This window comes from Lysinibacillus sp. NPDC047702, from assembly GCF_050272555.1.
In the GTDB taxonomy this organism is placed as follows: Bacteria; Bacillota; Bacilli; order Bacillales_A; family Planococcaceae; genus Lysinibacillus.
The window spans coordinates 1-50,817 of the sequence record NZ_JBNNMG010000035.1; the positions used below are offsets into that span (position 1 = coordinate 1).

The 50,817-nt window shown below is 34.8% G+C and carries 51 protein-coding genes, 1 pseudogene and 1 riboswitch; of the genes and pseudogenes, 34 read left to right on the forward strand and 18 right to left on the reverse strand.

The window, feature by feature from the left end; genetic code table 11:
• The first annotated feature begins 365 nt into the window (after nt 1-365).
• The gene (locus tag ACQKIM_RS16360; RefSeq protein ID WP_427545756.1) at nt 366-593 is read left to right on the forward strand and encodes a hypothetical protein; all 228 of its coding nucleotides are present in this window, start codon (nt 366-368) and stop codon (nt 591-593) included.
• 86 nt (nt 594-679) lie between these two features.
• Here the strand turns inward: ACQKIM_RS16360 and ACQKIM_RS16365 are convergent.
• Together ACQKIM_RS16365 and ACQKIM_RS16370 are read right to left on the reverse strand one after the other, a co-directional pair.
• Nucleotides 680-964 (reverse strand): annotated as a pseudogene (locus tag ACQKIM_RS16365) (transposase); the annotation flags it as partial.
• A gap of 78 nt (nt 965-1,042) precedes the next feature.
• Nucleotides 1,043-1,339 carry a hypothetical protein gene (locus ACQKIM_RS16370; RefSeq protein ID WP_427545758.1) on the reverse strand — a complete coding sequence of 99 codons (297 nt, stop codon included), beginning with the start codon at nt 1,337-1,339 and terminating at the stop codon, nt 1,043-1,045.
• Nucleotides 1,340-1,868: 529 nt separating this feature from the next.
• On the opposite strand from ACQKIM_RS16370, the gene ACQKIM_RS16375 reads away from it, so the two are divergent.
• Both ACQKIM_RS16375 and ACQKIM_RS16380 read left to right on the forward strand, forming a co-directional pair.
• The gene (locus ACQKIM_RS16375; protein WP_427545759.1) at nt 1,869-2,408 is read left to right on the forward strand and encodes a hypothetical protein; all 540 of its coding nucleotides are present in this window, start codon (nt 1,869-1,871) and stop codon (nt 2,406-2,408) included.
• Between the two features lie 161 nt (nt 2,409-2,569).
• Entirely contained in the window at nt 2,570-2,899 is a 330-nt protein-coding gene (locus ACQKIM_RS16380; protein ID WP_427545761.1) for a hypothetical protein, read from the forward strand.
• A gap of 332 nt (nt 2,900-3,231) precedes the next feature.
• Here the strand turns inward: ACQKIM_RS16380 and ACQKIM_RS16385 are convergent, their stop codons facing one another.
• From ACQKIM_RS16385 to ACQKIM_RS16400, 4 genes are all read right to left on the reverse strand, one after another.
• Nucleotides 3,232-4,272: an Ig-like domain-containing protein gene (locus ACQKIM_RS16385; protein ID WP_427545763.1), complete on the reverse strand. Its 1,041-nt coding sequence runs from the start codon at nt 4,270-4,272 to the stop codon at nt 3,232-3,234.
• Between the two features lie 134 nt (nt 4,273-4,406).
• Complete coding sequence (locus ACQKIM_RS16390) at nt 4,407-5,153, reverse strand: 3'-5' exonuclease (protein WP_427545765.1); 747 nt, start codon at nt 5,151-5,153, stop codon at nt 4,407-4,409.
• Nucleotides 5,154-5,292: 139 nt separating this feature from the next.
• Nucleotides 5,293-5,907, reverse strand: coding sequence for a hypothetical protein (locus ACQKIM_RS16395; RefSeq protein WP_427545767.1), 615 nt, complete (start codon nt 5,905-5,907; stop codon nt 5,293-5,295).
• 73 nt (nt 5,908-5,980) lie between these two features.
• Entirely contained in the window at nt 5,981-6,112 is a 132-nt protein-coding gene (locus ACQKIM_RS16400; RefSeq protein WP_427545769.1) for a hypothetical protein, read from the reverse strand.
• A gap of 478 nt (nt 6,113-6,590) precedes the next feature.
• Between ACQKIM_RS16400 and ACQKIM_RS16405 the strand changes: the two genes are divergently transcribed.
• Together ACQKIM_RS16405 and ACQKIM_RS16410 are read left to right on the forward strand one after the other, a co-directional pair.
• Nucleotides 6,591-7,460 (forward strand): SH3 domain-containing protein, encoded by an 870-nt coding sequence (locus ACQKIM_RS16405; protein WP_427545771.1) that lies wholly within the window; start codon nt 6,591-6,593, stop codon nt 7,458-7,460.
• 590 nt (nt 7,461-8,050) lie between these two features.
• Nucleotides 8,051-8,404, forward strand: coding sequence for a hypothetical protein (locus tag ACQKIM_RS16410; RefSeq protein WP_427545773.1), 354 nt, complete (start codon nt 8,051-8,053; stop codon nt 8,402-8,404).
• A 41-nt stretch (nt 8,405-8,445) separates the two neighbouring features.
• Here the strand turns inward: ACQKIM_RS16410 and ACQKIM_RS16415 are convergent, their stop codons facing one another.
• Nucleotides 8,446-9,726: a hypothetical protein gene (locus tag ACQKIM_RS16415; protein WP_427545775.1), complete on the reverse strand. Its 1,281-nt coding sequence runs from the start codon at nt 9,724-9,726 to the stop codon at nt 8,446-8,448.
• A 153-nt stretch (nt 9,727-9,879) separates the two neighbouring features.
• Nucleotides 9,880-11,631, reverse strand: a complete 1,752-nt coding sequence (locus tag ACQKIM_RS16420; protein ID WP_427545777.1) for a protoglobin domain-containing protein — start codon at nt 11,629-11,631, stop codon at nt 9,880-9,882.
• Nucleotides 11,632-11,791: 160 nt separating this feature from the next.
• Here ACQKIM_RS16420 and ACQKIM_RS16425 point away from each other — a divergent pair, with 160 nt between their 5' ends.
• The 9 genes from ACQKIM_RS16425 (at nt 11,792) to dut (ending at nt 20,624) form a co-directional block, all read left to right on the forward strand.
• A complete protein-coding gene (locus tag ACQKIM_RS16425; RefSeq protein ID WP_427545779.1) occupies nt 11,792-12,100 on the forward strand; it encodes a hypothetical protein in 309 nt (102 codons plus the stop codon).
• A gap of 444 nt (nt 12,101-12,544) precedes the next feature.
• Nucleotides 12,545-13,705, forward strand: a complete 1,161-nt coding sequence (locus ACQKIM_RS16430) for a sensor histidine kinase (RefSeq protein ID WP_427545781.1) — start codon at nt 12,545-12,547, stop codon at nt 13,703-13,705.
• A gap of 2 nt (nt 13,706-13,707) precedes the next feature.
• Entirely contained in the window at nt 13,708-14,382 is a 675-nt protein-coding gene (locus tag ACQKIM_RS16435; RefSeq protein ID WP_427545783.1) for a response regulator, read from the forward strand.
• 184 nt (nt 14,383-14,566) lie between these two features.
• Nucleotides 14,567-15,583 carry an alpha/beta hydrolase gene (locus ACQKIM_RS16440; protein ID WP_427545785.1) on the forward strand — a complete coding sequence of 339 codons (1,017 nt, stop codon included), beginning with the start codon at nt 14,567-14,569 and terminating at the stop codon, nt 15,581-15,583.
• A 666-nt stretch (nt 15,584-16,249) separates the two neighbouring features.
• Nucleotides 16,250-16,427, forward strand: a riboswitch (cobalamin riboswitch).
• A gap of 120 nt (nt 16,428-16,547) precedes the next feature.
• Nucleotides 16,548-16,772 carry a glutaredoxin family protein gene (locus ACQKIM_RS16445; protein WP_427545787.1) on the forward strand — a complete coding sequence of 75 codons (225 nt, stop codon included), beginning with the start codon at nt 16,548-16,550 and terminating at the stop codon, nt 16,770-16,772.
• Complete coding sequence (nrdI, locus tag ACQKIM_RS16450) at nt 16,769-17,128, forward strand: class Ib ribonucleoside-diphosphate reductase assembly flavoprotein NrdI (RefSeq protein WP_427545789.1); 360 nt, start codon at nt 16,769-16,771, stop codon at nt 17,126-17,128. The genes ACQKIM_RS16445 and nrdI overlap by 4 nt, the downstream gene beginning before the upstream one ends.
• Nucleotides 17,125-19,218: a class 1b ribonucleoside-diphosphate reductase subunit alpha gene (nrdE, locus tag ACQKIM_RS16455; RefSeq protein ID WP_427545791.1), complete on the forward strand. Its 2,094-nt coding sequence runs from the start codon at nt 17,125-17,127 to the stop codon at nt 19,216-19,218. Before nrdI ends, nrdE begins: the two co-directional genes overlap by 4 nt.
• Entirely contained in the window at nt 19,206-20,174 is a 969-nt protein-coding gene (gene nrdF, locus ACQKIM_RS16460; RefSeq protein WP_427545793.1) for a class 1b ribonucleoside-diphosphate reductase subunit beta, read from the forward strand. The genes nrdE and nrdF overlap by 13 nt, the downstream gene beginning before the upstream one ends.
• A 12-nt stretch (nt 20,175-20,186) precedes the next feature.
• Entirely contained in the window at nt 20,187-20,624 is a 438-nt protein-coding gene (dut, locus tag ACQKIM_RS16465) for a dUTP diphosphatase (RefSeq protein WP_427545795.1), read from the forward strand.
• A 256-nt stretch (nt 20,625-20,880) separates the two neighbouring features.
• Here dut and ACQKIM_RS16470 read toward each other — a convergent pair whose 3' ends face one another.
• Nucleotides 20,881-21,876 (reverse strand): NADPH:quinone oxidoreductase family protein, encoded by a 996-nt coding sequence (locus tag ACQKIM_RS16470; protein WP_427545797.1) that lies wholly within the window; start codon nt 21,874-21,876, stop codon nt 20,881-20,883.
• Nucleotides 21,877-22,002: 126 nt separating this feature from the next.
• On the opposite strand from ACQKIM_RS16470, the gene ACQKIM_RS16475 reads away from it, so the two are divergent.
• Together ACQKIM_RS16475 and ACQKIM_RS16480 are read left to right on the forward strand one after the other, a co-directional pair.
• Nucleotides 22,003-22,590, forward strand: coding sequence for a TetR/AcrR family transcriptional regulator (locus ACQKIM_RS16475; protein ID WP_427545799.1), 588 nt, complete (start codon nt 22,003-22,005; stop codon nt 22,588-22,590).
• Between the two features lie 217 nt (nt 22,591-22,807).
• Nucleotides 22,808-23,584, forward strand: coding sequence for a DUF817 domain-containing protein (locus ACQKIM_RS16480; RefSeq protein WP_427545801.1), 777 nt, complete (start codon nt 22,808-22,810; stop codon nt 23,582-23,584).
• A gap of 667 nt (nt 23,585-24,251) precedes the next feature.
• Here the strand turns inward: ACQKIM_RS16480 and ACQKIM_RS16485 are convergent.
• Together ACQKIM_RS16485 and ACQKIM_RS16490 are read right to left on the reverse strand one after the other, a co-directional pair.
• Nucleotides 24,252-25,202, reverse strand: coding sequence for a LysR family transcriptional regulator (locus ACQKIM_RS16485; protein ID WP_427545803.1), 951 nt, complete (start codon nt 25,200-25,202; stop codon nt 24,252-24,254).
• Between the two features lie 112 nt (nt 25,203-25,314).
• Entirely contained in the window at nt 25,315-25,944 is a 630-nt protein-coding gene (locus ACQKIM_RS16490) for a YczE/YyaS/YitT family protein (RefSeq protein ID WP_427545805.1), read from the reverse strand.
• A 113-nt stretch (nt 25,945-26,057) separates the two neighbouring features.
• Here ACQKIM_RS16490 and ACQKIM_RS16495 point away from each other — a divergent pair, with 113 nt between their 5' ends.
• The 8 genes from ACQKIM_RS16495 (at nt 26,058) to ACQKIM_RS16530 (ending at nt 35,055) form a co-directional block, all read left to right on the forward strand.
• Complete coding sequence (locus tag ACQKIM_RS16495) at nt 26,058-26,510, forward strand: MarR family winged helix-turn-helix transcriptional regulator (RefSeq protein WP_427545807.1); 453 nt, start codon at nt 26,058-26,060, stop codon at nt 26,508-26,510.
• A 26-nt stretch (nt 26,511-26,536) separates the two neighbouring features.
• The gene (locus ACQKIM_RS16500; RefSeq protein WP_427545809.1) at nt 26,537-27,055 is read left to right on the forward strand and encodes a GNAT family N-acetyltransferase; all 519 of its coding nucleotides are present in this window, start codon (nt 26,537-26,539) and stop codon (nt 27,053-27,055) included.
• Nucleotides 27,056-27,668: 613 nt separating this feature from the next.
• Nucleotides 27,669-28,301 (forward strand): hypothetical protein, encoded by a 633-nt coding sequence (locus ACQKIM_RS16505; RefSeq protein ID WP_427545811.1) that lies wholly within the window; start codon nt 27,669-27,671, stop codon nt 28,299-28,301.
• A gap of 277 nt (nt 28,302-28,578) precedes the next feature.
• Nucleotides 28,579-29,853: an NtaA/DmoA family FMN-dependent monooxygenase gene (locus ACQKIM_RS16510; RefSeq protein ID WP_427545813.1), complete on the forward strand. Its 1,275-nt coding sequence runs from the start codon at nt 28,579-28,581 to the stop codon at nt 29,851-29,853.
• A gap of 166 nt (nt 29,854-30,019) precedes the next feature.
• Complete coding sequence (locus ACQKIM_RS16515; protein WP_427545815.1) at nt 30,020-30,706, forward strand: response regulator transcription factor; 687 nt, start codon at nt 30,020-30,022, stop codon at nt 30,704-30,706.
• Entirely contained in the window at nt 30,706-31,743 is a 1,038-nt protein-coding gene (locus ACQKIM_RS16520) for a sensor histidine kinase (RefSeq protein WP_427545816.1), read from the forward strand. The genes ACQKIM_RS16515 and ACQKIM_RS16520 overlap by 1 nt, the downstream gene beginning before the upstream one ends.
• A gap of 94 nt (nt 31,744-31,837) precedes the next feature.
• Nucleotides 31,838-32,533 carry an ABC transporter ATP-binding protein gene (locus ACQKIM_RS16525; RefSeq protein ID WP_427545818.1) on the forward strand — a complete coding sequence of 232 codons (696 nt, stop codon included), beginning with the start codon at nt 31,838-31,840 and terminating at the stop codon, nt 32,531-32,533.
• Entirely contained in the window at nt 32,530-35,055 is a 2,526-nt protein-coding gene (locus tag ACQKIM_RS16530) for an ABC transporter permease (RefSeq protein ID WP_427545820.1), read from the forward strand. Before ACQKIM_RS16525 ends, ACQKIM_RS16530 begins: the two co-directional genes overlap by 4 nt.
• Nucleotides 35,056-35,720: 665 nt before the next feature.
• Here the strand turns inward: ACQKIM_RS16530 and ACQKIM_RS16535 are convergent.
• On the reverse strand, nt 35,721-35,846 hold the full coding sequence (locus ACQKIM_RS16535) for a hypothetical protein (protein ID WP_427545822.1): 126 nt from the start codon (nt 35,844-35,846) through the stop codon (nt 35,721-35,723).
• 270 nt (nt 35,847-36,116) lie between these two features.
• On the opposite strand from ACQKIM_RS16535, the gene ACQKIM_RS16540 reads away from it, so the two are divergent.
• Genes ACQKIM_RS16540 through ACQKIM_RS16550 form a run of 3 tightly spaced genes read left to right on the forward strand, consistent with a single transcriptional unit; the run spans nt 36,117 to nt 37,871 of the window.
• Entirely contained in the window at nt 36,117-36,605 is a 489-nt protein-coding gene (locus ACQKIM_RS16540) for a sigma-70 family RNA polymerase sigma factor (RefSeq protein ID WP_427545824.1), read from the forward strand.
• Nucleotides 36,598-37,590: an anti sigma factor C-terminal domain-containing protein gene (locus ACQKIM_RS16545; RefSeq protein WP_427545826.1), complete on the forward strand. Its 993-nt coding sequence runs from the start codon at nt 36,598-36,600 to the stop codon at nt 37,588-37,590. Before ACQKIM_RS16540 ends, ACQKIM_RS16545 begins: the two co-directional genes overlap by 8 nt.
• Nucleotides 37,572-37,871 carry a hypothetical protein gene (locus ACQKIM_RS16550; RefSeq protein ID WP_427545828.1) on the forward strand — a complete coding sequence of 100 codons (300 nt, stop codon included), beginning with the start codon at nt 37,572-37,574 and terminating at the stop codon, nt 37,869-37,871. Before ACQKIM_RS16545 ends, ACQKIM_RS16550 begins: the two co-directional genes overlap by 19 nt.
• 110 nt (nt 37,872-37,981) lie before the next feature.
• On the opposite strand, the gene ACQKIM_RS16555 is transcribed toward ACQKIM_RS16550, so the two are convergent.
• The 4 genes from ACQKIM_RS16555 to ACQKIM_RS16570 form a co-directional block, all read right to left on the reverse strand.
• A complete protein-coding gene (locus tag ACQKIM_RS16555) occupies nt 37,982-39,250 on the reverse strand; it encodes a PTS ascorbate transporter subunit IIC (RefSeq protein WP_427545830.1) in 1,269 nt (422 codons plus the stop codon).
• A 45-nt stretch (nt 39,251-39,295) separates the two neighbouring features.
• Nucleotides 39,296-39,559 carry a PTS sugar transporter subunit IIB gene (locus ACQKIM_RS16560; RefSeq protein ID WP_427545832.1) on the reverse strand — a complete coding sequence of 88 codons (264 nt, stop codon included), beginning with the start codon at nt 39,557-39,559 and terminating at the stop codon, nt 39,296-39,298.
• On the reverse strand, nt 39,556-40,014 hold the full coding sequence (locus ACQKIM_RS16565) for a PTS sugar transporter subunit IIA (protein WP_427545834.1): 459 nt from the start codon (nt 40,012-40,014) through the stop codon (nt 39,556-39,558). The genes ACQKIM_RS16560 and ACQKIM_RS16565 overlap by 4 nt, the downstream gene beginning before the upstream one ends.
• An 81-nt stretch (nt 40,015-40,095) precedes the next feature.
• On the reverse strand, nt 40,096-40,992 hold the full coding sequence (locus ACQKIM_RS16570) for a LysR family transcriptional regulator (protein WP_427545836.1): 897 nt from the start codon (nt 40,990-40,992) through the stop codon (nt 40,096-40,098).
• 136 nt (nt 40,993-41,128) lie between these two features.
• On the opposite strand from ACQKIM_RS16570, the gene ACQKIM_RS16575 reads away from it, so the two are divergent.
• The 7 genes from ACQKIM_RS16575 (at nt 41,129) to ACQKIM_RS16605 (ending at nt 48,972) form a co-directional block, all read left to right on the forward strand.
• Nucleotides 41,129-42,094, forward strand: a complete 966-nt coding sequence (locus ACQKIM_RS16575) for an ABC transporter ATP-binding protein (protein ID WP_427545838.1) — start codon at nt 41,129-41,131, stop codon at nt 42,092-42,094.
• On the forward strand, nt 42,091-43,116 hold the full coding sequence (locus ACQKIM_RS16580; protein WP_427545840.1) for an ABC transporter substrate-binding protein: 1,026 nt from the start codon (nt 42,091-42,093) through the stop codon (nt 43,114-43,116). Before ACQKIM_RS16575 ends, ACQKIM_RS16580 begins: the two co-directional genes overlap by 4 nt.
• A gap of 60 nt (nt 43,117-43,176) precedes the next feature.
• Nucleotides 43,177-44,838: an ABC transporter permease gene (locus ACQKIM_RS16585; RefSeq protein ID WP_427545842.1), complete on the forward strand. Its 1,662-nt coding sequence runs from the start codon at nt 43,177-43,179 to the stop codon at nt 44,836-44,838.
• Nucleotides 44,831-45,907: an MBL fold metallo-hydrolase gene (locus tag ACQKIM_RS16590; protein ID WP_427545844.1), complete on the forward strand. Its 1,077-nt coding sequence runs from the start codon at nt 44,831-44,833 to the stop codon at nt 45,905-45,907. Before ACQKIM_RS16585 ends, ACQKIM_RS16590 begins: the two co-directional genes overlap by 8 nt.
• 362 nt (nt 45,908-46,269) lie before the next feature.
• Nucleotides 46,270-47,580 (forward strand): M48 family metallopeptidase, encoded by a 1,311-nt coding sequence (locus ACQKIM_RS16595; RefSeq protein WP_427545854.1) that lies wholly within the window; start codon nt 46,270-46,272, stop codon nt 47,578-47,580.
• Between the two features lie 100 nt (nt 47,581-47,680).
• Nucleotides 47,681-48,496 carry a YitT family protein gene (locus ACQKIM_RS16600; RefSeq protein WP_427545846.1) on the forward strand — a complete coding sequence of 272 codons (816 nt, stop codon included), beginning with the start codon at nt 47,681-47,683 and terminating at the stop codon, nt 48,494-48,496.
• A gap of 101 nt (nt 48,497-48,597) precedes the next feature.
• Nucleotides 48,598-48,972, forward strand: coding sequence for an MmcQ/YjbR family DNA-binding protein (locus ACQKIM_RS16605; protein ID WP_427545848.1), 375 nt, complete (start codon nt 48,598-48,600; stop codon nt 48,970-48,972).
• Nucleotides 48,973-49,464: 492 nt separating this feature from the next.
• On the opposite strand, the gene ACQKIM_RS16610 is transcribed toward ACQKIM_RS16605, so the two are convergent.
• Both ACQKIM_RS16610 and ACQKIM_RS16615 read right to left on the reverse strand, forming a co-directional pair.
• On the reverse strand, nt 49,465-49,809 hold the full coding sequence (locus tag ACQKIM_RS16610) for a GIY-YIG nuclease family protein (RefSeq protein WP_427545850.1): 345 nt from the start codon (nt 49,807-49,809) through the stop codon (nt 49,465-49,467).
• Nucleotides 49,810-49,906: 97 nt separating this feature from the next.
• The gene (locus tag ACQKIM_RS16615) at nt 49,907-50,659 is read right to left on the reverse strand and encodes a DUF2087 domain-containing protein (protein WP_427545852.1); all 753 of its coding nucleotides are present in this window, start codon (nt 50,657-50,659) and stop codon (nt 49,907-49,909) included.
• Between the last annotated feature and the right edge of the window lie 158 nt (nt 50,660-50,817).

The following is a 50,817-nucleotide window of genomic DNA, read 5'->3' on the forward strand; positions in this document are numbered from 1 at the left end:
GTTCGTTAGCATAAGGAAGCACCTCCTTCAATTGATACATCTATCGTACCGGAGGTGCCTGGTTATTTATATGCGTTATTTGAATACGGGCTTACGTAATATCTATGTTAGTATCAACTTTCTTTTTTATAAAGCTTATTCTTAATAAGGGAATTGAACAAGTACATTATTTAACATCTACATTATATGTAGTAGCTATTGTAGTGTCGATTATAAGCTTTGTTGCACATTGGAAGACTAAACAGGTCATTAAGAGAAATGAAGGTCATGCCTAACTAGGTGTGGCTTTTTATAATGCTTCATTTTCTATTGATTACTTCAATCCCATTTGTCCCATGATATAGGTAGATGGGGGGTGTTGGTTAATGGATTATGAATATAAAGTAAAGTTTTACTTTGACGAAAGTCGCGAAGAAGAATATAAAATCAAGACTAATATTGGACAAGAAACATTTGCAGAAGAAATTTCTAATGGCTTGAATGAAAAGTCATGGTATTCATTTACTGAAACAGAACATTTTAAAACAATATTAATAAATACTAATGATGTTTATAAAGTATCGGTAGTGCAAAATGTTGTAGAATTTGATTAATCAATGTATTAAGTCACACACATTATGTAGTGAACCCCAAAAGTTAGACTTTAACCGGAATGGATTTCTCCATTCTGGTTTTTCTTTTATGCAGCCAATCTTTTACGATAGATGACTGGACTACATCCAAGTTTACTTTTTATTCGCTTGTGATTGTAGTAGTAGATATATCTATCAATCGCTTGTTTTATTTCTTCAAAATTAGTAAAGATAGTTCCATAATACATTTCTTGTTTCAGTGGGTCAAAGAAGTTTTCTATTGGCGAATTGTCTAAGCAGTTTCCTTTTCGAGACATGCTTTGGAATGTTTTATTGTTTTTAAGTAGATTTGCGTATTGTTTCATCTGATACGCCCATCCCCGGTCTAAATGAAAAGTTCGTCGATAAGGGCAATCTGATGTCCGTTCAATTGCCTCTAGTTGAGCGTCATGAATTGCTTGTGCGTTCGGTCATTCAGATAATCGATAGGAAATTATCTCACCATTAAACATGTCTAGAAATGCATCTAAATAAGCCTTTTTAATGGTTACTTTTCCATCTTCTCCAGTAACGAAATACTTGAATTCAGAAGTATCCGTTGTTAATTTTTGATGGGGGATGGATGTATGGAAACAGCGGTGAATACGATTCTTCTCAACCGTTCCAACAGTCCCATTGTATGTACTATATTTGCGAGATTTTCTCGTAAACTTCACGCTTTGTAGACCAAGTTTCTGCTTAATACGCTGAATTTTTTTATGATCCACAAGGATTCCGCGGTTAGGTAATTTTTTAGCCGAGCTGGTCATTTATTATTGAAATCATAATACTAAATATGACATTTTAGTGAAGAAAATTATTTAAGTATAAGAACAGAATTAAATAAAAAATTCAAGTGTTTCAGTGAAAAGTTCATCTAAAATAATACTTACGTTATAAGAAGTGATTATAATAGCGTCAAAAAATGGCGGTACCTTGGCGTGATTTTTAAAATAAATAATTAATTCCGTCAGAAATTGGCGTGATGAACGTCAAATAATGGCGTAAACATCCAATTGAATTTCCGCTTTAAGGAATGATAGGATGAAATTAACGCGATAGTAAGTAATATTACATAGTAAATATAAAACGACAGGGGTAATAGAAATATGTACAAACTGCACTTTTATTAAGTCCAATTGCACTTCCTTACAGGTTTCAAATTTAGAAAAAGCATCCGTATCGGAAGTTACTAAATTTTCCGCAGAAGTATTATCAGAAATAGAAGCCATTACCAACAATTCAGAGTCTGTTGAATTGATTAGTGTAGATGAATTACCTAAAGGAATACCTTTTGTTAATTTCGATACAATAGAAGATTTTGAAAAAGCAGTAAAAGAATTAGACGAAGAAAATAAAAACCCACAAATTGTTAATATAGATACAGAATACATGTCTCTATCAAATCAGATGATTACTACTAAGGCGGCAGATTCTTCATCCACAACTGATAGACTTGAAGTATTAATAAAGAAATCATGGAATGCTCTAAAAGCTGCTACTCAACCTACAACTGTTACTGTTGATGTAAAGTATAGTTATACTGGAAGTGGATCAACTAAAGCGTTTTCATCTATAAATAATGTTAGTTCTTATAGTTTAGGGTTCCCAACAACGTGGATACAAACTGATTATAATAAAAGTTTTTATAATTTTAAAAAAGGAGTTAACTTAGAGCTACTTGGTCATAATGTAGTAGGTTCTGTAATTGCTGGTCAACAAATAGGAGCAAAAGTATCGGATGAAATAACATTTAACTATAATATAGCGGGGGAAAAATATATAATAGAAGATTAAGACTTGTAATATCTATACCTGTAGCTAGAACACTAATAGAGTAGTGTTCTAGCTACAGGTATCTTTTAAATATTTGAAATTCAAAATAAAGTGATCTAACGGTGCAGATTAGTTTAACGAAAATTTTATGGTGAAATACTATTTAGGGAGGGATAGAAACTATGAATTTATTATTACTCTTTGGGTTAATTGTATTAGTATTAGTAAGCTTATTAAGCCCCAAAAATAAAATGACCTCCACTAATAAGAAATTATATATTTTAAGTCTTATTTCAACTGTTATTTTTGCCTTCATACCAGCAGTTGGTTATCAAGTCGATAGTAATGGGTATCATCACTTTGGTTTTCCTGCTGAGAGTTTTGTAAATCGTGGTGGATGGGTTTTTACCTTTAGTTCTTTTGGACTTTTGCTTAATTTTTTTCTGTTTTACTGGTTTTTTAAGCTATTACTATATCTATGGAGAGTGTTAATAGTACGAGTAAAGATGTAATGTCAGTCTGATATTTTTAAATTACCTTATTGAGCAAACGGGTAGCTTTAGTTTTTAATTTGGTAATAATAAATAAAAATAGGAACAGGCAAGTATAATTAAGATTTTTTTAGTAATTGGATAAACTTAGTTAAAAATGTATATTATCCAAGACAATATGATTATATTTCTTATTAAACCATTTGTTGGATTTCATCGAATTACTTGAATTGATATAATAATTCAGGTGCAACTTTTCCCTTCTGCATAAAGGGTTAAGATGCACCATTCCTCAAATACACACCAAAGCCTAGGTACTCAATTAATTAATTTGAGCCTGGGCTTTTTATGGTTTAGTATTCTCTTACTTCAAATGAAGTAATCTTATCATGAACGACATATTCTGTTACCTTTTTATAAGGTGAAATTGTTTTTGAAAATTTGAATGTTGATGAACCTTGGGCACTCTCAAACCAATTTAAGTAGTTGTTTAAAACTGTATTCGTTACATCATATTCTTTAGTAATACCATTCACCAAGGTAATACTAAGAATAGCACTTGAAAATGCATTATCTGGTTTTTTAACAATAACCGTACTTGTAGCTGAAATATCTGTGTTTTCTATTGTTGATGTAATGATTGTAGTACCTTCGCTAATAGCAGTTACATTCCCATTCTGATCTACAGTAGCAATCGATTCATCACTTGATGTCCAAATTACTTTAGTACTATCTGGGGTAACTGTAGCAGTTAATTTATCTTGGCTACCTTCTAACAACTCTAACACATTTCTGTCTAAGGTAATTGATTTTTCTACTTCGACATGAGCTCTCAATATGCCATCAACATCAATAGCATCAAAGGCTAAATAAGAATTATCATCGGATTTCTCTATTAAAACAGTGTGTTTTGTATTTGATAAACCACTTTTCTCGTATACTAAAGTTTGCCATGGGATAGAAGAACTAGTTGTATAAGCTGAATAATAATCTACTATCTCTCCATCAATTGTAACTTTTGTATTTTTATCGCGATTTTGGTGTGGTGCATCTATTATACGAAATTTTGTGCCTATAAAATCAAATTTAATATAGGTTCCTATGGAATTTCCTGGTGATTGACCATTTTTATATGCTCTATTTGGTTGAGATTGATAGAACATTTTATTTTTTATTATTAATGGATTAGAATCGTCATATCTTTTCCAACCTATTTCAGGTTTTAATAACCTACTTCCTACTACTGCACTATTTTCAGACGTATTATCTAAATTAGTTACGCCTTCTTCATAATCCACTACTTCTGCGGCTGAAGCACTTTCCATACTAAAGCTACCTAGTACTAACAGCATTAACGCTAAATAAATAAAACCTTTTTTCAACAAATTAACCACTTATGTGTCCTCCTTAAAATTGTCTAAGTTTATTTCTTTTAATAACCTATAATAACAACTTTAACCATACCTATACTTATTTACCATAATAAAAATCGTCTAATTCTAATAAAAAAGCCACTCATTTGAGTGACTTAATTTTTGACTAAACTTTGCTCATAACAATACTTATATAATTCAGCAGTTACATAGCAATCGTGTAGTGCATCATGAGATTTTAAATGATTCAATTTTAAAAAACTTTTCAATGTAGACAATTTGTGATTTTTCGTAAAGTCAATATATTTACGAGAAAGTGATAACGTGTCGATAACTCTATATTTTATGTAAGATAATTTTTTCATATTATTAATATTTGTAAGTAAAAATTTCATATCAAAAGGAGCATTGTGAGCTACAATTGTTTCGCCTTCTAAAAACTCCACTAATTCATATATCTTATCAAATATATAAGGCGCGTTCTCTACATCTTCATTTGTTATTCCCGTGATACGTGTTATCTTTGCTGGTATATCTTCAATCGGATTTATGTATGTGAAAAATTCATCTATTCTTTCAAAATTTCTATATTTCACTGCAGCTATTTGAATGTTTGAATCTTCTTCTGCATCAAGTCCTGTTGTTTCAAAATCCAATACAGTAAAATCAGTAACGAATTTTCGTGTCTTTGTATACTTTAAATATTCTTTATCGTTATCAGTTATCCGTTTAGGCTCATTAAATTCTGCTCTAAGTGTAATTGTGGGAGGCTTGTTCATTCTTAATTTTATAGGACCAAGCTCATGTTCTTCCTGTGCTTCAATCTCCTCCTTAGGTTCTTGTTTTTCAACAAGTGTATTAATTGGTTGTTTTTTAGAAAATAATTTTTTTAACCAATTCATGCTAATAACCTCCTTTTGTATTCCATTCTAGGAAATTCAAAGGTAAAAGTACATACAAAAAAACAGACAACCTTTTTAGTTATCTGTTTTGTAATTAAAACAATTAAAATTACTATGAACGTGTTTTCTAAAAGAAAGTTTATTTTGTAATCTTTACATTATTAAATCTGTAATCTGTCCAGTTAGCACGAATTAAAATATTTATTGAATCAGCATCAACAGGAGCATAGAAAATAACATCTTCAGCAGTTACGCCAGGCTCAATATAGGTATCAGCGTGAGGAACATTTTCTTTTTTATAATATCTTTCAAAGTTGAATTTAGAGTTATAACTGTACTGTTTTCCATTTGCGACAATCTTAGATAGATCGCTTCCATTGCTAATTTTATCATTTGTGTTATTTACATATGTAACATAAATTTTTAATGAATCAGAATCTTGCACAACTTTATCAATTTTAACTGTTAAATTATCAATTGTTTTTGACAAATCAGATTGAGTAGTAGTTGTAGTTGATCCAGTAGCATTTGATGTAACTGCATAAGTATTAGATTTACTATCATAAGTAACCTTTCCACCGTATAATCCCGCAATAGCATCTAATGGTACATATGCTTTTTTGTTGATGATCTGAACATCAACAGATTGTTTCTTTCCATCAAAAGTGAAATTATACTTTGTTGCAGCATACGCACCCATGCTGAAAGTTAATAGTAATACAAGTACGCTAAATAGAATCGTTGATTTTTTCACTTCAAAAGCCTCCTTTTTTTCCATTTTATTCGAATCTATATTAGGTGTATATAATAAAAAGCAGACAACTGTGTTAGTTATCTGTTTTATGTTCCGTATTGGACTGTTTAGCTTGTTCAATGACTTCCTCAAAGGCTGCTTTAATTTTCTCAATCGTATAACCAGCTTCCAGTAATTCTTGGGTTGTTTGTTCTAGTTTGTTCATTTTGAAATCCTCATTTAAATTTTATCTATCTCCAACTTTAATAATATTGAATTTGGCTAGAAATATCAAAAGAGTCATATTTGTAGGTGTGTATAGTAATGTTTTTTAGCGATTAAGAAGAGGTCAACACGATTCATCTTACACTCCAACAAGATAGATAGTATTAGAACAATTACTTTGATTTTTCACCTTCATTATTTTCTCTCTCAAAATAATTTTTATTTTGAGAAATTTGATACATTTATACCAATTTAACACTATTTATGTATAATAATTTTGAAGGAGGTAAAATCTTACTAACGCATTTTACCCTTATCCTAGTAATTGCATTTGCTTTTACAATTAAAACTTAGGGCGACAACGTGTTACAAATTTAAAGATGTACCAATTGATCCCCTACGACAAGTAAACTGAATTGTGACGGGGATGATTGGGCTTACGAAACAAAGACACAAAAAACATTCAAGGAGATTAAAACATGAAAATTAAAACACTCGTAATATTAATGATGACATTGTTATTAGCATTTTCATTCAATTTTGATATAGCAAATGCAAATAATTTTAAAGAAGTTAAAATCGTAAATTCTTCTTCTACTATATATGAAAAACCAGATACTAATTCTAAGGTATTAGGAACTGTAGAAAAAGGAACTTTCGTTACATTAATCAGCAAAGATCAAAATGGCTTTTCACGTATAATCTATCTAAATAGCGAATCTAAAATCATGGATGGGTATATTTCTGATTCTGTCCTTGAAGATGCACAATACACTATTAAAATAGCAAGTTCTAAAAGTGGGTTAGTTGTGAAAGAAATGCCTTTATTAAAAGCAAAAACAGTTGCAACATTGCAAAATAAAATGGTTGTAAAAGACTTTGGCTCTGTTGGAGACGGTTGGTCATTTGTACAGTATGGTAATGTAATTGGTTATGCAGCGACTAACTTTATGAGTACTTCAAAACCAACAACTAAATACGTAGTATCAAACCTTGTTGTGAGAAATATAGCAAGTCCATCAGGAGCTAATGTAGGAGAACTTAGTAAAAATGAAGCAGTATCTGTTCATTCTACAATCGCTGGTTGGTCATATATTTCGACTTCTTCTTATGAGGGCTATGTAGTAGATTCTTATTTAAGCACAAAAAATTCTAATGCAACAACAAATAGTAAACCAAGTAGTTCATCAAACTCTAATTCTTCAAGCAGTGGCAGTAACAGTGGTAAATCATACTATAAAAACTGTACAGAATTACGAAAAGATTATCCAAGTGGTGTAGGTGCTGGTCATCCAGCTTATGATAAGAAGCATGATCGTGATGGCGACGGTTGGGCTTGTGAAAGATAGTTAAATGTATGAAATAGTTTCAATGATTTTTCTTATATGAAAGTCAAAAAAGAAATAATAGAATATCCAAGATTAAAGGCCACTCTACTTGGGGTGGTCTATTACTATTCACTCTGAGTGGCATCTATAATCTATGGAAATAAGCAATTTGAATTATATAATTTAAGGTATTTTCTCTTAGATTATATCCCTTGAAAAGTATTTATATGGTAAATTTGGTATGTAAAAATATTTTAAGAATATTTATTAAGAGCTCCTATTAGTATTCCAGAAAATGCGAAAATAAAGCTACAATCCAAAAAGAGGGTATGAACAAATATCTTACAAATGGAACGATGAAACTTATAAATATGAGGTTAGATGGCACACCAGAACACCAGGAGCTCTTGAAAATCAGGGTAATACATGGGTAGTTCAAAGAACGATACCAGGGAACGGAGGGGAGAAACCAAAAACTTTCTTTAAAATAGGCGAAAATGAATGGATTGAGGGATATAAATGGACGTTGCTATTTCAGCGAGAAAATCAGGTAATGCAACACCTGAACAGATTAGAATTTTAGATCAGTGTCATTGGAAGGATTGAGTCTTTTGATAAATAAAAAATATTATGTTGGGTTTGAAGGTGAACCAGAACTTGCTCTAATTAATAAAGAAAATAAACTTATTATGTGGAATGGGTATTTTGAAACCATCTTAGATGTTTTAATAGAGATAAATCTTGAAAAAAAAGGGATAATCAAAGAATATTTTAATCATGAGGGATGGTATGATGAATCACCTTGGATAATCGAAAATATACCACTGACTATAGAGCAGTTAAAACATTTTGATTTAAACAAAGTACAACAATCAGACAGTATAAGAAAAGTTGTACCTGGTTTAGTCCAAGAAATTATTATTTTCCTTGAAAATGCTGAAAATGTAATGATTGAATATGATTAATAAACAAGACCACTCTTAATGGGTGGTCTTAATTATATGTCTTATATAGGTGTAGGTGTACCCCCACCAACCCAAATCGCAGTAATTTGCCCAAGGGCTGTTAAGGTTGCTGTACCCCCACCAATTGCATTGCCAAACAAACTGCCCACAGAGCCAGCTAAGGAAATGCCTGAGAAGCCAGAGCCATCTAACCCTGTAATGGCACCAACAACAGCTAAAGTGATGACCGCGATTTCCTTTGTTAATGGAACTACTGCAGCAAGACCAACACCGAGATCATTGACAATGCCATGGGAGGTAGCTGGTAAGTGTTCTCCAATAATTTGTGTGAAGCCGGCATCTCCAAGATAGAAGAAGGCGGCGATTGGAATTACGGGTCCAAAAACCTTAAAGCCGAATTGGAATCCTTGAATCAAATAGCTTGTAGTCTTTTCAAGCCCTTCTTTTTTATGTGCAACAACACTAAGCAGAAGTAAGATAAAAACAGAAGTCCCACCGATTAAGGCAGTAGCATCCCCACCTTGTAGCTTGAAAACTGACATTGCGATAACATCTAGTACAAAGGCGATTGGAATAAGCACGGCAAAGAAACATTTTTGTCCAACAGACAGTAAATTTTTCACTGTTACTTGCTCCATGTTGTCTGCTGTATCATTGGAGGTGTTTAGCAGCAAAGTTCCTCGTTTCATATCTCGTCTTAAAAAAATATAAGCAGCAATTGTCGTTACAACCCCCATAGTGATAACGAGAGGGATGCTGGCTGAAACAACTTCACCGACTGAAATCCCCGCTGCATCCGCAGTAAGCTTTGGAGCCCCCTGTATAACAAAATCACTCGATAGTGCAATCCCATGTCCAAACAAATTCATAGCCATTGCTACACCTAGAGCTGGGAGACCCGCACGAATCGCAACAGGTAAGAGTACCGCTCCTAACAATGCGACAGCAGGTGAAGGCCAGAAAAACCAGGAGATAAACATCATTAATAGACCAATCGTCCAATAAGCAAGTGCAGGTGTTTTAATGATTTTTGTAAACGGAGCAATCATGACCTCGTTAATACCAGAAGTCATCATCACCCGGCTCATGGCAACAATAATAGAAATAATAAGAATGGTCGATAACAGCTCTGTAATGGCATAAATAAAGCTGTTAAAAACACCACTAATGGATGAAGTTAAATCGCCAGTAGCAACAATCGCCAGCATGAAAATACCTAGTACACAAATGAGGGTGGTATCGCGACGTTTAACCATAAATCCAATGATAAGCACAATAAAAACAACATAAATCCAATGGAGAGCTGTGAATTCAATCCCCATATGTTTCCCCCTCAAAATTCAATATGATGCTATAGAATATGAAGAGAAAAAAAGTTGGTGATGATTTTTAAAAATTTTGACTTAAGTATCATTCTAAAATAATAATCGCTAAACTAGCATAAAGATTTGATACTGAAGGGGTTCGAAACCCATTTAATTAAGATATTGCTGTTTCTCGTTCACAAGAATTTGTTTTAGCTTTCTTAAATTCTCGATTACGATGTACGATTCTTTGGTGATTTCTGTTAAATACTTTTCGGCTTCTACTTTATTACCATGATTGTATGCTTGTACGGCTTTCTTCGCTATATCATGTACATAAATAAATGGTCGTTCTAAGTCCATATAAGCACGTTCATTCCCAAACAACTTTTTACCTACGCCATAATACCATTCACCAAGACGTGAATCACGAGGGGAGCCAATGTCCTGCTCTGTTATTGACCCAAAGTCAAGTAACAGATTATATATTCTCCATCGCCATAATAAGTGATCCGTAATTGCTAGTTCAATAATATCTTCTTGCCCTATAATGAAGTTTTTCGAAATGGTCGAAGAACGATAATCCTCAATCATTGTACTTAACTTATATATTGCAGAGCCTGTATCGAAGACAATTTTCTTACTTTGCTGCATGCTCTCCGTGAGATTATTGTTACTCTCTGTAATATTAGATGCAGATATGGCCTGTACTTTCGCAATTGAGGCGATTTCTTCAAAGCGTGTTCCTTGTTGCTGTAGGTTTTTATTTAATTCTGTAAGAGTTTCTGTAATATGTAACGTATCTACTACGCCTTTGTGTAGATCCTGTGAGAACTGATTTGTTAACGTACTGATATTGTTCGTGATGTGTAATAACTCTTGAATATCAGTGTTAATTGACTGAACAGATGTCTTCGTTCCATCCGCAAGTTTACGGACTTCCTCTGCTACAACAGCGAAACCTTTACCAGCATCACCCGCACGAGCTGCTTCAATCGATGCATTTAATGCAAGTAGGTTCGTTTGATCGGCGATACCCTTAATAAGTTCCATTAGTTTTGCTACACTACTAACACGTTCTACTAAACTTTTAATATCCTCCTGCATCATTTTCTGACCCTTGTCTGTTGTTTGTAAAATAAATGATACATGTTGTAATGATTCTAAATCTTGATTTAACTCTTCTAAAGCCTTTTTTGTATCATCAGAAATATCACCGATAGAAGTAGCAACTTCTTCAATGTTTGCATTTAAATCACGCATTGAATTATTCGCAGCAATAATATCCTCTTGTTGTACATCTTGAAATTGCACAAGTTCTTTGATGGTGTCAAGCTGTGTATTATACAATATTATTTCCCCTAAACCGTTGACAACAGAGCTTCCTTGAATTTCAATATATGTTTCTACGATTATTTGTTGATCAATCGTTACTAAGCTATCGTAAGCTAATAGGACATTAAGCATTTTTTCTTGATTATGTGATAGGTTGGACACAATTAAAGGGATGATTAGTTGGTTAAATAATGTGTACGCTGAAATCATCCAGTTTGGTAATACCCCAATACGTGCATGTGTAAAGGCAATTTTACGACGTTTAAATACATATTCTATATTTAACTCATCTTCAAATAAGCTAATGAAGTGCGCATCAAATAAGCCTTTTAAACGATCAATGGTCGAATGTGTGCTAATAACATTTTTAAACTCAGGAATTTCTAATAACCGATTATAGAATTTATCTAAAATGTCTTTACGGTTATCTTGGTAAATAGAACGTAGAAAGCTTACTGAGTCTCTTCTAATTTTAGTCAATGCGAGGAAATCTAATTTTTCTTGAAAGCGTTCGTTTGTTTGGATATCTGAATAGTTTGTCTCAGAAAAGTAATTAAAATTCTTTGGTTTTTTTTTTGCAAACATCATAGTTTTTCTAGCCCCTTGTATTTTTTTAATCCATCTCATTTCACAGGTCAAAACTGCTGGATTACATTCCGATTAATGGAAAAATTTATTAACATAGATACTGATCTATTATATAAAATAATTCTCATAAAATTCTCAAAAAACTAAGGAAATTGTAGTAATGAAAAAATATAAAAGAATTTTTATCCCAACGGTATTTTTATTAATGTTATTCAGTTTATTTATCTGTAATCAATCAATAAGAACAAAGCCTTTAGGAGAAGCTCCAAAAGCACAATCAGGAGTTTTAGATCTTCGAACATGGGATTTCGATAAATATGGATTAGTTAAATTAGAAGGAGGGTGGGATTATTATGAGGGAGATTTCCTTACAGATTCTCACATCAAAAGCTATTTGATTAAACAAATCTTATTCAGGACAAATAACATGCACCTTAGAGATGTATTTTATCTTGATTCAGTAAATTGATTTTTTGCGAAAATAAAGCGTCAGTGGTAATTACGAACACAAATAGATTTATTACTTCTGCTAATAGGTGAATTATACCGGTTTGATTGATGGAGAATTTATATTTATTCTCACCACATTAAGAGAATTTTTTAAACAACAACATCAATTACATAGTAAGCCAACAATATCTCACTTAAACTAACTGGTGACTGAGGAAGGAAATGGTATAATTAAAAAATGAAAAATTATAAGGTTGTAAATTTATTTTAATTAAAAATGTATCTATAATGGATAATCTTCTGTAAAAAATTGTAGCTGTATATAGCCAAATACATACAAGAAGAATAGAAAAATGTTGGCTCCTTTGAAGCTGTAGTGCAGTTCAATTTATCATCACCAATTATAATTCGAAAATAATTAGTTATAGGATGGTATAGACACCAAAGATGGGAGTATAAAAATATGAAAGCAATAATAGATCAAAGGAAATGGCACTGGTTGGACTATTTTTTATTTCTTATGCGTACGATATGGTTTACATATAATGGATATGCGATATTCATTAGTACGATTGGTTCAGAAAAGTGGATTTTACTTTTATGGGCTAGTTGTTCTTATATAATACCCCATCTATTTTATCGACCCGGGCTTATAAAGTTCCAATATTATTTAATGACCGAGGTATTGTTAACTGGTTCTTTGTTTATTTACTTATCAAGTCAGCATGAAATTTCAGTAACTTATAGTTTTCTACTCGTGCCTATCTTAACTATTGCTTATGCTTGTCAAGTTAAGCCATTAATTTGGTTAGGACCTTTCTTAGTAGTTGGTACATGGGCCAGCAGTCTCTTCATTAATAAGGATTTCTTTGCACTTTTTATTGACACAATTATTTTTTATGGTATTGGTTTTTGCTTAGGTAGGATGACTATTGTCAATAACGCTAATAAAGAGTTAATTGCCTCTATTGAAGAGAAAAATAGGGATTTGGAATATTATTCGAAAAAGATTGAGGAACTAACAATTAGGGAGGAACGAAATAGAGTTTCTCAAGATTTACATGATACAGTAGGCCATATTTTTACATCAGTCATAACAAGTTTAGATGCACTTCCTTTTCTATATCGAGCAGATAAAAAAGAAGCAGAAAAAAGTATAAAGGAGATTTCAGATTTAGCACGAAATGGATTGAACGATGTGAGAAAAACAATTCACCATATGTCGCCAATGAATCATCAAACTCTTGTTGAATCGGTGAAAGAATTGATTGCTGATTTTATGAAACATACAGCAACAGATATAAAACTGAATGTTGAAGGTGAAGCTACCAAAGTTAGTGAAAGAGTAAAATTTGTTATTATTCGTTGTATACAAGAAGGGCTTACAAATGCGAAAAGACATGGACAATCAACTTTTATTAAAGTAAATATTTCATTTAAACAAGAAGAATTAATTATTCTTATTGAAGATAATGGAAATGGTTGTGAGGAATTGAATTTAGGATTTGGATTACGCTCAATGAAAGATCGAGTATCAGCATTAGCTGGGACAGTTAACTTTTATACTAAATTGAATAATGGTATGAGAATAACATGTAATATACCAATGGCAAAGGAAGTTTAATGATGGTGATTAAAGCAGCAATAGTTGAAGATCAAGAGATTTTAAGAAAAAGCTTAAAAATTGTAATTGAAAGTATTTCTGACATTGAGATTGTTGGAACTGCGGAAAATGGAGAAAAGGCAATTGCTTTATGCGAAAGGGAAAATCTTGATATTCTATTAATGGATATTCAAATGCCAGTGATGGATGGTGTAAAGGCAACAGATGAAATAAAAAAACGTTGGCCACATATAAAAGTGATAATACTAACTACTTTTCAAGATGTTACTCACGTTTTAAATGCATTAAACGCTGGTGCAGAGGGGTATATATTAAAGGCTGTTGATCCAGAATTTTTAATTCAGGGAATTAAAATGGTCTATCACGGAGGTTCCCTCATTCCTCAACAATTAGCAAAAGAGGTATTCGGTCAGATCCAATTAAATCATAACTCACACTCGGATCAAGACCATAACGCTATAAATCATCCATATGATTTAAATAATCAAGAAATAAAAGTTCTCAAATGTTTAACCCAAGGATTGTCCAATCAAGACATTACAGAAAAAATGTTTCTTTCCATGGGTACTGTGAAAAATTATGTTTCTTCCATTTATTCGAAATTGAATGTAAAAAACAGATCTTCCGCTATTAATAAAGCCATGGGAGAGAGTCTTATAGAAGATAAGAAACATTAAGTAAAAGAGTGTAGATAAAGTCGATGTAAACTTTATCTACACTCTTTTTTTGATTGCAGCCCCTTATTTTAAATATTAGTCAAAGGTCATAATTTGTCGTTTTATTTATGACTTATTAGTGACTTACCGGCACTACAATATATTACTTTTCATTTGTAGAGTATTGAGTATGAGGAGGGATTAGATGAAAAATTTAAAGAGATTAATAAAATATGTCGGTGTATTCATTATTATAATACTGGTAATCGCACTTTTCAGGCCTACATGGACTTCGAATATAAAAGGGGATAACAGTATTAACGTTCTAGAACAAGTTGAGATCAATGGTACCAAACAGCAAATCATGATTAGAGGCCGTGATCAAAATAACCCAGTCATTATATATGTACACGGGGGGCCGAGTGTGTCCGAAATTCCTTATGCCAAGTACGAAGACTTATTAGAAAAGGATTTCACGGTCGTTAATTATGATCAAAGAGGAAGCGGCAAATCGTATCAGTTTAATGAGGATTATTCTAACTTAACAGCAGATGTACTTGTAGATGATTTAATAGCACTTACAGATTATATTTCCCAACGTTTTGGCAAAGAGAAAGTAATATTAATAGGCCATTCTTATGGAACATACCTAGCAACTAGGGCTTCTTATAAAGCTCCAGAAAAATATGAAGCCTATATTGGAATTGGTCAGGTGAGTAATATGCAAGAAAGTGAAATAGATAATTTGAATTATACAATAAGTGAAGCGAAAAAAGCCGGAAATACAGAAGATGTGAAGTACTTAGAGGGAATCGCTGAAAAAATACATGCTGGAGAGTCAGCGGCTCCAAGAGGTTATGTAGGGAAGTACGGCGGCGCTACAAGACTTATTAATATGTCGGATGGCGATATACTATTAAGTCGTGAGTATAATTTATTGGATTTTATTCGCTATAACAATGGAATAGCTAAGACACAAGCACAACTTGTTAAAGAGGTTTTTGATAAGCCACTACCTAAGATAGTTACCAAACTTGATTTACCATTTTATTTTGTAATGGGTAAATACGATGCTATGACTTCATATAATGCAGCAAAAAATTATTTTGATGTAATGGAAGCGGATAAAAAAGAATTTATTTCTTTCGAGCAATCAGCTCATTATCCACAATTTGAAGAGAAGGAAAAATTTTATAGATGGATGTGCGAAACATTTAAATAGGTAAGCTTTGATATCTGTCGGAAATCTTGATTGGGAATATTCCTCTTAAGGGATATAATATGTTACAAATGGGAAAATGATTATTTAAAAATAGTTTCTTTTATAGTTCGAAAAATGGTAAAGTGAAAGAAGTCTATGATAGTTTAATAGACTGTGAAAGAGAGTATAATCTTATAACAGCAATTAGATTATATAAATTATTATCCTCAGTTATAAGGATTTGTCTCTATTTATTCGGTATAGAATAATTTGTTAGGATTTATTAAAAATCAAAATTAAAACAGTCTATTATTCTTCTTCGGAATAAGGGCTGTTTTTATGTAAAGATTATTAGTAGTAGCTTATGCCTCTATATTTTTGATGTTATATTCCAAAAAGGTATTTACATAATTATTTCTTGCATAAGAAAGGCAAGAAACGGACTTTAATCTTTAACATTAGTTGATTAAGGAAATACATAGTGTTACATATTTCTTTATCAGTTGTCTATTATTGTTGAAATAATAGATGGACTATTGTTCTATAGCGTTAAGCTGCCTAGCTATCAACTTGCTTAACATCATTTGGCGGAAAATATCGAATAATCTTACTATTAAGAAGTCTCTAATCTAGATTTACTTTTATTTTGAAGGATGGTACACTTAGTTCTATTGGAAAAACAATATATTGTGTTTGTTTTATTCGGGTACTACTATATGTAGTTTAATAGGGAAGTTCGGTACAATACCGACGCTGTCCCCGCAACTGTAAAGCTGACGATGATTTAAGCCACTGTGCTTTCGCATGGGAAGGAAATCAGAGAGTGAAGCAAAGCCAGGAGACCTGCCTATATAAAACACAACAATCATTTCTTCGGGGATTAAGAAATGGGGACGTAGCTATTTTTATGTATTTTTAACGTTTCCATTTTAGGCTATCTCTCTTGAAGGGAAAGCCTTTTTATATTATGAAAAGAGGGATTTATTTGAAACTTTATACGAAAACAATTTGCCCGAAATGTCTTTGGGTAAAATCTGAATTACAACGAGTAGGAATTGAAGCAGAAATTGTGAATATAGATCATGATGAAAAAGCAAAGCAAACTATTATGGATGCAGGGTTTTTAAGTGTGCCAGTTCTTGAATATAATGAGACATTTATAGGGGATGTTAAGGAAATTGTTTCTCAAATCGAGCTGATTACACTATGATCGTCTATGCTAGTCGTACAGGAAATGTCCGAAATGTTGTCTCTAAATTAAGGGGGAAATCAATGGAACTTTCTGAGGAATTACTGTTGGGTGAGCCATACCTTTTAATAACATACACTGACGGATTAGGTGATATCCCTACTAAAGTGGCTCGTTTTTTAGAACAAAACGGGAATTACTGCAAGGGTGTAGTTGTAAGTGGCAACAGTAACTTCGGCCATACGATTTTTGGCGCTGCTGGTGAGAAAATTGCAGCAAAGTATCATGTGCCTCTAGTACGTAAATTAGATTTACGAGGAAATCAAAATGATTATGAAGCAATACAAACGTTTTATGAAATGAGGGTAATCGCATGAAAACATATTTAAAGCTTAATAATGATGTACTGAATCGTTATAGTACAACAGGTCAATTAGAGTTAGAAAAGGATCGAGAAGCAACACGCCGCTACTTTTTAGAATATGTAAACGTGCGTCTACGTTACTTTATTGATATTGAGGAAAAAATCCGTTATTTAGTCGATGAGGGTTATTATGAAAAAGCATTTATCGATATGTATGAAATGGAATTTATTAAAAAGCTGTACAAAAAGGCATATGATTATCATTTCCGTTTCCCATCCTTTATGAGTGCGAGTAAATTTTATGATAGTTATGCTATGAAGAGCCGTGACGGGGAAGAAATTTTAGAAAAATATGAGGACCGTATTGTTATTATTGCTTTGTATTTAGCACAAGGTGACATGATCTTAGCAGAACGTTCTGTTGAAGCGATGATGGAAGCGTATCAGCCTGCAACACCAACAGCTTTAAATAGTGGAAAAAAAGCACGTGGAGAACTAGTAAGCTGCTTTAAATTATCAATGGATGACTCAATGAATAGTATTGCTGAAAATATTGGTTATTGCTTGGAGCTATCACGCCTTGGCGGTGGGGTTGGAGTAAATTTAACAGATTTACGTCCTTTGGGTGATCCAATTAAAGAGATTCTAAATCGTGCAAGTGGTGTAATCCCAGTAGCGAAATTGCTAGAAAACTCTTTCAGCTATTCCAATCAACTAGGACAACGAAATGGCTCGGGCGTTGTCTATTTAAATATTTTTCATGCTGACATAGAAAATTTTATTTCATCCAAAAAACCAAATGCTGATGATAAAATTCGCCTAGCAACTTTATCAACAGGAATTATTTTACCAAGTATTTTCTTTGAACTGATGAAACGTGATAAAGATATTGTATTGTTTAGTCCATATGATATTTTTAAAGAATATGGTAAACGTATGTCTGAGATTTCAATTACAGAAATGTATTATGAGTTACTGGATAATCCGAATATTCGTAAAATTAAGCGCTTGAATGCACGTAAACTTTATACAGAGGTAAAAAAAGCACAATTTGAATCAGGCTATCCATTTGAAATTTTTGATGATAATGTCAATAACGTGCATCCGCTTAAAAATATTGGTCGTGTGAAAATGTCAAATTTATGTACAGAAATCTTGCAAGTTCAAGAAACAAGTATTATTACTGACCAAGATGTGCCGAATGAATATGGGCTAGATGTATCTTGTAACTTAGGGTCAATTGATATCCATGCAGCAAGCAAAGTAAATGATTTCGAAACATTAGTTGATACAGCTATGCATTTACTAACAAATGTGTCGCAAATGACGCACATCAAGAATGTACCATCTGTTGCAAAAGCAAATAAATTAATGCATTCAGTAGGGCTTGGTTGTATGAATCTCCATGGTCATCTTGTTACTGAGGGAATCATGTATGGCTCAAAGGAATCTATTGATTTTATGGATCGCTTTATGGAGGCGATGAATTATTATTCACTCAAATCTTCAATGGAGATGGCGAAAGAAAGAGGCGAAACCTTCCACCGATTTGAGGAAAGTGATTACGCTTCAGGCAACTATTTTAATCAATATGTAAATAAAACAGAGGAAGAGCTGTCACCTGTTGTGCTAAAAGCGCTTGGAAATATTCCGATCATTACGGCAAAAATGTGGGAAAATTTAAAGCAGGATGTAATGCAAAATGGATTATTTCATTCATATCGTTTGGCGATTGCACCTACTGGAAGTATTTCTTACATCCGTAGCTGTACCGCTTCTATTGCTCCTTGTACAGAGCGTGTAGAGGTACGTGATTATGCGGATAGCCGAACAATTTATCCAATGCCACATTTAACAAATGAAAACAGTCATTTATATGTAGAAGCATACGATATTGATCCATATGACTTAATCGATTTATATGCAGCCTCTCAAAAACATGTTGACCAAGGCATTTCTATGACGCTTTATGTAACTGACAATTGGACTACAGAACAATTGGCCAAAGTATATATTTATGCATGGATAAAGGGAATTAAGTCCGTTTACTATGTTCGTCAACGTTTACAAAGCTTAGAGGAGTGTGTAGCATGTCAAATATAATATATGAGGCAGTCAATTGGAATAAGGCAACAAGTGAGCTTGCACAAATATTTTGGGATCAGCAATGGAAGCAAATCTGGTTCCCTGAAGAAATAGCAGTAAGTAAAGATATCAAACAGTGGAAAGGCTTTGAGCATCAGGATACGTATAAAAAAGTATTTGCAGGATTAACGTTACTTGATACAGTTCAGACAAATATCGGTATGAATCGTGTTGCAGCTTTTACTGCTGATCTACAAGAGAAGGCTGTTCTAACCGTTTTTGATGCATTCGAGGCGATACATGCTAAATCCTATTCTTATATATTTACAACACTTTGTACGAACGAGGAAATAGACGAGCTATTTGAATGGGTAAAGAAAAATGAATATCTACAATATAAGGCTAATAAGATTGCGGATATCTATAACAGTATTGAAGATGGAGATTCTGAAAGTTTATGGAAAGCAATGTTTTCGTCTGTAATGCTTGAATCTTTCCTTTTCTACTCTGGCTTTTTCTATCCACTGTACTTAGGTGGACAAGGCTTCCTACGAAATAGTGCAGAGATTATTTCACTTATTTTACGTGACGAATCAATTCATGGAGTAGCTGTCGGGTTTTTTGCTCAAAATCTATTTAAGCAGTTTTCAAAAGAAAAACAAGAAGAGCTACATTTATGGGGCTATGAATTATTACTAGATTTATATCAAAACGAAATGAAGTATACAGATGATATCTATGCAGAAACAGGATTATCTCCTGAGGTCAGAGCCTATGTACGCTATAATGCTAATAAAGCGTTAATGAATGTCGGTTTCGAATCAATGTTCCCGGAAGAAGAAGTTAATCCTATTGTTATGAATGGTATTCGTAATGAAGGCTCTACATACGACTTCTTTTCACAAAAGGGTTCGACTTATGCCAAGGCAAAAGTAGCACCGATTACAGACGACACATTTAATTTTAATCGTTAAGGATGAAAAATAATGAACTTAGACGTAAAAATCAAAAGAATCCATGTTGATGCATTGCTTCCTATGCAGGCCAATCCAGGTGATGCTGGAATGGATCTTTACTCAATTGAAGCAATAGAGATACCAGCAGGACAAGCTAAACTAATTAAAACAGGCTTACAAATTGAATTACCAAAAGGAACGGAAGCTCAAATTCGTCCAAGAAGCGGACTAGCATTAAAACATAGTGTAACAGTTCTTAATAGTCCAGGCACTATTGATGAGGGCTACAGAGGCGAAATAGGTGTTATCTTAATCAATCATGGTAAAGAAGCATTTATAGTAGAAAAATCAATGCGTATCGCACAAATGGTCATTCAGCTTGTCCCTACAATTCAGCTACTAGAAGTAAATGAATTATCTCAAACGGTTCGTGGAACGACTGGGTTTGGGGCGAGTGGTACAAAATAAGATTATTTGAATTTGAAAGAAATTCTATAACTGAAAAGGAATTAGGTTCGGTATATACTGAACTTAATTCTTTTTTAATTGTGATAAACTCGATGAAAAGCATAATGAAAATAACGTAAATACAATGGTGAGCCTAAGATATAAGATTTGTATAACAACGGATCTGTACACATTAACGCTTCGAAAAACTAGGCAACCATCATATTTAATGTAGATGGTTGCATAGTATTTTTAGGCTACTGCTAGTTACATTTTTTTATGATAATTTCACAAGTATTCTTCCTCTGGCTTGGCCTTTTAGTAAAATAGGGAGAAAATCAGGAAGTTGCTGAAGTGTTACTTCTTGATGAATGAAATTATCAAGATTTGCTGGTTTAAAATCGGTCGCTAAACGATTCCATGTTTTCAATCGAATGTCCATTGGGCAATAAACAGAATCAATTCCAAGTAGATTAATCCCTCGTAAAATAAATGGGAAGACGCTTGTAGGAAGTTGTGTTCCAGCAGTTAATCCGCTAATAGCAACAGACCCTCCATAGTGAATTTGACTTAGTAAGGAAGCGAGTGGTTCTCCTCCTACAGAATCGACAGCAGCTGCCCACTTTTGTTTGCCTAATGCTCTGATTTTCCCATCAAATACTTCTTCACGAGAAACAATCGAAGTGGCTCCAAGGTTATTTAAATACTCATGTTCAGATTCTTTACCAGTACTTGCTTCTACCTGATAACCTAGTGTTGACAAAATAGAGACAGCAAAGCTACCTACACCACCTGTTGCTCCAGTAACAAGTATTTTCCCCTTTTCTGGATTTACCCCATTTTCCTCCAATTTCTGAATAGACAATGCTGCTGTAAATCCTGCAGTGCCAATAATCATTGCTTCTTTAAGGGAGAGACCTTTTAGAAGTGACACGACCCATTTAGATGGGATACGTGCATATTCACTAAAGCCTCCAAAATGGGTTACACCTATTTCATAGCTAGTTGCAATCACCTCGTCACCTTCTTTAAATTGAGGATCCTCAGAGGAAACAACGGTCCCAGCTAAATCTATTCCAGGTACGAAAGGATATGAAGTAACGATTTTACCATCGGGAATCGCAGCAAGACTATCTTTATAATTAATGCCAGAGTACCTTACTTTAATTAACACCTCACCATTCGGTAGATCATTTAATGTAAGATCGTTAACTTTCACTGTAAATTCTGCATCTTTATTTACTACTAATGCTTTAAAGCCTTCTAATGTCATCGTAAACACCCTCCTACAATTTAATTCCATTAAACAGTAACAAAATTATTCTGACCGGTCAATATAAAATTGGATTTTATCCTCTTTTCATGTATAATGACTTTTATCAAGTCATCGGAGGCTCCTATGAAAAAGAAAGAGGAAGAACGAAAAAAACAAATTATGAAAGCAGCCTTTAATGCTGTTTCAAGCTTGGGCTATGATAATGTCACATTACAGGATATTGCCAACCATGCAAATGTTTCAAAAGGGGTAGTTCACTACTACTTTACGAGTAAGCAAAACATATTATTAGAATTACTGGAATCCACTACGAACAAAATCTATAGTTATGAAATAAAAGAAATCGCCAAGTATCAGACGGCTATAGAAAAACTCCAAGCCTACGTAAATGCTGTTTTTGTATCACCTCAGGAAAATAAAAAATTTTACAGAGTGTATTTAGATTTTTTAGCTCAAGCAAACGGCAATGAAGAGTATAAAAGAATCAACTTAAAATTTTACGAGAATTGTTGGGGAATTGGTCAAGAAATCATTGAATTAGGTAAAGAGGAAGGCGTCTTTAATCAGGATATTGATTCTTTAACAAATGCAAAAATGATAAGGGCAATTATTGATGGTTCATTAATACAATGGTTAACAAGTGATTTAGAAGAACAACATGAATTTTATAAAGATACCTGCCTTCATAGTATTTTGAAATTATTAAGATAGTAAGGATGAAATTGTTAATATTGGGATTTTAACACCTGATTGTTAGAGGAAAATCTAACGATCGGGTTTTTTGATTCAAGAAAAGACGTTTTTCACATTTTTTAGTTCCAAGTTAAAGTAGAATAAATTTATTGATTATCAATAAAAAAACATTGATTTTTGATAAAAAATCTTATATTCTTCTAACAAGAGTCTGAAGTTGGTCATTTTGAGGTGAATGAAATTGAAGAGTTTTTTAAAAAATTTAACTTACTTTATTTATCATCAATCATTATCTTGTATTTTCCCTGTTGTTATATTTATGACACTTGCACTTTCAAATGCAATTCAAATACCTGGTGTATTCAGATACGACTTTATATTAATCATCTGTCTTTTGGCACAGTATATTATGTATAAATCGAATTTGGAATCAAAAGATGAATTGAAAGTTATTCTTCTTTTTCATATGATTGGGCTTGTACTAGAAATTTATAAAGTGAATTTTAACTCTTGGTCATATCCAGAGGAAGCGTGGTCAAAAATTTGGGGTGTGCCATTATATAGTGGATTTATGTATGCCAGTGTAGCAAGCTATATTTGTCAAGCTTGGCGCAGGTTTGACTTAGCAATCGTTAACTGGCCGAAAAGTTATTTCGCAATCCCACTTGGGACCATGATCTACTTAAATTTTTTTACACATCATTTTATTTATGATTTTCGATGGCTTTTAATGGCTGTTCTTTTTATTGTGTTTTATCGCACAATCGTTAAATTTACAGTGCGAAAAAAAATTTATAAGATGCCGATTGTTGTATCATTTTTTTTGATTGGTTTTTTTATTTGGGTTGCAGAAAATATTGCTACGTTTTTTGGGGCGTGGTCATATCCCAATCAAGAAATATCATGGAAAATTGTTCATTTTGGTAAAATAAGCTCTTGGTTTTTACTTGTAGTTATTAGCATCATGATCGTTGCACAGCTTAAACTATTCTATCGAAAAACGGTAGAGTGAAAGGCTTTTTATGTTTGTTGAATATCAATGAAATCAAGTTATTCTATACAAAATAAAGGCCAACACGATATTTGTCACTACGGCACAGTTATCTAGCGAACTTATCCTTCACTTCTCTGCGCAGGAAGCGAGCCCATTGGAAAGTTTAATATGACATTTATTCAATTAAGTACAACTAGCCTTTTATCTAGCACAAAAGCTAGTCAATCATGCATATATTCTCATCAATTCAGCAATCCCCCCTCAAAACAAAGATTTCCTTAAGAATTCGAAAAATTTTATACGTAGTCTTAGAGATTCTATGGATGATAGATATTGCTGGTATTCTGACACTTGACAGTCGTTTGGAGGCACAAGATATCCTGAAAGAGCATGGATCTGATTTGCTGTGTAATCATTCAAATCCTGTATATTTGTTTGGGGCATTACAATGGTAAAAGGCTAAGAAAAAATATGGATTACTAAAATGCAGCAGTAGAGAAGATTGATAATCATCACACCTCACATCTATTAGAAGAGGCATTATCCTGGCATGTTCAACTTGTAAAAACTAAGACAATGAAAAAATAACAAAATGGTTGACTAGGCAAAATGCTTAGTCATTTTTGGCATTAGAAAAAGAATCCACCTCATTCAGCAAATATATGACTGAGGTGGATCCAGATTATTATGGAGACTTTAATAATAATTGAATTAACAGTTTACTGTTTTCTGAAAGGGTCAATCCTGCTTTTTCAAGTCCCTCAGCCAAAAGGCGAATAAAAGCTTTCGCAGCAAAATTAATAAATTTATCTTTTCTATATAGAAGTACTATTTCTCTTGTTAAAGGCGGGTCGCATATAGGGCGCTCACATATTGTATTCGATTGATGTAAAGTACAAAGTGTTTTGGAAATAATCGTTGCCCCAACATTTTGTTCTACTAGTTTAAAAATAGCGTCGATACTAGCTGTCTCTATCTTAGGCTTGACATGAAGCTTTTCTTTATGGGCTGCACTATCAATTACTTTTCTACATTGATGGATTGTTGGAAATAAAATAAGTGGGAGCTCTAAAATATCCTGAAATGGAATTGTTTTAGAAGCCGCTAATGGATGATTGCTATGAGCAACAAATCGTAGTTCCTCCGTAAACAACTGTATGATTTTAAGCTGCTCCTCCTCATAGTCGAAATACTCTTGTTTATAGGAAATAGCAAAATCAATTTTATTGTCTTTAAACTGTTTCAGTACATCATCCGAGCTATTTATACAAACTTGTACATCTGGATATTCCAAATGATAGTCTAACAAATAATCTGACACTAAATTTGTTAATTCACCAGGTAAAGTTCCAACAACTAATTCTCCTGCCTTTACTTCCTTAAGCTCAATAATCTGGTTTGTTGTATTATCAATGGCTCGAAATATATGGGTACATTGCTCATACAAAATCTTACCAGCATCAGTAATAGCTATTTTTTTTCCTAGACGATCGAATAGTGGGATGCCAAGTTCGTTTTCTAATACTTTTATTTGATGGCTAAGCGTAGGCTGAGAAATATTCAATTTTTCGGCAGCCTTTGTGAAATGAAGCTCTCTACACAGGATAAAAAAATATTCAAGTTGTCGTATTTCCATATACGTACCTTCTTTAATAAATTTCTTCTATTATAGCATTATTCATACAGAGAAATGTATTAAATTGAGGGAAATCATGCCAAATAGAGATTTCGAAATCATTTTGAACTATCTATTCATTATGGTCAGTTGGTAATGTACTAGAGTAACTGAATATATGTTCTAAAGCTTTTTTAGTAACTGGCATAAAATAATTTAGTAATAGCCCCCCAAAACAAACAGTTAATAAAGTTCCAACACCGATTGGTCCATGAAAAATTATTGCCATTATCAAGAATACAAGGTAAATGAATGTCCTTGCAAAAAATATATTTGTTCTAGTTAATTTTTGTATGATGAATGTTAATCGGTCAACGGGGATGGGGGCAAAATTTGTGTGTAAATAGGTTGCCGTTCCTAATCCAATAACTACTAATCCGATACCAAAACAAACAACTTTGCTGTACCATAATTCAGGTGTAACTAAATTGTGGAATAAGAACAGCCACATATCAATACCTATTCCAGTGATCAAAGCTGTTAGCAAGCCCAAAACTTCCGGTCTATGTTTTTGTAAAAGTGAATTACAACCTATTAATATTAAAGCTATTATTACTTCCCAGCTACCTACTGTAAGTCCTGCACTTTTGGACAGTCCTACTAATAGGGCATCAAAAGGTGAAGTACCTAATTCTGATTGTATTGTCAAAGAAATCCCGAGGGTTAATAGTAAAATTCCGGCTACATAAAAGATATATTTCATAGTGCTCTACCTCTTTATTTTTATTTTTTTATTGTAAATACAACAAAAACAGGTTATATTAAATATATTCCTTTTTTATTGTATTTACAACAAAAAGTATGAGGAGATAAGTGATGAAAGAAATTCTACGAGAGATTGGAATGATTGCTAGGGCATTAGATTCTATAAGTAATATAGAATTTAAGGAATTCGACCTTACAAAAGGACAATATTTGTACCTTGTTCGAATATGTGAGAACCCAGGAATCATTCAAGAAAAGTTAGCTGAGATGATTAAAGTAGACCGAACAACTGCAGCGCGAGCAATTAAACAGCTTGAAGTTCATGGTTTTATTGAAAAGAAAGATGATGAACATAATAAAAAAATAAAAAAACTCTTTCCAACAGATAAGGGGAAACAAGTATTCCCATTTATAAAAAGGGAAAATGATCATTCGAATCGTGTCGCACTTGCGGGACTTTCTGAAAGTGAAGCAGAAATTCTTTTTCATCTTCTTGAAAGAGTTAGAAAAAATATAGAAATTGATTGGGAATTTGTAAAAAAAGGGAACAAAAGAAATTATTGATTTGATCTATAGGAGCTGACCATAAAATGACTATAATAATAAATAAGTGCAATCACCAAGATCTACAATTACTTCAAGAAATAAGTATTGAAACATTCAATGATACATTTAAAGATCAAAATTCAGCCGAAAATATGAAAGCTTATTTGGAAAGAGCCTTTAACCTTAAACAATTAGAAAAAGAATTGTCTATGATTTCTTCGAATTTCTTTTTTATCTATTACAATGAAGAGCCTGCTGGATATTTAAAGATAAATATAAACGATGCCCAATCCGAAAAAATGGGTGACGAGTCACTAGAAATTGAAAGGATTTATATAAGAAATAAATTTCAAGGTAAAGGACTTGGAAAATATTTAATCAATAAGGCGATAGAACTGGCAAATGAACAAAGTAAAAAGATTATCTGGCTAGGAGTTTGGGAAAAGAATGACAATGCCATTGGCTTTTATAAAAAGTTGGGTTTTGTCCAAACTGGCGCACATTCTTTTTATATGGGTGATGAGGAGCAGATTGATATCATAATGTCCAAAACACTGGAATAACTTCTAGTAAGTACATTTTTTGTTGTCCAGTTGCTTAATAGCTGGCGACAATTCAGAACTTCAAATATTTAGAAGCATGCTTTCTTTAAGGCATGCTTTTCTTTATTGTTCCATTAAGCGCTGGCTTATCAAACAATGAAGTCAAATAAGAAGTTCTGTGATCAATGATTTTCGTTAATATTGATGCTAGGGAGGCCATTTAATATTTATAGTATTACAGTAAGATTATGCTTAATGCGCTACCCTCCTTCACAATCGAAAAGATGGTGTTTTCTCTCTCATAACCTTTAACAATTATTTTTCTTAAAATGGTGAAAATAATAATGAATTTTTAGAGGTGTTAAAAAGCCTTTTTTAAGCTTATTATTTGATGACTGTTTTTTTCGAACTATTTTAAGTGTTTGTAAAATAATGGGACTTTGTATGTTGACTACAATACAAATATGTAGTAATGTATGTACTATAACAAATCAATACATATTATGGTAATAAATATATTTATTTGTAAAATAAGAACAATTTATAGTAATTCTACAATTTGTACGAAAATAGAAATGAAGTTAATTTGAAGTAATTAGTAGGACTAACATCAATTGAAATGGAGGAATAGTTGATGAAAGTATCGCTTAATTCCTTTGGAAGTTTGGGAATGGTTTCTACATTCCAAGCGCAGCAACAACAAAACTCATTTAACACTGAAATAGATAAAGCGGATTCTAAACTAGAAAAAATTGAAGCATCTCGTGAAAAATATGCGGAATTTGTGCAATCTTGTAATGCTATTTATCAGGAGGCGACACCTACGCAGATTGTTGATAAACAAACAAATTCCATCAATATTACTAACGGTGTGTACTATCATTTAGGCTCAGTCAATGGCAAACCTCTTAATGGCACGGCTTTGACTGGTGGTGGCTTTAATTCTAATTTTAGTCCTATGTTTCAAAGCTCAGCACCTGGGACAGGGCTAACACCTGAACAGGCAGCCGCACTTAAAAGGCATCGCTCTTATTCACAAGCTGAACGTCAAGAAGCAAATGAACTTGTGGCTGTCTTTATGAGCCTCTCTAGGTTAGCGGAAGGAAAAAAATCTGTGGATAGTATGAATGATGATGCTATGTTTATGCAACATTTCCCAAAATTCGCAAAAGGGATAGGGCTTGATTTAAGTCAACCGTTTACCATCAATGGTAAATCATTTACTTATTCACAAGGAACATTGCAAATGATAGATACAGAAGAATAACCAAAAGTATCGGAAGGTATTCCATTGAAATTAATAGTAGATGTGTATTATATGGAAATACGACAATAGGTTTCACTTTACGCTAGGATAAATTTTTGGAGAAGTCTATCATCTAGCAAATATATAATGATTTACAAGAGCTTTGCTACGTTCGTGTAGTAGGGCTTTTTTCTTGCACACATAGGAATAGCTAATGTCTCGCTTACATTTATTGCATTCTATGAACATATTATATAAGATGGTAATGATAATCATTTTCAATTAAAGGAGAGGGTTAATGATGACGAAAAGACATCTTGTAATTGGCATGCATCTTGCTGTACATGGTGAGCAAGGGAAGAAAGGCACGTTAATCGATGAGCATATAGCATTTGCAAAGCGTGCAGAGGCAGCAAAATTAGATTTTGTATTTAAGGCTGATTACTTAATAGCTCATCCAGAGTTAATTGCTAAAATGAAAGGGACAGTAGGGCTAGATCCTAGTTTTTTATTGGCGATGGTGGCAAGAGAAACGAAGCAAATCGGTTTAGTAACGACCGTATCAACATCATTCATACCACCTTATTTGATTGCACGTCAATTGCAATCCTTAAATTGGATAAGTGAGGGGCGTGTGGGGTGGAATCTTGTCACATCGATTGATGGTGCGTATAACTTTAGCAATGATTTGATGCCTACCTCTGAGGAGCGATATGCAAAGGCAGCAGAATGTAAGGAAGTTGTGGAGCAGCTTTGGCACAGTAATCCTTTTGAAGCATTAGAGGCTGATGGCGACTTAGAGAAAATTAAGGAGCTTGTAAAACCAATCGATTATGAGGGAGCGTTTTTCCAGATTAAAGGTCCGTTAAATATACCGATGCATCCAGCAGGAGATATTCCGTTATTCCAGGCTGGTGCATCTGATTCAGGGCGTCAATTTGCTGCAACAGTATCGAATGCAATTTTTGCTGCTACGCCTGTGATGGAAGTGGGGATTGAGCTACGTAACGATTTACGAAAGCGTGCTGTTGAGGTAGGACGTTCGGCAGATGATATTCGTTTATTGCCAGGGCTATATTTCTTTATTGGTGATACATATGAAGAGGCATTAGAAATGCACCGTCAAGCACATGCACATTTAACACTTGATCGTCGTTATAGTGCTTTAGAATCTGTTATTGGTATGAATATTCGCCATTTAGCGTTACAGGATTATGTGACAGCAGAGATGCTGCCGCTAGAGGATCAAAAGGTACGTAGTAAAACACATGCTCAGCTTGTGCGTCGTTATATTATAGAGAATAAACCGACAGTAGCCGAATTATTAGCACGTCCAGAGGTAATTGGCTCTGCACATCTTGTAGCAATTGGTACACCACAGGATATTGTAGAGCAAATTGTCACATTTTATGAGAAAGGGGCATTAGATGGCTTTATTGCTGTGCCAGGTGGACCTGCAAAATCTTTAGATTTATTCTTTAACGATGTTATACCCGCGCTAGTGGAGCTTGGGTTATTCCGTGCTGAGTATGAAGGAAATACATTGCGCTCACACTTAGGTTTAGATATTTAATTTGTTAAATATGATGAAGGGCAAAGCGAAAACACTGCTTTGCTCTTTTTTTAACGATAATTGTAAATCAGTAATCAGTAGTAGATGATAGTATAATTAATGGAAGTTAAGAGTTATATAAGTCCACTTTATTGTATTTTGTAATAATTTGAAAGGTGATGATGAAGTGAAAACATTACTGATTGTTGAGGATGATATGACGTTAAATAAAGGAATTAAGTTAACTTTAACACAGGATCAAATAACCATCCTACAGGCCTATGATATTGCCAATGCAGAAAAAATTTTACAAGAAGCAACTATTGATTTAATAATACTTGATATTAACTTACCAGATGGAAGCGGGCTAGATTTTTGTGAACGAATTCGTCAGAAATCACAGGTCCCCATTATTTTTTTAACTGCTAATGATTTAGAAATTGATATTGTTACTGGCTTTGAGCTTGGAGGAGATGATTATATTACCAAACCATTTAGTTTAATGGTTTTCCGTGCACGAGTGATGGCCATTCTTCGCCGAATAGACGCAGATCGTTTGGATAAAATCTTAATTGACAATCATTTTACATTTGATTTTGGCAAAATGGAATTCCGCAAAGGTAAGGATTCCATTATACTAAGCCGAACTGAGCAAAGGCTGTTAAGGGTACTTATTACCAATCGCGGGAATATTCTAACGAGGGAACAATTAATGGAGAAGGTTTGGGGACAAGAGGCAGCTTTTGTTGACGAAAATGCGCTAACTGTTTCTGTTAAAAGATTACGAGGAAAGATTGAGGATAACCCTTCAAATCCCAAGTTTATTCAAACTGTATATGGACTTGGTTATACTTGGTCTGGAGAGCAGCAATAATGAAAGGGCATCTAAATGAACAGAAGCTTAAGCAATTTTATGGGCAATATATCGTAGTATTACTCCTTGTATTAGTAGTTTATATACTTGGAGTGCTCCTTATTACAAATTGGAATGACACTATCATCTGGTTATCTATTAGTTTTGTTATTATATTGTTGCTTATTGGGCGTTTATTTCTTGTACAGCTTCATGCAAAAGTAGCTCAAGTCATTCATACGGTGGATGCTATTGTAGAGGGGGCTATGTCAGGTCATCCACGCATTACAGGATATGAAGAAACAACACTTTCATCATTAGAACACAAAGTTATTCGTTATGTTGAGATGGCTCAAGCGATGGGGCACAAGCAACAGGAGGAGCAACGTAAAATAAACACGCTTATCTCTGATATTTCTCATCAAACGAAAACACCACTTGCTAATATCATTTTATATAGTCAATTATTGGAGGAAAGGCTTGAATCAGGTGATATGCTACACTCAATCGTTGAACAAATTAGTGCTCAATCAGAGAAGCTTGATTGGCTTATTCAATCGTTGATAAAAATGTCGCGACTTGAAGCAGGAATTATCAGAATTCAAGCAGAAGTTCAACCAATCTATCCAACAATCTATAAGGCAGTGGCTCAAATAAAAGAGGCTGCAACTGCAAAAAACATATTAATAGATGTTCATTGCTCGCCTGCTATACAGGCAAAGCATGATTCGAAATGGACTTGTGAAGCAGTCATTAATATTCTGGAAAATGCGGTGAAATATAGTCCGAATGCTGGTCAAATAAAGATTGCTGTTTATGAAGGTGAAATGTTTACTCGTCTGGATATAGCGGATACGGGAATTGGCATTGCAGAGCATGAATTAAATCTTGTATTCCAACGATTTTATCGATGTGCGAAAACAGCGCAATATGAAGGAGTGGGAATTGGCTTATACTTGGTTAGAGAAATAATCGTTTCTCAGGGCGGATATATGAAAGCTACATCTCAATTGAACGAGGGATCTGTATTTTCCTTATTTCTACCAGCATCATCATGAAATGTGTCAACACTGTTATATTTAAGTCATTTGGTGGTTATAGTCATTTGCTACAGTAAAATTGTACAAATGATTGGTGAAGGAGATGAACAAGTTGACCATTGTAAAAGTAGTGAACCTAAAGAAATATTACGGTGAGGGAGATACAATTGTTAAAGCCTTAGATGGTGTTTCGCTAGAGGTTAAGAAGGGCGAATTTGTAGCCATTGTTGGTACAAGTGGTAGTGGAAAAAGTACATTGCTTCATATGCTAGGTGGATTAGATCGCGCCAGTGAGGGGCGTGTTGTCATTGATGAGCATGACATATTTAGCATGGATGATGAGCAGTTAACTGTCTTTCGCCGCCGTGCCGTAGGATTTATATTTCAGCATTATAATTTAATTCCAATTTTGAATGTCTATGAAAATATCATTTTACCTATTGAGTTGGATGGGGCAAGGGTTGATGAGACTTATATTCAAGAAATTTTGGAGGCTCTTGGTATAGAGCATAAAATGTACAGTTTACCATCAAATTTATCGGGTGGACAGCAACAGCGAGTGGCCATTGCCCGAGCATTAGCCACAAAGCCTTCTATTATTTTAGCGGATGAACCCACTGGTAATTTAGATAGTAAAACAAGTCAGGAAGTACTTATTTTAATGAAGCAATTAAGTGATCGATTCAATCAAACAATGATTATGATTACACATAATGATGAGATTGCTCAGTTGGCGGACCGTGTGATTCGAATTGAGGATGGAACAATAGTTAGTAAGGCCTTGCACCATCAAGGTGATAAAGCATGATTAGACTTCAAAATCGTCAGGCAGTGCTTCGAATTGCCAAGAACAGTATGAATGCTCATAAAAAACGAAATATACTTATTATCAGTGCTATTATTTTAACCACACTACTGATAACTGCTGTATTTACAACTGGCTTTAGTATTAATCAAACAATCGAACGGACCTATATGAAAACCGTAGGCAGTGATTTCCATGGGGTATTCAAATATCTTACACCACAAGAGGCCGAGCAATTATCCAAACATCCTACGATACGTAAATATGGAAAATCCGTTTCGGTTGGAGAAATTGTTGACGAACAATTAAAGGGATATTCTGTTGAACTAAAGCAAATAGATCAGCAGATTGTCAATAATGGCTTTATAAAATTTCAGGCAGGCGGCTTGCCAAAGACTGAACAAGATATTGTGTTAAATACTTGGACACTCGATTTACTGAATATACCACATAAGCTTGGCGAGAAAGTCCGGCTTCAAATCAATGTGAACGAACAGATTGTGACAAAGGATTTTCAGGTAGCAGGATTTTACGAGGCTGATCAATATATTGCTATGGCAGGGCTAGGTTATGTTTCGGAAGCGTTTGTAGAAGGAAATCTCTCGCATATTGATCCAGTAGAAACGAGAAAAACAGGAACTTATACAAATAATGTGAATTTAAATGTTATGTTGAATAATTCCTGGAATATCGAAGAAAAGCTACTTAAGATCATGGAAGAAACAGGTGTAAAAACTGTATATGGTGTTAATTGGGCTTATACAGCGGTTTCCCTATCTGAAAATCTAGCATCGTTTATACCATTTTTAGCACTCATCATTATCACAATGTTAAGTGGGTATTTGTTAATCTATAATATTTTTTATATTTCTGTTATACGAGATATACGCTTTTACGGTTTGTTAAAAACCATAGGCACAACACCAAAGCAGCTGAAAAAACTCATTACTTTTCAGGCAAATCGACTATATGTAATAGCTTTGCCTATTGGTCTTGCACTCGGCTATGGGGTAGGAATGTGGTTATCCCCAATGATGATGTCCATCTCGAATATAGAAGAGGAGATTGTCTACTCTGCACACCCCACGATTTTTCTAGGCGCCGCGCTTTTTTCATATTTAACAGTGCGAATTGCAGCTAGTAAACCAGGTCGATTAGCATCTAAAATTTCCCCAATTGAAGCAGTGAAATATTCAGGAATGACAATGGCAGGTAAGAAAAAAGTAAAAACATCGACACAGGGAGCTAGACTTCCTAAAATGGCGTTACGCAATTTATTCCGACAAAAGAAAAAGCTTGTCCTGATGCTTTCCTCCCTTTCATTAAGTATTCTGTTATTTAGTATTATATATATTGTTATTTCATCCATAAACATCAATACGTATGTCAATTCTTTTATTGCTGGAGATTTTGTTATAACTGAAAGTACCTCAAGTAGTGCACAAGAACAAGAGACTACTGAAAATGATAATGGCTTAACAGAGGAGATAGGGCAAGTATTAGAGTCAATAGACGGTGTGCAGCGTGCAGATCGTGTTTATCTACAAGAGAGTTCTATTGCAATTGATGATACTATTCAAACCGTTTTACAACCAATCGCAGAACAGGAAAATGCAAACGAGCCTATCTATCGTACAATTTTAAATCAGGGCAAGGTTTGGAGCGACCTATATGGAATCAGTGAAGGCTGGTTTAATTTGATAGGTAAGCAAGACATTGTGGCAGGAACATTGGATAGAGAAAAATTTGCTTCTGGAAAGTATATCATCATTACAGAAGGTTATTTGGGCAATCAACATCAGAGTTACTATCAGCCAGGTGATGTTGTGACACTAACGGAGCAGGGAGAAAGCTATGAGGTGCTAGCTGTACTAACATTGGATGCCATATATGCTGCCGGTAATAAAACATATACACCGGCTGGATTTAAAATTTATATGCCTACAGAGGAAATGAAGAAGCTAGCAAAGGCTGCAAAACTCCTATCCATCACATTACAAGTTGATGAACATAAGAAAGAACAGGTGGAACACACTTTACAATCAATAACTAAAGCTTCTCCTGATTTAGTAATAAAATCAAGAGATGACTACAAAGCAGAATTAAATGGCTTTATCCGAGTTTTTGAAACAATTGGTTACAGTTTAAGTTTTATTATTGCCTTTATCGGGATATTGAATTATGTGAATACAATGCTAACAAGCGTGCTTACACGACGCAATGAATTTGCTGTGATGGAAAGCATCGGGATGACAAAGAGACAAGTTAAAAAATTACTACTCTTTGAAGGTATCATTAGTATTCTTCTAACAGGTGGGCTGATGTGTACGATAGGAATGATTGTTATTTACTTTGCTGCCAAAGGATTAACGGATCAAATTGATTTTACAGAATTTGAAATGACTATTTGGCCGACCTTTTTAGCACTTATTATGCTATTGATTTTGTCAATAATAGTTACGCTAATTGCCTATCGGTCTCTGTCAAAAAAGACCATAGTTGAGCGATTACGTGAAGTAGAATAATGTTAACTTCTTTCAGCAGAAGTCTCCCACCTCTATATGTGGTGAGATGAATGCAGGTTTAAGTTGCTTTTCAGCGGGTGTCCAAACATCCGCTGAAAGAAGTTAAAGCCTCTGCCGGATGTCGCAGAATCGGAAAGGAGTGCTTTGTGCAAGCACAAAGCCGATTCCAGACGCAATTATGCCGAGGCATAATTTATAGTGTTGAAAAATTAAATGGTCAAGGGACTCTTTGTGAACACTACTAAGTCAAATGAAGGTGATTTCCGTTCCAGGCTACTCGCTTTGCCGCTGACGCTTCGCTTTCGCGCAGAGCAAGGCTTCCTGTGACAACGCCTTCGTGACCAATATCGTGTTGGCCTCAGTTTCTCGTCTGTCTCGCTATCCCACGGGAGTCGAGTAGCCTTGCACTCCAATCAACAATAGTGTAGAACTTTAAATATTTTCTTCCCTCAAAAGTAAAGTAAAAGTATGTTACTCACCATCATTAAATGGATATAATGGCACAATTCTATAGTTGTTGCCCTACATTTTATGTATAGAATCATTTTGTTGCTTTACATAAAGCCACTTATTGCTGTCACTCGTTTTCGCATAGAAAAATGTTTTCAAAGCTCCACTATTGCGCAAAATAGTATTGGTTAAGACTTCATTTTATCACTACACATTTATGTGAATTGCCAGAAGAAAATACTATGAGCAATGGTTGATTGGAGTGTAGACTGAGTGACTCCTCGGGGATTCAGCGTCACAGATGAGACCCTGGAGCGAGCTATGCGAGTGAAGCGGCTCATCGGACGCCCCCAGGAAAGCACTCAGTCGGAACGGAGATCAACCCCTCGTTTTGAAAAAGGGCTATACTTTTTAATTTGTCACCTTGATGTCATTGAAATAAAATAGTATTTCAACAACATGAATTATGCTGAGGCAAAATTCATCATATAGCTGTTCCCTCATTTGTTGTCATTGATGGAACAGCTTTTTTATGCGGAGAGCTAAAAAATTTTTAATAAGTGCAACTTTTTCTAGTACTATATCGAGGATAGAGTGAAAGGTGGGAAGAGATGGACATTGAACAGCTCTATTTAAGCTATATAAAAGATATTTATCGATATTTATATTCCCTATGTAAAAATACAGTAGTTGCAGAGGATTTAATGCAGGATACCTTTTATAAAGCACATATTACATTACTTTCACATACAGTCCAAGACATTAAACCGTGGCTATTTAAAGTAGCTTACTATACATACATCGATTACATACGAAAAGAACATCGTGTTGATCTAACAAATAATCTTGAACGATCAACATTTATGACACCAGAAACGATTGCTATAACTGAGGAATCTTTTCATACATTAATTACTTTACTCGACCAGCTATCACCCTACGAAAAGCAGGCGATCATACTGTGTGATGTGCATGACTGTACTAATGAGCAAGCTGCCAATGTTTTAGATATAAAATTAAATACCTTAAAAAGTCATTTATTGCGTGGACGGAAAAAGATGAGAGCTTTAATCGAAAAGGAGAGACAACAATATGGATGATTATGAAAAATTGATAGCTAGCTCCAAAAAAGAAATGGCAAATGCACAGGATCAAAGCAAGTATCAAAAAGCTATAAAAAGAACAATTTTTACATCAAAATGGAAATTGATTCTTGGAACAATAACGACAATGTTATTGATTGTGCCGACTAGCTTTCTGGTAACCTTTATATATTATGCGTTTGGAACCAGTTCGACAACATTAATGGATGTAGCAAGTGAAACACTGTATGTTACAGAACCTAATACATCACTTGAGGAATTAGAATTTGATATGTCCTTCACGCCTCTATCAATGAAGCTTACCTTTGATCAGTATAAGCGTATTGGAGAGGAAGACTATAAGGCTAATACCTATGATTTACGTTTCTTTCTAGGAGGTCTATCTAAAAAAGAAGTGACAACTTTTTTAGAACGAGTGGCGCCAAAACATCCAACTGAAACAAATCAATGGATACTACATCCAGAAAACGTTAAATTACTGTTAAATTCCGCGCGCGAATGGAAGGTACTTGAGGGATTGCCAGATGAAACGGTTGTAGAGGCCTATATTTCATTTTTTGATTTAATGACCGTTCAGGAAGCAGTGAAAGCTATGCCAAATGTCGATGTTGTGTGGGCAGCTATTGATACAGGAGTCGAAAAAACAAACCTAAGCAAAGACGGTCATGTTGTTTCACCAATTGGTTATCCAGTACAACGTGATAACACCAAGTGGTCTCCGTTTCAAGATGCAAAGTCTAATGAGGAGGTATTTTTCAATATCTTAAAGTCAATGGAGCAACATGAAGAACTCGCAACAGCGGTTTCAAGCGCAAAAAATTTAGCATTGCCAGAACGCATTGCTTATCTTGAGAAAAATGGTGTAAAGACCTATGGCGTTGTCGTTACTGGTCCAAAAAACGATATTCTGGCATTAAAAAAAATGAATATTGCAAGAACAATGAAGATGGGTGAGGTGAAATTATGGAATTGGTCTCGTTAAAACGCTATGAAAAGGGCTTTATAGCAGCGGGCTGGATTGGCATTATTTGTGGCTTATGTCCACTTTTATTGCTTAATATAACGATATTAACGAATATGGATATGACGGCTAATCTTTTCTATATATGGACAGTTTATTTGGCAGCGCCTTTCAGTATCATTGCCATATGCTCTAAAAAAAGTCGATCACTAGGATTTTTTGGATTAAGTATTTTACTATTTATCACTATTTTTACAGCATGTATTTTTATTTTAGGGTGGATTGTAATACCGTTTCCTTAAATAGATTTTAGCTCCATGGTCTTTAGGGATGGTGATTTAACTTTATAGAAATCCCGAATTCCATCATCTAAGGAATTCGGGATTTTCTTTAATAGTGTTTGCTTTACCTTCTAAACCGCACCAAATAATTTTAAGACATTAATAATAATAATCCCTACAATGCCGAAATCAGAATCACCAAAAGTTGTTCCTTCATAACCAATATCACCCATAAATATGAGTAGAATCGCAGGGATAAAGCTAATAATTAATCCATTGGTAAATGCACCAACCATAGAGCCAACTCTCCCACCAGTCGCATTACCGAATACGCCTGCAGCAGCACCAGTGAAGAAATGTGGTACAAGCCCAGGGACAATTACTTTTAGCCCTATTAATGGCAGGATAAACATAGATACTAGCCCAGCTAAAAAACTAAATAGGAAACCGATGATAACTGCATTTGGCGCAAATGGGAAAATCGTAGGGCAGTCTAAAGCAGGCTTTGTATTAGGCACAAGTTTATCTGCAATGCCTTTAAAGGCAGGAATAATCTCAGCAATTAGCATCCGTACACCAGCTAAAATAATATATACACCAGCGGCAAAGGTAATAGCTTGGATAATGGCAAAGACGATAAAGTTAGAGCCGCCAGATAATTGTGCTTCAATATATGAGGGTCCTGCAAAAAGAGCAACAATTATAAAAAATACACTCATAGTTAAAGAAATGGCTACAGAGGTATCTCTTAAAAATCCTAAAGACTTAGGAACACGTATAGTCTCTGTTGATTTTGCCTTGTTTCCAAAAAGCTTGCCGATTTTAGCAGAGACGTAATAACCAACACTGCCAAAGTGACCGACAGCAAAATCATCACTGCCTGTAATTTGACGAACAGTAGGCTGCAAAATAGCTGGAAACACGACCATACATATTCCCAGTAATATGGAGCCAACGAGTATAAGAGGTGTACCACTCATACCACCAACTGATAGTGATGCCGCGATTAAGCATGCCATAAACAATGTATGATGACCAGTTAAAAAAATATATTTTAAGGGTGTAAATCGCGCAAACACAATGTTCATAATCATACCGAAAACCATAATCATTGCTGTAGATGTGCCGAAGGAAGTTTGAGCGGCTGCGACAATGGCTTCATTATTTGGAATTACCCCTTGTACGGTAAAGGCGTGATCAAACATTTTACTAAAATGAGTTAACGAGCCAATTAACACGGTAGCACCCGCACCCAGAATGACAAAGCCCATCACTGTTTTTAACGTACCAGACAGAACCGTTGAAGCTGACTTTTTTTGAATTAATAAACCAATAAATGCGAATAGGCCGACTAATATAGCTGGTGTTCCTAAAATGTCATTCATAATAACATCTAACATGTTAACACCTCATCCTATCCAATTTTTTGAAAGTCATCGAAAAGCTTATAGCAGCGGTTCAAGCTTTAATGTAATCTCAGCAACACTCATCATATTAACCACACTTACGATGTGACCGTTCTTGCTAGCTAACTGGCTAACAATATCTTCTGCACCAATATAAATATCTGCTTGCTCAGCCTTAGCAGATGCTAAATCTGTATGAGTTACCTCCGCAATCTTACCAAGTTCCATTAATGCCTTTTTTATCGTCAATTCCAGCATAAAGCTACTACCTAATCCATTCCCACACACCACTAATATTTTCATGAAGATTGCTTCCTTTCCAAAAAGTGTTGGATTTTTTCCATAATAGCGTCTCTTTGTTGACAGGCGATAATGCTGTCAATTTGCTCTGGGTTTTCTATAATCTGTGTTAAATCGACTAATGCCTGCAAATGTGATGCACTGTCCATAGCAGCTAAGACGAAAATTATGAAAACGGGCTTTTCCGTGTCAAACCACACTGGCTCTTGCAGGGTTAAAAGACTTATTGCAGTCTCCTTCACACCATCTATTGGTCGTGCATGCGGTATGGCGACTTTTGGTGTAATGACGATATATGGTCCATATTCTTCAATAGAATGAATCATTGCTTCAATATAACGTGCCTCAATTTTGTTGTACCGTAGAAGTGGATCTGCAGCCAGACGAATAGCTTCTTGCCAAGTGTTTACAAATTTTGCGAGCTGTATTGTTTCTTTAGTTAGGAACTCAATCAGCAAATACAACCCTCCCCCTCCATTGGGATTAAAAGCTCCCATTCCATGTTATTATTGCTTACTGTGGAATTATGTCAAAGCACGCTAAATTTTTAACTGTTTGGCTAAATCGTAAATGGACGATTTGACAAATGAATCTATTTTGCTATCTAAGCGGGATTTAGGATAAATTAATTGTATTTTTCGAGTTAATGCTTCATCTTCTAAATCTCGCTTCATTAATAGACCAGATTTTAATTCATCCTCAATGAGTGCAACTGACAGAAATGCAATTGTCTGTCCAAAAGTAAGCATTTTCTTAATAGTGCTAACAGAATCCAGCTCGATAGTGTAAATGGATGGATGGATTGGGTCCATCCACTTTTCGATAAAGTGATTCGTTGAGCTAGAGGAAGTATGCAACAATATTTTATTCTTGAGGACATCCGATTTGGTGATGTCCTTTTTTGCTGCAAGCTCGTGACAAGGACTTAATGCTAATACAAGTGAATCTTCTCCAATTGTTTCATAAACAAGTGACGAGTTTTCCTGCTTTGTTTCCATTATCAGCCCAAAATCTAACTCTTGAAGAGCGATCATTTTTTCAATGTCTGGAGCTGTTTTTACTTCAAGCGATATTCGAATTTCTGGATAAGCTGTAGAAATCTGATGAATAAGTTCTGGCATAAAAATATGGGCAGGTAGCCCGCTGGCACCAAGACGAATGGAGCCGATATGACCTGCCAAAAGATTATCGACAAAGCGGTTCATATCCTTGTGGAGCTGGATAATTTGGCGAGCATAGTGATAGAGCCCCTCGCCAGCTTCTGTTAAACGATATCCCCCTGCATTTGTACGAAATAAATGAATTCCGTATTCCTCCTCAATAGAGCGAATATGAAAGGAAACTGTTGGTGCAGTAATGCCAAGCTCTTTGGCAACTGGGGCTAATTTTTTTAATTCTACGAGTAGGCAAAATGCCTGTAATTTTACATTATTCATTTTATCCTCCTAAAGTAAATTAGAAAAAATCTTTTATTTGCTTAAGTTTATTAGATTTTTTTTAACGAGTTATTAATAGAAGATTAATATTTTCTAAATATCTGGGATTTATAGTTGTATTAGCGAGGAGGATATGATGAAAATCTCACTAACAAATATCGAGAAAAAATTTGGACATGTTCAGGTGCTATGGCCTATTAATTTGGAATTAGAAAGTAAATTTATTACGATTCTAGGGCAATCAGGCTGCGGGAAGACTACATTATTAAAAATATTAGCTGGACTTGAACAACCAACAAATGGAGAAATTCGATTTGATGAATCGATTATATATTCATCTAAGCTCCATCAAAATATCAAACCAAATAAACGTAATATTGCAATGGTTTTTCAAGATTTTGCGCTATGGCCTCATATGACTATTTTTCAAAATATTGCGTTTGGATTGAAGGGAATTGTTCCAAAGGAAGATATTCCTACACGAGTGCAGCATGTTATGAACTTAGTGAAAATGGGGGGATATGAGAAACGTAAACCTGGAGAGCTTTCAGGTGGACAACAGCAACGGGTAGCACTTGCGAGGGCACTTGCGACAAATCCCAAGCTTATTTTGTTTGATGAGCCCTTATCAGCTCTTGATGCGGTACTTAGAGAGCAGATGCAGGCTGAAATTCTGCAAATTATTGATGAGCTGGATTGTCAGGCGATTTTTGTCACTCATGACCAAACAGAAGCGATGACAATGTCTGATCAAATTATTGTGATGGAGGCAGGCAGAATCGCACAAATAGGGACACCTGAGGAAATATATCATGCGCCAGCAACGCCATATGTGGCCGATTTTATTGGTAAAGTAAATTGGTTTGATAAAGGTAACTATATTGTGAGACCTGAGGGAGTATCCAGAATACGTCGCCCAGGTACAATTGCAAAATTTGCAACAATTATAAAAAGTACCTTTGTTGGAGATCGGTATTTAGTACAGGCTGAGGTAGAAGGCAAGCAATGGAGCTTTTATGAGGCTCATCCCATAGAGCATGGTATAAAACTTGAAGTATTTATTGACAAAAAGCAAATATATCAATTGGAGGGTTCACATTGAAAAAAAGAGGTTTAACGCTATTTGCGACTGCTGGAATTCTATTGACATTGGCATTAGCTGGATGTGGTAACAAAGAAGTAGAGAAAAAAGAGAAAGCAAGTGCACAGCCTAAAGAAGAGCAAATATTAACAGTATATTCAGCAGGTCCAGATGGATTAGCAGCAAATATTCAACAAGCATTTGAAGAAAAAACAGGTATAAAAGTGGAGATGTTTCAAGGAACAACTGGTAAAATTTTGTCGCGATTAGAGGCAGAAAAAAATAATCCTGTAGCTGACGTTGTTGTACTGGCATCTGTCGCATCTATGGATGGCTTAAAGGAAACAGAACAGCTACAAAGCTATAAAGATGCTGAACAGGCAGAAAAAATCAATGCTGATTGGTCAGAAGCTGAGGGCTATTACTATGGATACAGTGCTTCAGCGCTAGGTATAGCCTATAACACAAAAAATACACAAGAGGTACCGACAGATTGGTCAGATTTAGCAAAGGAACAGTGGCAAAATAAAATCAATATACCCGATCCAAGCTTGTCAGGCTCTGCTGTGGATTTTCTATATGGCTATGCACTAGCGGAAAAAGCAGCTTGGAAAACGATGGAGCTGTGGAAGAACAATGGCTTACAAGTGAACGGTGCGAATAAGGAAGCATTAGATGCAGTCATAACAGGTGATAAAAATGCTACGATTGCAGGCGTAGATTATATGGCCTATAAAGCAAAAGCAGATGGGGAGCCAGTGGAAATTATGTATCCGAAAAGTGGAACAGTTGTTAGCCCAAGAGCAGTTGGTATTTTAAAGGATGCAAAGCATGTTGAGGCTGCAAAAGCATACGTAGATTTTTTACTATCTGATGAGGGGCAAAAGCTTGTAACAGATGCTTATTTACTACCCGGCAACAAAGAAATACCTGTGAAAAATCGTGCTGCATTAGATGAAATTCCACAGCTAACAGTGAATTGGAAAGGTGTAGAAGCGCAACAGCTTGAGATATTAACGAAATTTAATGATATGTTTCGTTAAGAAATAGGAGGAGGTTTAGCGACCTCCTCCAAGTTTTTAGATGGAAGGATTGAAGCACCAATGATGATGGAAGGTAGACGCACTTTTGGGTTTTTAATGACAATTGTTGTCATATTTGCTATCGCCCCATTAATAGCTATATTAGGTTACACCTTTATTAAGGATGGGCAATTCGACATCTCACAAATCAATCGAATGCTAGAAGCAGAAAGAGTGTGGCGGACACTTGGAAACTCTATATTATTAGGGGTACTTGTAATAGTTGGAACAACCATTATTGCATTTCCTATGGCATTTATCAGAACGAAAACAAGCTTATATCGCTATGATTGGCTCGATATTATTTTAACCATTCCATTTATGACTCCTCCGTATATTGGTTCAATGGGATGGATCTTATTTATGCAACATAATGGCTTTCTCCAACAGCTATTTCCAAGCTCAGCCTGGTTGACGGATACCTTCTTTTCATTATTTGGTATGGTGATGATTATGAGCTTACATCTCTTTCCCTTTTTATATTTAATGTTGAAAAATACGCTCCTTCGTATCAATGGCTCCTTTTTAGATGCAGCACTCATTTTTGGACGAAGCCCATGGAGGAATTGGACTAAAATCGTTTTGCCTTTAGTAGTATCTAGCTATGTCCTAGGAAGCTTGCTTATTTTTATAAAAACACTTGCGGAATTTGGAACACCTGCCACTTTTGGAAATCGAATTGGATTTCAAGTATTTACAACGGAAATTCACACTTACCTATCAAGATGGCCAGTAGACATTAGCATGGCTACATCCCTGTCTTTATTTTTACTATCGGTTTGTCTTGTCATTTGGTATATTCAAAATCTTATCGGACGTAAGCATACATATGGCGTTCTATCTGGCAAAACACCAGCAATGCGTGTGGTTAAGGATAAATGGACTATCAAATTATGCTCTTGGATGTTTGTAGGAATTGTTCTTATATTGTCAATTGGCATTCCTTACTTTTCCATTGTCGTGACATCTTTGCAAAAAGTAAGAGGAGATGGTTTGCAGGCAGGGAATTTTAGCTTTGCATCCTATCAAGAGGTGTTTACAGGGGGAAGCGCAGGATTATCGGCATTTTTGAATAGTGTGATGTTTTCTATTATTACAGCCATTGTGACAGCTATTATTGGATTGTGTATTGCTCTATATATTAAAAAGGGTGAAACGAAAAAACAGCAAGTATTAGATTTTTTTAGTTTAATGCCCACTATTGTACCTGGAATTGTCTTTGTAGTTGGGTTAATCATGTTCTGGAATGCGCCATGGTTACCAGCAACCATATATAACACAAAGACAATGGTTGTTGTCACGTATTGTGTTCTATTCTTACCATATTCTGTGCAATACACGAAATCCTCATTATCTCAAATAGATTTGTCAATCTTCCAATCAGCAGCTATTTTTGGACGAAGCAAATGGGATGTTTATCGACAAATAATAATTCCATTATTAATGCAAGGAATTCTTGCTGGTATGATGATGACATTTATTATTTCCATGCGTGAGCTTGTTGCTGGATTATTAATTTTGCCTCCATCAGTGGAGACTGGGGCAACATTTATTTACAGCCAGTTTGAGCAAGGAAATGTTGGTGTAGGAATGGCTGTTGCAGTCATTACAGTGATCATGACCGTTATTTTCATGTTTCTACTCGAGTGGCTGCAAAAGCGAGGAGGACATGAGAATGCTTAATATCGAGATTTTAGGCGGAGTCGGTGAATATGGACGTAATTGTTTTTTTATTGAAAAAGAGGGGCGTGCTATTTTACTTGATTGTGGCGTAATGAACAATCCACAAAAGACCTTGCCTAACTTAACAGAGGCTCACGTAGCAAAGCTTGAGGCAGTATTTATTTCACATTCTCATATTGATCATGTAGGTGCTATTCCGTTACTGGAAAAGTGGGGATATAAAGGACCGATTATTATGAGTGATATGACTGCACAGCAACTAAAATTGGCATTTCCAAATATAAGTATTTTTCACCCAGAATCCAATGGAGAATGGATAATCGTTAATAAGGATGTGGCTTATCAGTGGGGGTATAGCGGTCATCTCATCGGAAGTGTTTGGTATAAAATTCGGTTTTTAGAGAAAATGCTCTTTTACACTGGCGATTATGTCGTGGATTCTTATTTATTGAAGGCTACACTGCCAGTAGAGGACGGGACGATTTATGATGTAGCATTTATCGACAGTGGTCATGTTGAAAAACAAATCAATAATATTCAAACATTGCAGCAAATAATGGAATATATAAGCGCTCATCCAGCACAATCATTTATTTTTCCATCTTCATTTTCAGGAAAAACTGTCGATATTGCAGCCTATCTTCATCAGCATACACATAAAACCCTGCACATTGATCAGGATTTTGTATCGTTATTTGAACAGTATGATAAGGCAACTGAAAATTTATTGAATACAAATATCCCATCTGTTAAGCAACAATGTCTGCCAAAGAGTGCTAGTCTTGGGGATGTTTATTTTGTGCCAGATCGTGATAAGTCGAGACTATTGGAGCTGCTACAAAAAATACCGAAAGCTATCGTTATTTTTACGGGCTATTGGCATAAAAACAACTATGAAATGATATTCCCAAAAACGCAATATAAGGAATTTTTTTATAAAACACATCCTGATTATCATGATATTTTAACGCTTTCTAAAAAAATACATGCTCAAACGACCATTTATTTCCATAGTTCATTTACGAATATAGAAACCACCTTTCTGACATTACTTAAAAATGAAGAGTAAATACAGCCTCCTTTAGTTTAGAGCTAATAAACTTTTTTCCTTACGAGTTGAATCCGACTAGAACATAAAGATTTATATAAATGGGGTAGCCATCAGGTGAAAGTGCTTGTTGGCTAGCCCTTTTTCGTCAACAGGGGCGATAGGTTAAAATAATATAGGGAAAGATGAACCTCATCAATCTTAAAATTTAGCGAGAGCAAATCAGCGGGAGATAAAGAAAGCATCCACTGATTAAGTTACACTTCATGTAAAAGAAAATAGAAGGTAAATAAAAACAGATAAAAATTTGTTCTAACTTTTTTAATTTCGCTTACACTTACTATAGGACGAACTCTTAGCTTTAACACAAGGGAGGAAATGACATAGCGAAAAAAATGGGAATTGTCGCGCTACTATTATTCGGTGTTTATTTGCTGTGTATGTATTGGTATATATTCCATAGCGGTGGTGGTACCGTACCACGAGCATTGCAGGGAACAGTTGCAGATCCAGTTATGTTTATGTCTGAAAAAGAACTGTTTCTAAGCGGAGAATATTCAAAAATAAGGAACTTCCTTTTCTTTGTTGCCACTCCATTAGAATGGTTAGTGTATGCTTTTATTTTACTAATGGGTATTTCACGTTATTTTGAAAAAGTGGCGACAGCACAAACGAAGTGGAAGTTATTACGAAATGCAGGCTATTTATTTTTATTATCATTGCTATTGTATCTTGTGCTATTCCCGCTAGACTATTATCGTTTCTATTTAAGCAAAAGCTACGGTATAAGTACACAAGCATTCTCGTCATGGATGCGAGATGGAATTATTGATTTTTGGGTAAATTTCGGCACGAGCCTCATTGTGGTATCAGTCATATATTGGCTTATTAAAAAGAGTGAAAAAAGATGGTGGCTGTATACATGGCTTTTAACGATTCCATTTTCAATATTTGTGATGTTTATCCAACCTGTTGTCATTGATCCTTTATATAATGATTTTTATCCATTAAAAAATAAGGAACTGGAAGCAAAAATTCTATCTATTGCTACCCAAGCAAATATTCCAGCAGAGCATGTTTACGAAGTGAATATGGCAGAGAAAACAAATGCCTTAAATGCTTATGTCACTGGCATTGGAAGCAATTCGAGAATTGTTTTATGGGATACAACCTTAAATAGACTCACTGACAATGAAATATTATTCATCATGGCGCATGAAATGGGACATTATGTTGAAAAACATATTTATTTTGGAATCGCAGGGTACCTGTTGTTAACTCTAGGGGGATTGTGGCTAACAGCCAGATGTATGCGTTGGGTGATTAGAAGATATGGACAGGTATTAAAAATAAATAAAATAGGTGATATAGCATCTTATCCGTTATTTTTACTTATTACCTCTATGCTGCTATTTGCTTCTAACCCTCTGACAAATTATATTTCAAGGTATCAGGAAACAAGAGCAGATCAATATGCTATTTCACTTACGGGTGATCGAGAGTCGGCAGTTACTGCATTCCAAAAACTAACGATATCTGGTTTAAGTGAGGTAAATCCACAGCTTCTTGTAAAGTGGTTCCGTTATACACATCCGCCGATGTTGGATCGAATTGATAAGGTAGCGGAGAAAGAAGGACAAAAAAAGGAAGTTCCTGTTAAAGAAGAGCAGAAAAAAGAACAACAGAAGCAATAAAATCTGCATTAATATGCTAGGTTTCTTGGATGTATAAGTTGGGTATCCTAATAGAAGAGATATTTGAAAACTTGTTCGTTCTTATGATAGGGGAATCGTTATGCGTAATATTATCGTCATTACACTTTCATCGATTTTAGTGGCCTTTGCCTATAATTTTTTGTTAATTCCCCATGAAATTTTAAGCGGTGGATTAAGTGGGATTGCTATCATGCTAGGTATTGTCACACCCCTAAATACAGGGGTTTTAAATTTACTATTGAATTTGCCCCTACTTATTATAGGGGTTATGAAGCTTGGGAAGCGGTTTATCGGATATACGATATTATCAGTGACTGTCTTGTCAATTAGCTTGTATATTATTCCTATTTATAAGGCTACACAAGAACCAATCCTTGCCTCCTTATTTGGTGGTGTTATTGTCGGAATCGGTGCAGGTATGATTTTCCGAGCATCTGGCTCCTCCGGTGGTTTTGATATTATAGCTATGTTGTTAAGTCAAAAACGTGATTTCCCATTAGGAGCATTAATTTCTGGAATGAATGGAATAGTGGTAGCGATCTCAGGCTTTGTTTTTAGCTGGGATGCTGCTTTACTTACACTTGTATCGATTTATGCTACTGGCAAGGTAGTCGATACAATTCATACAAGTCATATTAAATTGACGCTGATGATTATTACAGGTAAGGGTGAGGAAGTGAAACAGCAGCTATTATCAAAGCTTCATCGAGGTGTGACGATAATGGATGCGAAGGGCGCTTACTCAGGAGAAGGGCGTAAGGTTTTAATTACGGTAATTACGCGTTATCAGCTTGCCGAGGTTAAAAGTATGATTAAGGAAACGGATGCAAAAGCCTTTGTTAATATTTTGCAAACGACAGAGGTAATCGGTGTTTTTGATAGGGGCTCAAAGTAAATATAAATTGGAATGGATATTTCTTGTACACACGTTATCGGTTATAATAAATATAATCGAACGTGTGTTTTTATTATGGGACAGAAAGGAAGAGTTTAATAATGAACAAAGAATCAATTCATGGATATTGCTTAAAGCTTCGAGGAACAATACATGATTATAAACTGGAGTGGGAGGCTGACCGCTACCAAATTGGTGGAAAAATGTATGCAATGATAGGTGGAAATGCTACCGGAAAGCCAGTCCTTACCTTGAAATGTGAACCACAACGAGCAGAAGAATTAAGGGAGTCTTACGAAAGTATCATACCTGGTTATTATATGAATAAAACGCATTGGAACTCCATTTACATGGATGCAGATGATGTACCCTTTGAGTTAGTGGAAAAGCTCATTGACCATTCCTATGAGCTAATTTTCGGAAAGCTAACAAAAAAAGCACAGCAGGAAGTTCTATTACTTGAAGAGACAATGTGACATGCTGGAGTATAGTGTTAGATAAAAGATTAAAATAGCTGCCCTTTTTCTAAGATATTTTGAGGAAAAAGGCAGCTTTTAGACAAAGAAAAGCTCAGGTATAAGAGAAAAACGCTCGTGTAGATCAAGAAATGCTCAGCTTCAATACCGCTCGGTTAGGCCGAAGCAACGCTCAGGTGCAAGGGGAAAACGCTCGGGTAGGTCGAAAAAACGCTCAGGTGCAGGAGAAAAGCGCTCGGGTAGGTCGAATAAATGCTCAGGTGCAGGAGAAAAGCGCTCAGGTAGGCCAAAGAAAAGCTCAGGTGCGAGAGAAAAGCGCTCAGGTAGGTCGAAAAAATGCTCAGGTCCAAGGGAAAAAAGCTCAGGTAGGTTGAAGAAATGCTCAGGCAATCCAAAGGAACGCTAATGTATAAGCAGAAAAAAGCTCAAATAAGTCAAAAGTAACCCCGAGCCGTGTCAATCGGCTCGGATCAGACACAAGAAGGATTTGATTTAAGCATTATAGCCACTGTCACCAAAAGGCTGTAGCATGTCGAGCCACTTTTGCTCTAGTTTTTCTAGCTCTCTTTTGGGATCAAAATAGCCCTCTTCTTTTTTCTTTAAGTATTCAACGATTTCAAGGTCAAAAGCGTCTTGGCCGAAAGTATTGAAATCCGCTTGTAGTTTTTTATTTGTATATGAATTTGTTTTAAGCGAAAATTGAAATCCGTTTAGGCGCTTTAAATTATTGAAGCTACCTACAAACACTTTTCCATTTTGTTTATTGGTCATTGTAAAAACACCCGCTTCAATTTTCATTTCTTTATACATTTCCTTTAATTCTTTTTTATGGTCCATTGAAAATCCTTCTTTCTTATTTTTAATTCTGCATTAACAGCAGATAAATCCCCTATAGGTAATGACTAATCATCAAGGAACTCCCTCTGATTCAGTTTCACTTTATCCAATAGGCACTGCCATCATCTGTACGGTCCATAAAACCATACTCAATTAAATAACGGCGGATTTGTACATAATCCTCATACATTGGCTGAATTACCTCATTTAATTCCTTTTCTGTATACTGCTTTGTCTTATCGAAAAGCTTTGTAATTGCTCGTAGTATGACAATTTTATGCTTCTCCCGCTTTGGAAAAAGGGTAAGCTCTTTACCAATTCCCTTTGGAAAATATTTTTCAAGTAACTCTTGTTCCTCAGTTAGCGTAATATTATAGCGATCATCCACCATCGTTGCGGTCTTATGGATTGGAATAAAATGATCTTCCTTTTGATTCTTTTCTTTTAACAGTTCCATCATGGCAAGAAATGTTTTTGCTTGCCGCTCTTTTTCCTTAAGGGTAAAGCGATGATGACGAATCGTTGTTGCACTGCCAATATCAAGCATTTCTTTTATTTCTTGATCTGTATGTCCCTCATAAAATAAGCGCAAGATATGGCTTTGATGATCTGTTAGCCCCGTTATTTTTTTATTTAATCCATTTAAATAATGAAAAACTGAATGGTGTGCAGAAGTAATATGATGCTGCATAAATTTTTCTGCCTCATACAGTACGCCTTCATGGGGATAGATAATTCCTTTTTCAATTCGCTCACCACAAAGCAAGCAAGTAAAATATGCTGTTTCATCTATGAAGCCCTTTTTAATGTCATCCACCGATGCTTGCCAAAACAACTCATTAACATCCATTGAAAAATCTCCTTTAAATAAACAAAAATAAATTTCGTTTGCTTATTTATATTTAAAATAACAGTAAGCCCGAAATATAAAAAAGCGCACCTTCTCGGTACGCACGACGAATGGCCCGCTATCTGGTTTTTTTTTCAGATAGCTGGCTATTTTGAACA

Bases quoted from the DNA above. Each gene is read 5' to 3' on its own strand.
- ACQKIM_RS16495 (WP_427545807.1), top strand. From the start codon at position 26,058: ATGAAAGAAATTCTACGAGAGATTGGAATGATTGCTAGGGCATTAGAT.
- ACQKIM_RS16485 (WP_427545803.1), bottom strand. From the start codon at position 25,202: ATGGAAATACGACAACTTGAATATTTTTTTATCCTGTGTAGAGAGCTT.
- ACQKIM_RS16380 (WP_427545761.1), top strand. From the start codon at position 2,570: ATGAATTTATTATTACTCTTTGGGTTAATTGTATTAGTATTAGTAAGC.
- ACQKIM_RS16425 (WP_427545779.1), top strand. From the start codon at position 11,792: ATGAAAAAATATAAAAGAATTTTTATCCCAACGGTATTTTTATTAATG.
- dut (WP_427545795.1), top strand. From the start codon at position 20,187: ATGAACTTAGACGTAAAAATCAAAAGAATCCATGTTGATGCATTGCTT.
- ACQKIM_RS16510 (WP_427545813.1), top strand. From the start codon at position 28,579: ATGATGACGAAAAGACATCTTGTAATTGGCATGCATCTTGCTGTACAT.
- ACQKIM_RS16420 (WP_427545777.1), bottom strand. From the start codon at position 11,631: ATGATGTTTGCAAAAAAAAAACCAAAGAATTTTAATTACTTTTCTGAG.
- ACQKIM_RS16575 (WP_427545838.1), top strand. From the start codon at position 41,129: ATGAAAATCTCACTAACAAATATCGAGAAAAAATTTGGACATGTTCAG.
- ACQKIM_RS16435 (WP_427545783.1), top strand. From the start codon at position 13,708: ATGGTGATTAAAGCAGCAATAGTTGAAGATCAAGAGATTTTAAGAAAA.
- ACQKIM_RS16405 (WP_427545771.1), top strand. From the start codon at position 6,591: ATGAAAATTAAAACACTCGTAATATTAATGATGACATTGTTATTAGCA.
- ACQKIM_RS16480 (WP_427545801.1), top strand. From the start codon at position 22,808: ATGAAATTGAAGAGTTTTTTAAAAAATTTAACTTACTTTATTTATCAT.
- ACQKIM_RS16415 (WP_427545775.1), bottom strand. From the start codon at position 9,726: ATGGGGATTGAATTCACAGCTCTCCATTGGATTTATGTTGTTTTTATT.
- ACQKIM_RS16475 (WP_427545799.1), top strand. From the start codon at position 22,003: ATGAAAAAGAAAGAGGAAGAACGAAAAAAACAAATTATGAAAGCAGCC.
- ACQKIM_RS16540 (WP_427545824.1), top strand. From the start codon at position 36,117: ATGGACATTGAACAGCTCTATTTAAGCTATATAAAAGATATTTATCGA.
- ACQKIM_RS16560 (WP_427545832.1), bottom strand. From the start codon at position 39,559: ATGAAAATATTAGTGGTGTGTGGGAATGGATTAGGTAGTAGCTTTATG.
- ACQKIM_RS16400 (WP_427545769.1), bottom strand. From the start codon at position 6,112: ATGAACAAACTAGAACAAACAACCCAAGAATTACTGGAAGCTGGTTAT.
- ACQKIM_RS16535 (WP_427545822.1), bottom strand. From the start codon at position 35,846: ATGAGCCGCTTCACTCGCATAGCTCGCTCCAGGGTCTCATCTGTGACG.
- ACQKIM_RS16610 (WP_427545850.1), bottom strand. From the start codon at position 49,809: ATGGACCATAAAAAAGAATTAAAGGAAATGTATAAAGAAATGAAAATT.
- ACQKIM_RS16520 (WP_427545816.1), top strand. From the start codon at position 30,706: ATGAAAGGGCATCTAAATGAACAGAAGCTTAAGCAATTTTATGGGCAA.
- ACQKIM_RS16550 (WP_427545828.1), top strand. From the start codon at position 37,572: ATGGAATTGGTCTCGTTAAAACGCTATGAAAAGGGCTTTATAGCAGCG.
- ACQKIM_RS16555 (WP_427545830.1), bottom strand. From the start codon at position 39,250: ATGTTAGATGTTATTATGAATGACATTTTAGGAACACCAGCTATATTA.
- ACQKIM_RS16505 (WP_427545811.1), top strand. From the start codon at position 27,669: ATGAAAGTATCGCTTAATTCCTTTGGAAGTTTGGGAATGGTTTCTACA.
- ACQKIM_RS16615 (WP_427545852.1), bottom strand. From the start codon at position 50,659: ATGGATGTTAATGAGTTGTTTTGGCAAGCATCGGTGGATGACATTAAA.
- ACQKIM_RS16470 (WP_427545797.1), bottom strand. From the start codon at position 21,876: ATGACATTAGAAGGCTTTAAAGCATTAGTAGTAAATAAAGATGCAGAA.
- ACQKIM_RS16570 (WP_427545836.1), bottom strand. From the start codon at position 40,992: ATGAATAATGTAAAATTACAGGCATTTTGCCTACTCGTAGAATTAAAA.
- ACQKIM_RS16530 (WP_427545820.1), top strand. From the start codon at position 32,530: ATGATTAGACTTCAAAATCGTCAGGCAGTGCTTCGAATTGCCAAGAAC.
- ACQKIM_RS16430 (WP_427545781.1), top strand. From the start codon at position 12,545: ATGAAAGCAATAATAGATCAAAGGAAATGGCACTGGTTGGACTATTTT.
- ACQKIM_RS16490 (WP_427545805.1), bottom strand. From the start codon at position 25,944: ATGAAATATATCTTTTATGTAGCCGGAATTTTACTATTAACCCTCGGG.
- ACQKIM_RS16360 (WP_427545756.1), top strand. From the start codon at position 366: ATGGATTATGAATATAAAGTAAAGTTTTACTTTGACGAAAGTCGCGAA.
- ACQKIM_RS16605 (WP_427545848.1), top strand. From the start codon at position 48,598: ATGAACAAAGAATCAATTCATGGATATTGCTTAAAGCTTCGAGGAACA.
- ACQKIM_RS16440 (WP_427545785.1), top strand. From the start codon at position 14,567: ATGAAAAATTTAAAGAGATTAATAAAATATGTCGGTGTATTCATTATT.
- ACQKIM_RS16500 (WP_427545809.1), top strand. From the start codon at position 26,537: ATGACTATAATAATAAATAAGTGCAATCACCAAGATCTACAATTACTT.
- ACQKIM_RS16585 (WP_427545842.1), top strand. From the start codon at position 43,177: ATGATGATGGAAGGTAGACGCACTTTTGGGTTTTTAATGACAATTGTT.
- ACQKIM_RS16390 (WP_427545765.1), bottom strand. From the start codon at position 5,153: ATGAATTGGTTAAAAAAATTATTTTCTAAAAAACAACCAATTAATACA.
- nrdI (WP_427545789.1), top strand. From the start codon at position 16,769: ATGATCGTCTATGCTAGTCGTACAGGAAATGTCCGAAATGTTGTCTCT.
- nrdE (WP_427545791.1), top strand. From the start codon at position 17,125: ATGAAAACATATTTAAAGCTTAATAATGATGTACTGAATCGTTATAGT.
- ACQKIM_RS16600 (WP_427545846.1), top strand. From the start codon at position 47,681: ATGCGTAATATTATCGTCATTACACTTTCATCGATTTTAGTGGCCTTT.
- ACQKIM_RS16545 (WP_427545826.1), top strand. From the start codon at position 36,598: ATGGATGATTATGAAAAATTGATAGCTAGCTCCAAAAAAGAAATGGCA.
- nrdF (WP_427545793.1), top strand. From the start codon at position 19,206: ATGTCAAATATAATATATGAGGCAGTCAATTGGAATAAGGCAACAAGT.
- ACQKIM_RS16590 (WP_427545844.1), top strand. From the start codon at position 44,831: ATGCTTAATATCGAGATTTTAGGCGGAGTCGGTGAATATGGACGTAAT.